The organism is Rhizobium phaseoli (genome assembly GCF_010668805.1).
GTDB classification, from domain to species: domain Bacteria; phylum Pseudomonadota; class Alphaproteobacteria; order Rhizobiales; family Rhizobiaceae; genus Rhizobium; species Rhizobium phaseoli_A.
The window spans coordinates 171,308-219,017 of the sequence record NZ_WUFT01000013.1; the positions used below are offsets into that span (position 1 = coordinate 171,308).

Genomic DNA, 47,710 nt, shown 5'->3' on the forward strand with positions numbered 1-47,710 from the left:
AAGTTGACGATCTACGCTCGCAAGAATTTTAGCAAGTAATAAAATAGAATTAGAAACTGGCCTGCCGAAATGGACCGGGCGTTATTCTGGCATCTCAATCAACCTAAAATAGCGCGGGTGACTGCGAATGGAATCGAGGTCGGAATCGTTCTTGAACCACAGCCGCATCTCGATGCCGACCTGAGGCATCCAGACCTCGAGCAAGTCTATGGCTCGCTCAATCTCGCCAAGCAGTGCATAAGTGCAGGCGGCATTGTACTGAATGTTGATATCATCGGGATCCGTGGCCAGAGAGCGGGCCAACCACTCCAGAGCCTGATCGCGGACACCGAGAAAGGCGAGCACCGTCGCCCCAAGACAGGCAACATTGGCATTCTCCGGATGTCGCCGCAGTTCTTCCTCCGCCTTTTTCAACGCGATCCGAGCATAGCTACTGGCCTTGTCTGTTTGCCCGAGCGAACGAAGGACGTTCACAAGCATGATCGGCGCACCATAATCGGCAGGCTTGATTTCCATCGCACGCTGAAAGTGTGTCGCAGCGAGTTTGAATTGACCTTCGGTGACGCAAAATTCGGCATAGTAGCGATTTGCCTCGTGGCAATCGGCGTCGAGCAACAAAGCCTGTTCGAACGCAGAAACCGCCTCGGTGCGATTGCCGGCTACTGCCAACGCAAATCCCTTGGCCGCATGGGCCTCCGCCAGGTTGGGATCGATAACGAGTGCCATCGTCGTATTCGCGAGAATGTCCTCCACCGGAATCTCGGCGCCGAACTGAGACCGCAGACGCGCATCGCAAACCGCGATGCCCGCATAGGCGCGGGCATAATTCGGATCCAGTTCGATGGCTCGGGCGAAGCTCTGCCTGGCCATCAGATGGTTTGAGCGCGAGGCAATATGGTAGTATTCGCGCCCCCTGAGGAAGTGCGTATAAGCTTCGACGCTCTCTGTCGGCGCCTGCTCGATTGCCTGCTTTTCCTCCGGCAGCAGCTTGACCTTGAGTTGCTCGACAATTGCCTTGGTGATGTCGTCCTGCACTTCGAAGATATCGGTGAGGTCGCGGTCGTAACGCGCCGCCCAGAGGTGGCCGTCGCTGGCAGCGTCGATCAATTCGGCATTGATCCTCACATGGTTGCCGGCCTTGCGGACGCTGCCCTCCACGACATAGGCAACCCCGAGTTCCCGGGCGATGCGCTGCAGGTTCTCGCTCCGGCCTTTCCATGTGAAGACAGTGTTGCGGCTTAGGACAAACAGGCCCGAAACATTCGATAGATCAGTGATAATGTCCTCGGTGATGCCGTCGCTGAAAAACTCCTGGGCGGGATCGTCGCTGATGTTGGCAAATGGCAGGATTGCCACGGATGGCTTGTTGACGGGTGCCTGCGTGTGGCCGTTTGCCGCAAGCGGCACCCCTTCACCGGAGGCGATATTGCCCCAATCGGCAAAATAGACGTGCACCGGACGAGAGATATTCTTGACGGTCTTTTCGCCCTGGTCTGCGAAATCGAGGCCGAGTTTGTTTCCGACTTCGTGGCGCACCGCCGCCGAACAGGCAATGCCGCCAGGAGCTGCAAGGGCTTGCAGCCGGACCGCCACATTAATGCCGTCCCCATGAAAGTCATCCGCGTCGAAGACGATGTCGCCCAAATTCAAGCCTATTCGAAACGCAAAGTGCCTGTCGGCTGGAATCCCCATGTTGCGCTCCAGCATGCCACGCTGGATATCGACTGCGCATCGGGCGGCACTGAGCACGCTGCCGAACTCGACTAGGAAGCCGTCACCCATCACCTTGATGATACGCCCGTCGTGGGTCGTGACAGCCGGTTCGAAGAGCTCGCGGCGATGCTGGCGAAGGGCATTGAGCGTCTCCTCTTCGTTTGCCTCCAGGAGACGGCTGTATCCCACCACATCGGCAGCCAGAATAGCCGTCAATCGACGCTCGACAAGCTCTGCACACATGCCCGTCTCCCCAACGTGCTGGTGGCAATACTGTTCAACTCGAGAAGCTAGCCGGTAATGTTGCCGGACGATCGTATTACTGACAACTAAAATCTCCCTCTCGGCTGTAAGAACTCCCGGAGAGCTTCTATGTCGCGGATTACGGCAGCGAGAAGTTGCGCACGGCGCTTCGGCCCGGCGTTTCTGTACGGGATGCCCGAACCGGTTACGCCTTCGTCAACTCTTCGGAGGGGCAACGCTCTCCCGCAGGATAAGTCTGCTGCGGATGACGGTGGGCGCAGAAGCAGGGGTTTGGCTTTGGCCAAGGGCGTCGAGCAGCAGATCCACTGCCGCGCGGCCCATCTCTTCCACCGGCTGCTCAATCGTCGAGAGCGGCGGCGAGGAGAATTCGCAGACCGGCGAACCGTCGAAGGAGACGACGGACAGATCATCGGGAATGCTCAAGCCTGTGCGCTTGATGCAACTGACAAATGAAATGGCCATGTCATCGCTGGTGGCGATGACCGCCGTTGGTTTCTCATCCAATCCAGCGAAATCGTCCGCCGCCTGCACGCCGATGTCGAAACCATGCTGATAGTCGAGACGACCGCCCGAGCGACGCACGGCCTCCTTCGACAGGCCGGCTGCCTCAAGCGCCTCGAGCACGCCGCCATAGCGCTCGACGTCATGGTAATTGCCTTCAGGTCCCGCAAGGTAGAAGAACCGGCGATGGCCCAGCCGGATCAGCTCGGCCGTCACGTCGCGCACAGCCTCACGGTCGTTTGTCACGACGCTCTGCAGGCCCGCATCGCTCATGTCGAGCAGCATCGAAACGATCGGCAGGCCGGAACTTGCCAGCGAGCGCCCATCGACCTCCGGAAGCTTCGACGACAGGATGATGGCCCCGCGCACGCTGCCGCCGAAGGCGAGGTCGAGAATGTGCCGCTCCGAAATCTCGTCGCGATCAAGGTTGGCGATCATCAAATTGTAACCGCCCTGGATCAGCGACTTGTTGATGCTCTGCAGGACCTGCGGAATGATTTGTGAGACACCATAATAGAGCGATCCGGGCAGAATGATCATGATGATGTTGGATTTGCCGACCCTGAGACCGCGTGCCATTGCATTCGGAGTATAGCCGAGCTGCTTGGCCGCCGCGTTGATCTTGGCGCGCGTCTTCTCGTTGACCCGTCCGGGATTGGCGAGCGCGCGGCTGACCGTGGAGATCGCAACACCGGCGAGCCGCGCGACGTCGGCCATCAGCGCACCCGACTGCTCCTCTACGGCCACATCCCTGTTTCTATTCACGTTTGTTTCATTCTCCCGGATGCTTCGATTTGCAACTCTAAGGCAGCCGGCGATTTATTGCAAACGTTTGCCAAAAATCGCTTGCTTAAAAAACCAGCTTGATTATCATCTAGGCATGGCAAACGATTGCCATTCCTTAATGTGTTGAAAGTTCATGATTTATTGAATGCGGAACCACTCTTCCGCACGCGGGTAGGTCATGCCCTTAAGAAATGGAATGGATATGGCTACTGGCGATAGGCTCCGCTTCGGCGTCGATCTCGTGACGTTCTTCGATCCCGGCTTCTGGGGTGTCGATAGCCATGACGCGATCATCGATTATGCGCGCAGCAAACCGCGCGCCTTCTGGGACAAGATTCTCGACAGCGTCCAGGCCTCCGGGGTCACCGGCGTCGAGCTGACCTTTTCTCCGTTCAACTGGCAGGATGCGATCAAGACCTATGGTTCCGTCGATGCCTTTGCAGCCGAGCTGGTAAGACGCGGCCTGACGCTCTGCAGCGGCTTCTTCGCCGAACTGGAGGCGGCGGGCGACTTCGCCGAGCCCGAAGCCCAGCGCGCGCTGATCGACAAGGCGGAGCGTTATGCCGACTTCCTGAAAGCCTGCGGCAGCGACATCATGGTGATCGGTGCGCCGCTTCGCCAAACGCTCGGCGCCCAGCCGGTGCAGTTTTACGATTTCGACCGCGCCAAGGTGATCGCCGATTTCCTGAACCGGCTCGGCGCGACCCTCTATGCCAGGGGCGTGCGGCTGGCGCTGCACACCGAGGCGCACTCCATCTTTGCCGCTGCACGCGACGTCGACCTGATGATGCTGCTGACCGACCCAGCCTACGTGCATATGTGCCCGGACACGGCCCATATCATCGTAGCCGGCTCCGATCCCATCCAGCTTGTTGATCGCCACCACGAGCGCGTGATCATCGCCCACTGGAAGGATGCGATCGGGCCCATGCCCGCCGACACGCCGATCGACAAGCATATCCACGATCGCCACCAGCCTTACTTCTGCAGCTTCGGCCTTGGCCGGGTCGACTGGCCGGCCTGGATCCGGCTGCTACGCGACCGTGCCTATGAAGGTTGGGCAATTCTCGAACTCGATGCCGCGCCGGATCCCGTCCGCGACATCGCCAACGGGCTCACGCTCGTCCGGCAGGCGCTCCTGCCGATCTATCGCTGACGATTATTCCCAAGACAACGAACGCCCCGCAAAGAGGGCATTTTCAAGAGGTGGAACAATGAAGACAATGATGAAGCTTTTTCTTGCCGGCGTGGCATTCGCCGGTCTCTTCGCTTCGGCGCATGCCGAGGACAAACCGACAATCGAGATCATGTCGTCCTGGACGTCGGGCGGCGAAGCGGCAGCCCTCAACGTCATCAAGACCGAGTTCGAAAAGCGCGGCGGCGTCTGGAAGGATTCCTCGATCGCCGGCTTCGGCGCGGCCGATGCCGCCTTCCAGAACCGTATCGTCGCCGGTGACGCGCCCGGCGCCAAGCAGGGCGTCATCGGCCTCGCGGCGGCGGATTTCATCAACCAGGGTCTGTTCAATCCGATCGCCGACGTCGCCGCTGCCGGCAAATGGGCCGACGTCCTGCCGAAATCGATCCATGATCTCATCTCTTATGACGGCAAGGTCTATCTTGCGCCGACCGGCGCCCATGGCGAAAGCTGGGTCTTTTATTCCAAGGAAGCCTTCGCCAAGGCAGGCATCGCCGAGGAGCCAAAGACCTGGGACGAGTTCTTCGCCGACTTCGACAAGCTGAAGGCTGCCGGCATCGTTCCCGTCGCCTGGGGCGGCCAGCCTTGGCAGCAGACCAAGGTCTTCAACATGATCCTGCTCTCGCAGGTCGGGATCGACGGCTTCCTGAAGATCTATGTCGACAAGGACAAGAGCCAGGCCTCCACGGACGGCGTGAAGAAAACCCTCGAAATTCTCGGCAAGCTGCGCGGCTATGTCGATGCGGGTGCCGCCGGCCGCAACTGGAACGACGCAACAGCCATGCTGATCACCGCCAAGGCCGGCGTCCAGTTCATGGGCGACTGGGCAAAGGGCGAATTCACCGTTGCCGGCAAGGAACCGGGCAAGGATTATGGCTGCATGATCGTGCCGGAGTCCAAGGGCATGGTCTACATCGCCGATTCCCTCTGGTTCCCGAAGACCGGCAAGGCCGCGACCGACAAGGCGCAGAAACTTCTCGCCGAAGTCGTCATGGACCCGAAGGTGCAGGTCGAATTCGCCTTGAAGAAGGGCTCGGTTCCGATGCGCACCGACGTCGACAAGTCGAAGCTTGATGTCTGCGCCCAGAAGGGTGTCGAGCTGATGGCTGCTGGTGCGATCGTCCCGGATCAGGCGATCGTGCTCACACCCCAGCAGGTCGGCGCGCTCGACGATTTCGTCGACGAATACTGGAGCGGCGGCGGGAACGATGCAGCTACTGGGGCCGAGAATTTCTTCGCCGTCTTCGAGTAGAATAGTGCCTGTGGCGTCGGCCTGATCCCGACGCCGCGGCCGACGCCGCTGCCTTGCGCGGTGGCGTGCGCCCTGCTTCCTTCCGTCAACGAGCTGGCCGATGCCCATCAAACGCAAGCCCAATCTTTCCGCCACCATCGCGCTGCTGCCGACATGGTTCGTCGCGGTCGTGGTCTTCATCGGCACCATGGCTTGGTCGATCCGCCTGTCCTTCACCAATTCGACGCTTTTTCCATCCTCGACCTATGTCGGGTTTGCGCAGTATTCGAAGCTGTTTGCTTCCGCCAAGTGGCTCGCATCGCTGCAAAACGTGTTGATCTTCGGCGTGCTCTACGTCGCAGGCTGCCTGTTGCTCGGCTTCCTGCTGGCCGCGGCGCTGGACCGCAAGATCCGTTTTGAAAGCGCCTTCCGAACCATATTTCTTTATCCCTACGCCATGTCCTTCGTGGTGACCGGGCTGATCTGGCAATGGATGCTCAATCCGACCCTTGGCATCCAGGCGAGCGTGCGTTCGCTCGGCTGGGAGAGTTTTATCCTCGACTGGGTGGTCAATCGTGACATGGCGATCTATGCGCTGGTGCTTGCCGGCGTGTGGCAGGGTGCGGGGCTGGTGATGGTCATTGCGCTCGCCGGCATGCGCGGCATCGAAGGCGAGCAATGGAAGGCGGCGCGGATCGACGGCATTCCGGTCTGGCGGATCTATGTCTCGATCGTCCTGCCGCAGCTCGGGCCGGCGCTGGCCGCGGCCGGCATGCTGCTCGCCATGGGCGTGATCAAGACCTATGACATCGTCGTCGCCATGACAAACGGCGGCCCCGGCAATGCGACGGAGGTGCCGGCGAAATTCATCATGGACAATTTGTTCGGACGTCAGAACCTCGGCCTTGCCACCGCCGGCGCGACGGTGCTTGTCCTCGGCGTGATCATCGCGGTCGCGCCGTTCCGCTACGCGATGCACATGCGCGACAGAGCCAAGGGAGCCGCGTGATGGCCGGTCCTCATCCGAACGGTCCGAAGCCGGCACAGATCACCGCGGGGCGCATCGGCCTCTATGCCTTCCTGGTCGTTGCCGCACTTTTCTTTCTTCTGCCGCTTTACACGATGGTCGTCACCTCGCTGAAGTCGATGGAGGAAATCCGGCTCGGGCAGATCTTCGCTCTGCCGGCGACGCTCGATTTTTCCGCCTGGACGACCGCCTGGTCGGGCGCCTGCATGGGGACCGTCTGCGTCGGCATTCGCAGCGGCTTCTGGAATTCGGTGGCAATCACCCTTCCCGCGGTGGCGCTCTCGGTCTTTATCGGCGCCGTCAACGGCTATGCGCTATCGCTCTGGCGGCCGCGCGGGGCAAATCTACTCTTCGGCCTGCTGATGGCCGGCGGCCTCATCCCCTACCAGATCTTCCTCTATCCGATGGTCCGGGCGATGGCGAATATCGATCTCTACAATTCGCTCGCCGGCATCATTCTCGTTCATGTCATCTTCGGCCTGCCGCTGGTGACGCTGCTCTTCCGCAATTATTTCGTCAGCGTGCCGGAGGAGCTCTGCAAGGCGGCGCGCGTCGACGGCGCCGGCTTCTGGCGCATCTTTTTCGAGATCATGCTGCCGATCGCCGTGCCGATGGTGGTGGTGGTCTCGATGCTGCAGTTCACCGGCATCTGGAACGACTTCCTGCTCGGTCTGGTCTTTGCCGGGCGCGACAACCTGCCGATGACCGTGCAGCTCAACAATATCGTCAACACCACGATGGGCGAGCGGACCTACAACGTCAACATGGCGGCGACGATCCTGACCGCCATCGTTCCGCTCGCCATCTATTTCCTGTCCGGCCGCTGGTTCGTGCGCGGCATCGCGGCCGGCGCAGTCAAGGGGTAATGCTTCCATGCAATCTGCCGTCTCCGTCAAGGACCTGAAGATCGCCTATGGCGACCATACGGTGATCGAGAAGCTGTCGATCGATATCGCCCCGCGGGAATTCCTGGTGCTGCTCGGCCCTTCCGGCTGCGGCAAGTCAACGCTTCTGAGCGCCATTGCCGGCCTCCAGGACATTACAGCAGGCGAGGTGTGGATCTCAGGCAAGAACGTCAGCTGGGAGGAGCCGAAGGACCGCGGCATCGGCATGGTCTTTCAGTCCTACGCGCTCTATCCACGCATGTCGGTCCGCAAGAACCTGTCCTTCGGCCTTCGCGTCGCCGGTCTGCCGAAACCCGAGATCGAGGCCCGCGTCGCCCGCACGGCCGCCCTCCTCCATCTCGACGCGCTACTCGACAGGCGCCCTGCCGAGCTCTCCGGCGGCCAGCGCCAGCGCGTCGCCATCGGCCGGGCGCTGGTACGCGAAGTCGATGTCTTCCTTTTCGACGAACCGCTGTCGAACCTCGATGCCAAGCTGCGCAACGAATTGCGCGTCGAGATCAAGAAGCTGCATCAGCGCCTCGGCAACACCATGATCTACGTGACCCATGATCAGGTCGAGGCGCTGACTCTTGCCGATCGCATCGCCATCATGCGCGACGGCGTGATCCAGCAGCTCGCTTCGCCGGCTGAGATCTATCGCCGCCCGGCCAATCTCTTCGTTGCCGGTTTCATCGGCGCGCCGGCAATGAATTTCATCGAGGGCAGGATCGAGCGCGCCGCCGCCCCGCCGCTCTTCCTGAGCAAGGGGCTCGCCGTCGATCTCTCCGGCTATTCCTTTAGCGCAGGCGCGGCGGAAGGTCCGGCAACGCTTGGCTTTCGCCCTGAGCATCTTGTGCTCGATGGGGCGGCAGGCAGCCTGCCCATCATTCCCGGCCGTGTTTCCGTCGTCGAGCCGATGGGTTCGGACGCCGTCGTTTGGTTCGACTGGGCGGATCAAAGCCTCTCGCTGAGGCTGATGGGCGACGTCACCCTGCAGCCCGGCGATGCCCTGGCTCCCGGGCTCGATATCGCCAAGGCGTCGCTCTTTGGCGCCGACGGATCGCGGCTGTGATGCCCCGTCCCGTTGTTTTCCCGCAATTGCCGGCACGTTGCGCGCGGTTTTGAGCAATTGCTCCAGGACAGGATTTGGAAATGTCTGAGATTGTCTACGATGCGCTGGTGACCGGCTCCGGCGCGGCGGGTTCCTTCGCGGTCAAAGAACTGACGGCGCAGGGCCTTTCGGTGCTGCTTCTCGAGGCCGGCCCCGCCGTCGGGCCGAAGGATTTCGATCCCGCCCGCAAGAAGGCGCCTGCAAGCAGCATCAATATCTGGGAGCGTGCGCGGGCAACACTCAAGGGCCAGCCGATCCAGGCGCGGGCGGCGTTTTTTACCGAGCGCTTCAGCCACTTCTTCGTCAACGACCGCAAGAACCCCTATACCACGCCGAAGGGCGAGCCTTTCCTCTGGATCCGTGGCCGCCAGGGCGGCGGCCGCCTCCACAGTTTTGGCCGCGTGCTGCTGCGCTGGACCGATGACGATTTCAAGATCCGATCACGCGCCGGAAAGGGCGTTGACTGGCCGGTCTCCTATGGCGAACTGGCGCCTTTCTACGACGAAGTGGAGACCTATCTCGGGCTCTACGGCAACAAGGACGATGTGCCGACCCTGCCGGACGGTGTCTATGCGAAACCGGCAAGCCTGACGCCCGCCGAACAGATCTTCAAGCAGGCGGTCGAAAGCCGCTGGCCGGGAAGGCACGTGGTCTCCTGGCGCTACATCGCGCCGGATGCCGAACGCATGCCGCGACCGCTCAGGGACGCCAAGGCCACCGGCAGGCTGACGGTCCGCTACGATGCCGTCGTTCGCCGCATCACCACCGACGGGAAAACCGGACGTGCCACCGGCGCCGAGTTCATCGATCGCAACACCGGGCAACTATCGACGGTCCGCGCCGCGACCGTGGTTCTCTCCGCCTCGCCGATAGAGAGCGTACGGCTGCTCTTGAATTCGGCTTCGGCGAGACATCCCGATGGGCTCGGCAACAGCTCGGGCGCTCTCGGCCGCTATTTCATGGACCAGCTTCCCTGCCTCGCCTTCGGTTCCTTTTCGAAGGCGAAGGGCTGGGCGCCCGATGGCTCCGCCCCGACGGATCCGTTCTACAATCCATCGGGCGGGATTTTCATCCCCCGCTTCGGCGAGGGCGATCCCGCCCGCGGCGATTTCGACTACCAGGGAAGCGTCGGCCGGGCACCTGTCTCCGGCGACACTGACGCGCGTCTCGCCTTCTTCGGTTTCGGCCGCATGCTGCCCTATGCCGACAATCGCATTACGCTCGATGTCAGGCGCAAGGACGCCTGGAGCATTCCCGTTGCGCATATCCGCTGCGTGATGCAGGCGGAGGAGCAGGCGCTGCTTCGCCGGCAGGAGGAGACGCTGATCGCCATGATCAGCGAGGTCGGCGGCGATCTTGAATTCATCGGTTCGCCCACCGGCCTCAAGGAGATGGGCAAAGGCGCCTTTCCCGAGGCCGATGCCTTCAGCCGCTTCATGTTCCGCAGCTGGTTCCGCAAGACCATGTGCATGGGTGCGGCAATCCATGAAACGGGCGGCGCGCGCATGGGTGAAACCTCGGAAGCTTCGGTGCTCAACCCCTACAACCAGGTCTGGGATGTCCCGAACCTGATCGTCACCGACGCCAGCGCCTTCCCCGGCAGCGGCATCGCCGGCACCACACTCACTGTCATGGCCCTGACGATCCGCGCCTGCCGAAATCTTGTCTCCCAATACCGGGCGGGACAGCTTTAGGCGCGCTTGGAACGAGAGAGGGTGAGGAACCGTTTCAGCTTTCGATCAGTGGTCGTCATATAACCTTCGTACTGGCGTGCTCCTGTCAAAAAAAGCAGGAAGGAAAAGCCCATGTCTCAGAACCATCAGGACCAACTCAGCCGGATAAAGGCCGAAATCGCCGACAGCTTCGATGAAGAGCTGGAAATGCAGATGGAGGAAGATCGGCTGGACGATCTGGTCGCCGAAGGAATGTCGGAAGCTGCGGAGCCGACGCTCGAGCGAAAGACCTATTTCCGGGAACTTTTTCGGCTGCAGCACGAGTTGGTGCGGCTGCAGGATTGGGTTCAGCACACGAAGTTGAAGGTGGTGGTGCTGTTCGAAGGCCGCGATTCGGCCGGCAAGGGCGGCGCGATCAAGCGGGTGACCCAGCGGCTCAATCCACGCGTCTGCCGGACGGTTGCGTTGCCCGCCCCGACCGAACGGGAACGCCATCAATGGTATTTCCAGCGCTATGTCCCGCATCTTCCCACAGCCGGCGAAATGGTGCTCTTCGACCGAAGCTGGTACAACCGCGCCGGTGTCGAGCGGGTGATGGGCTTCTGCACCCCCGATGAACTCGAGGAGTTCTTCCGCTCGGTGCCTGAATTCGAGCGGATGCTGGTCCGTTCCGGAATCGTGCTGATCAAATACTGGTTTTCGATCACCGACGAGGAGCAGGAATTCCGCTTCAAGATGCGTATCCACGATCCGCTGAAGCAATGGAAGCTTTCACCGATGGATATGGAAAGTCGCGTCCATTGGGAGGAATATACCAAGGCCAAGGAAGAAATGCTGGCGCGGACGCACACCAAGGATGCACCCTGGTGGGTGGTGCAGGCGGTGGACAAGAAACGGGCGCGTTTGAACTGCATCGCCCATCTTCTCGAACAAATCCCGTACGAGGATGTTCCGAAACCGGAAATCGAGTTGCCGGATCGCATCCGCCATGCCGATTACAACAGGGCGCCGGTTGCGTCTGAAATGCTAGTGCCGGAGCGCTATTGAAGGTATAACCATACCGGCCTTCACTGCCGGATGACGAGCGGATTGCGGCGTCGCTGTGTTCTCGGCTCAGCTACACCACGTGTGAGCGTGGTGTAGCGGTAGCTCGCGGCCTTTGAATGCGATCAGGCGGCGATGTTCCCGATCTGGTTGAGTTCGTCGACAGCCTCATCCGGCAGAACAAGCGCGGCAGCGGCGAGGTTTTCCTTGAGATGGCCGACGGACGAGGTGCCCGGGATCAGCAGGATGTTCGGGGCGCGGCGCAGCAGCCAGGCGAGTGCCACCTGCATGGGCGTGGCATCAAGGCGTACGGCGACATTGGACAGGCTGGACGACTGCAGCGGTGTGAAGCCGCCGAGCGGGAAGAAGGGCACATAGGCGGTGCCCTCGCGGGCCAGCTCGTCGATCAGGCGATCGTCGGCCCGATGCGCGAGATTGTACTGGTTCTGCACGCAGACGATCTCGGTGATCCCGCGCCCTTCGGCGATCTGCTTCGCTGTGGCGTTGCTTAAGCCCACGTGACGGATCAGTCCCTGCCGCTGGAGGTCGGCAAGCACCGTCAGGGGTGCTTCGATCGACCCTTCGGCAGGGCCATGAACATCGAACATGAGCCTGAGGTTGACGGCGTCAAGCACGTCCAGGCCCAGATTACGCAGATTGTCGTGGACTGCCGCCGTCAGTTCCTCTGGCGAGAAGGCCGGAATCCATGATCCATCCGCGCCGCGCCGTGCGCCGATCTTGGTGACGATGACGAGGTCGTCACGATAGGGATGGAGCGCTTCACGGATGATCCGGTTGGTGACGTGCGGACCATAGAAGTCGCTGGTGTCGATGTGGTTTACGCCGCTCGCAACCGCCTCGCGCAGCACGGCCAAGGCCGCGCCGTGATCCCTGGGCGGGCCGAACACGCCGGGTCCGGCAAGCTGCATGGCGCCGTAGCCGAGCCGTTTGATGCTGCGGTCGCCGAGATTGAAGGTGCCGGCCTGATCGATAATGGACATGATCTCACTCCTTTCAAGAGTTGACGACAAGATAGGCGTTGTCGGCGCGCCTGATAATTCGGTACAATCCGCACAGGCTGTGCGGAGTGGCGAACAGTGAAAGTCGATTTGGGTGATCTGAATGCCTTCCTTGCCGTGGCGCGGGCCGGTGGTTTTCGCGAGGGCGCGCGTGCAAGCGGCGGCAGTGCTTCCTTCCTCAGCGAGGCGGTGCGCCGGCTGGAGGCCGAACTCGGTGTGAGGCTGCTCAACCGCACGACACGAAGCGTCGTGCCGACCGAAGCCGGCAAAGGCCTGCTGGAACGGCTCGGCCCCGCCTTGACCGAAGTGGAGTCGGCGCTCGATGTGGTCAACGGATTTCGCGACAGGCCGGCCGGTGCGTTGCGGCTCAATGTGCCGGTCAGTGCGGCGCGGCTGGTGCTGCCCGCCATCGTTCCGCCATTCCTGGCCGCCTATCCCGACATTCGCCTCGAGGTGATCGCCGACGAGAGCTTCGTCGACGTGCTTGCTGCCGGGTGCGACGCCGGCATCCGTTATGACGAACGACTGGAGCAGGATATGATCGCCGTGCCGATCGGCCCGCGTGTTCAGCGCTTTGCCACCGCCGCTTCCCCCGATTACCTCGACCGCCATGGCCGGCCGCAACATCCAAGCGAGTTGCTCGGCCATGCGTGTCTGTTGGGCCGTTTTGCCAGTGGTGCACTGACGACGCCATGGGAATTCGAACGAGATGGCGAGGTGGTGCGCGTCGAACCTTCAGGACCCTTGATCGTCAGGGTCGGCGGCGCGACCGATCTTACCATCGATGCAGCGATATCGGGCACAGGGATCATTTGCGTTTTCGAGGACTGGCTGCGGCCGTATATTGACAGCGGCGCTCTCGAGCCCATCCTCGAACCATGGTGGCAGCGCTTTTCCGGGCCGTTTCTCTATTACCCTGGACGTCGGCTGGTGCCGGCGCCGCTCAGGGCATTTATCGAGTTCGTCAAGGCCACGGCCAATCAGGCTTGAACAGCGCTTCTACGCGTCAAAGCTTGACCTCGGCATTGTCGCCCATATCAGGTTTGCTGTTCGAGACCGCTGCGGCGGCCATCTTGATATAGCTGATGATCGTGCCTGGGCTGTCCCAGTATTCGGCCGAAGACGGGGTCATCTTGAGGATGCGGATGGAAGGATCGTCGGGATTGTCCCACCACGCCTTGGCCGGCGTTGCCCATAATTCCCTGATCTTCTCGCGATCGTTCTGCACCTCGGCCGTCCCGGACACGGAAACATATTTCTGTCCTTTGGTGTCGGCAAAGGCGAGGCACACATTTGGCCAGCGGGCGATCTCATCATCCTTGTGGCTGGCCACATCGGTCAGAAAATAGACCGCGTTCTCGAGCTGCGCGGTATAGGCGGACATCGGGCGGGCGCGAAGATCGTCACCGCTGCGGGTCGTCAGCATGCAAAACCCTATTTTGTCGATCAGTTCCCATACCCGTGTCGCATCGTCATGCTCGGCCATCGTCATCTCCATTTGTGTGGGAGGAGACGAGGTAACCATTCGCCGAGGTCAATGTTCCGCAAACTCGACCACTGACGCTTTCCCTGCGCTTGTTCCTCAATGCACGCTTGGAGTTTCCATGACGATTGCGAAGTCTTCGGCGACCAGTTCGCTGACAGCGATGAGGATTTCCTCGCGGGAAAAGCCAGAGGTCAATGCGCGTTGGATCAGATCCTGCAGATCTGGTTCCACGACATCGCGGCAATCCTCGAGGCGTTCTTCTGAAACGGTGAGGCTATTGAGTTCGTCCATTGTCTGTCCTTTCCGGGGAATGTAGGTCATCGAAGCCTGGGAAGGCCGAGATGGCCGCTAACGGGCGGCCGCCCGCTTCGGCCCGGCGATCAGGCCTTCACGCTGCAGCTTCTTGCGTGCGGCTTTACGATGCCGACTGATCGCCTGCGCCTTTTGCCTGACGCGCCGTTCGGAGGGCTTTTCATAGGCGCGCCGGTCCTTCATTTCGCGGAACAGCCCTTCGCGCTGCATTTTCTTTTTCAAAACCCTGAGGGCCTGATCGACGTTGTTGTCTCTGACGAGTACCTGCATTTCGAATTCTCCTATGTAAGGGGCGCTCAGCCGAGCTGCTCGGCGATGAGCGCCTGCAACTCGCGGCGGGTGAGAAGGCACGGAAATGGTTTCCAAGTCCTGCCAGCGCGGCGGACGGCCTCGTCACCCTCACGCGAGTTCACCACCGCAATCGCGGTGGCTGTCTTTGTGTCGTTCAAAAAGAAATCCTTTACCGGCCATTGCCGGCTTCATCGATTGTTGTGGATTTGACCATCGCGCTGCCTCAAGGGCGTGCGCCGATTCAGCCGATGTACAAGCGTCTCGTTCCCAAGCCGGCGACGGCTTCGACTTCCGCTTTAGCCCTAAAATAGTTGGCGGAGCGCGCGATTGCAACAGCTGACCCGGATGGCTCGGTTCGGCGCCCGGAATCATCCTTAGATATATTCATTGCTGATGTTCAAGTTAGCCGGGTATAGAATCGGTCGAATTTTCTTCAATTTGGCGTGAAAACGAAATTATTCGCCCAGGAAATAAGCAACGCCGATATCGGTGGCGAAATTAACCTTTCGTTAAATAACCCATTGACTTGCAGTATTAATAGGTTGTTAAAGGAGCCGCTCGCTGAGGTCGAACCTGGCCCATCTATAACAATTCGAGGAGAGAGCAATGGCTTCGCCGATACACGCAACTGATGATAGTGCAACATTTCTAGAAACTGACGTTATTTCCGGAAATCTCCTTTCCAACGATACATCCGATAATGGCCACCTTTTCCTGCGCGCCTTCGACGGCGAGACCGTTGGCGCCAAAAGCGGCAACAGCCAGATCACCGAAATCCATGGCGACTACGGCACGTTCTTCGTCAAGCCGGACGGCAGCTACACCTATGTCCTGAGCGATGCTGCCAAGATCGGCTTTACCAACGGCGAATCGTACCAGGAAAAAGTTTCCTACAAGATCTCCGACGGCAGCGGTCATACCGACGTCGGCCTGTTCACCCTGAACATTCAGGGCGTAACCCAGGTCAAGCCGATCGCAGTTGACGATGTCTACAGCTTCACCGAAGGCCATGCCATCGGCGGCAACGTTCTGGACAACGACATTGCCGGCGACAACGGCAAGATGTTCCTCCGCCAGTTCCTGACCACGAAGGTCGACGGCAACGCGAGCGCAACCACCGACGTTGCCGGCACCTATGGTACGTTCCACGTCAAGGCCGACGGCTCATTCACCTACGACCTGACGCACGACATCGCTGCTGGCGATCAGGTCACGGAAGTTCTCCGCTACTACAAGATCTCCGATGGTGACGGCCACACGGACACTGCCAAGGTGACCCTCAACATCACCGGCACGGATGCTGTTCCCCATATCGCTTGATCTATAGATCAGCATGACACAACGCCCGCCGCGCAATCGGCGGGCGTTTTCATATTTCTGCCTCTCTCGATGCGGGACGTGGCGGCACCTGACATATTCGGTCGATATAATTCTTTTTAGCTAGTTCTTATAAATGCCGGGGAGGCGTAGTCTCGAAGTTCGGAGGACACGCCCTTGACCGAACACATCGAACCCAAGCAAATTGAGACCGATGAGCTGACGAAAGTCTGGTCCGTAACCGAGTACTGTGCTCGCCATCGGATAGATGCCGAGGAACAGGCGCTGTTGCTCAAACTTTTCGGGCCATTCGCGACCGCCTGCGAACTGCTCCACAATGCCAGGCGCGCACCGAGGTTCAGATAAACCTCCCTTCTATTGGGTGACGCGCGTTCGCTCTGCGGGTTGCTTTCCCCGATTGCTGAAATGAGTGCGGCGCCGTCCTCGGCTACCGGGGGCCTCGTCGAGAAGCGGAAATGACAAACCGCTTTCACGCCCGATACGATCTCGCGAGACTTTCCCGGCTGTTTTGGCCCGCGGGCGATTCCTGAATTGCTCCTCACTCTCTGCACAAAATCTGCAATCCGGCGCGGCATCTTCCTGCCATGAGCAAGAACGACATGCCGCCCCGCGTTACACCTCCCGCTTTGCCGAACCGCCTTCGCAACGACGGTTGGTGGCTGACGGAGACGTGCGGGACACAAGGCCCGCCTTCCCATGCGAGTTCGGCAGTCATGCTCACGACGATCGAAAAGCCGCATCTGCGAGAGGAGCAGCAATGGACACAACAGATATCCTGACGGAAGCAATGCCGATGAGGCGGGGCAGTCGCCGGATGGCGGGGTTGCTGGCGCTCGTGGCGCTTTCAGATTTTCTGATCTTTCGCCATGAACCCGGGATCAATCTTTTCCTTTTTGCGCTCGCCGTCTGCGCCGCCACTCTGCTTTCGGCCAGGAAAAGACCTCGGCTTTCGCTAGCGATCATACTGCTCGGCTTTTCGGTTCTGGCGTCGGCGCCGCTGCTGGAATCGCCTTCGCTTTCGGGCATTGCCTTTAGCCTCGGCGCCCTGATGTCGGTTGCGCTCGTCAGCGCCAGGCTCCTGCCGCGTCGCCTGTCCGCCCTGCCCCTGGTTTTCTTCCGTTTCGCCCTTATCGTTCCTTTGCGGCTTGCGGAGGATATCAGGAAATATCTTGCGACACCGGGGAGACATTTCTCTTTCGCCGGAACCCGACAGAGCATCGCCCTCTGGATCATGCCGCTCATTCTTGCAGCGGTCTTCGTATCTCTCTTTGCTGCGGCCAACCCACTTATCGAGATCGCTCTGCGCAGCATCGATTTTGCCGTTCTGCTGCAGTTCCTCGATCTCTGGCGGATCGGCTTCTGGATGATCGTCGCTATTGTGGTCTGGGCAATGTTGCGGCCGCGCCTCAAGCGCCGCGGTGCAAGGTCGCAGGCCAGGGCCTTCATGATCGTGCCCACCAGAAATGCGCCGCTCGGTTATGCCTCGTTGTTGCGGGCGCTCGTCCTGTTCAACGTGCTCTTTGCCGTGCAGACGCTCCTCGATCTCGTCTATCTCTGGGGCGGCGCAGATCTGCCCGATCACATGAGCCATGCCGAATATGCTCATCGCGGCGCCTATCCGCTGATTGCGACAGCGCTTCTCGCCGCCGGGTTCGTGCTGGTCGCCATGCGGCGCGGCGGTCCCGGCGATCAGAGCCCGCTGATCCGCGGCCTCGTCCACGCCTGGATCGGCCAGAATATTCTGCTCTGCCTGTCGTCGATGCTGCGGCTTGGGCTTTACGTCGAGGTCTACTCGCTGACGGAATTGCGTGTCGCCGCTGGTCTGTGGATGGGCCTCGTCGCCATCGGTCTTTTCTTGATCCTGCTGCGCATTCTGCTCAGCCGATCCAACGCATGGCTGATCGCGATGAATCTCGCCTCTCTGTTTGTCGTCGTCTACATCAGCGCCTTCATTGATTTCCCTGATATTATCGCCCGCTTCAATGTCGCCCACAGCCAGGAAATCACTGCGGAAGGCCCGCCGCTCGATCTCGATTATCTCTCCTCGCTTGGCCCTTCCGCCATTCCGGCGATCGATCTCTATCTCCGCATGTTGCCGGATCAGCTGATCGACAAGAGGAACCAGGCACTGGCGATTCGGTACTATCTCGTCAGGGATTTCGAGCGGCGCCGGCGCGACTGGCGGAACTGGACCTTCCGGGGGGCGCGGCTGGAGACCTATCTTCTGTCTCCTGCAGCCATTGCAAGATAGAGCGAGAACGATAACAACAAGCACGACAAACAACGCAGGACTGGTGATGGCGCCCCGAATTCTCGTCGTCGATGACGAACCTCACATCCGCGATGTGATCTGCTTCGCCCTCGAGCGCGCCGGCCTGACACCGACGGCGGTCCGCAGCGGAACCGAGGCGATGACGGCATTCCGGCGCGCCAACATCGATCTGATCATTCTCGATATCGGCATGCCCGATATGGATGGTCTGGAAGTGTGCCGCCAGATCCGCAAGACATCGGGATTGCCGATCCTGTTTCTTTCCGCACGCGACGAGGAGATCGACAGGGTGCTGGGGTTGGAAATCGGCGGGGACGATTACGTCACCAAACCGTTCAGCCCGCGCGAACTCGTCGCCAGGGTCAAGGCGATCTTGAAGCGCAGCGGCGGCAATGAAGCCGGGCCTGAAAGGCGTCACGCCATCTTTGCCGCCGGCGAACTCAGCCTCGATCGCCACGGCAGGACGGTCATGTTCGGCGACAGCGCCATTTCGATGACGGTGCTCGAATTCGCCATCCTGGACGCATTGTTGTCACGCCCCGACATGGTCTTCAGCCGTGAACGACTGATGGAGGCGGCCTATGGTGCCGGAACCTATGTCGCCGACCGGACGATCGACAGCCATATTCGCAACATCAGGGCCAAGTTCCTGGAGGCCGGCGGCCAGGGGATCATCGCGACGGTGCACGGCATCGGCTTCAAGCTCGGCAGTGAAAGCGGGAGGAAGGCCTGATGCTGGCACCGAAAGTCAGGCCGAAATGGCGCCCGACGCTGGCGCTGATCGTCTATGTCGTGCTTCTCGCCGTCATGGCGCTGCCGATCCTGATCGTCATCTGGTTCCGCGCCGTGGAAGTGAGTTCGAACCGGATGGCGCCGGCGGAAATGGTCGCCCTCGCCGTCGTCTTCATACTGACGCTCGGCGTCGCCTATGTGCTGACGCGCACCATCACCGGCCCGATCGACGCCTTGATCGCCCGCACGGACGAGATCGCCCGCGGCGGTAAGCGGGCAATCCGGCCGCTTGAGAGCTATGGAACGCGCGAGATCGCCGTCCTGTCGCAAAGCTTCCTCGATCTTGCCGGAAGACTGGTCGATCGCACCGAATATGTCCGCTCCTTTGCCGCCCATGTCTCCCACGAACTGAAATCGCCGCTGACGGCCATCCGCGGTGCGGCGGAGCTTTTGCGTGACGACGATTCCGAAAAGGCGATGACGAAGGCGCAGCGTTTGCACTTTCTCGATAATATCGTCGTCGATGCAGCCCGGCTCGATGCGCTGTTGCAGCGGCTGAGGGAACTTGCCCAAGCAGAAACTCCTCTGGCCGAGGGCAAAAGCAGCATCATGGACATCCTGTCCTCGCTGCGCCGGCAATTTCCCTCCCTCGGTATCTCCGGCACAGGCGATACGGACGTATCGGTTGCTCTTCCCCGGGAAGCAGCCGGCATCGTTTTTGCCAATCTCGCCGAGAATGCCCTTCAGCATGGCGCCACGCTATTGGAACTCAGCGCGTCAGCCGATGCCCGGACAACCGTTGTTCTCGTCCGAGACGACGGCGGCGGTATTTCCGAGGCAAATCGCCAACATGTCTTTCAGCCGTTCTTTTCAACCCGCCGCGAACAGGGCGGCACCGGCATGGGTCTCGGCATCGTTCGCGCCATGCTGAGCTCGCATGGCGGAACGATCCGCCTGCTGCCGACGACCGGCGCAGGTGCCGAGTTCGAAATCACCATGCCCGTGTAGTTCTCGCAACCATCGCCGCATGCCGATCAGTTTCGAGGCTCTATCGCTGTCAACGCAGCCTGCGCGATGACATCTGCGATGCGTTCGGAGAGTGTCGGGTCGGAAACGGCGCGCGCCAGGGTAACACCGCCACTCAGCATGGCGAGGAGCAGGATCGCCTGGTCTTCCCGCACGATTCCGGATCGGCCGTCTATCTCCGGCAGGCCGGCGGCGACTTCTTCGACGAGGCGTTTGATCTCTGCCGTATAGGCGCTTCGCGTTTCATCGTCCGCACGCATCACGTCGGGTGAGAGGCTCGGCAAAGCACAGCTCTCGCCCAGATCGCAGGTTCTTTTATAACCGAGATAGTAGCCGACGAAGGTTGTTAGCCAGTCTTTCGGTTGATTGGTCTTCAATGCAGCGATTCCCTGCCGCAGCTCTTCGAGGCCGTCCAGCACGGCTGTGCGAAAGGCTTCGGCCTTCGATTTGAAATGTCCGTAGAAAGCTCCGTTTGTCACGCCGGCGGCCTTCGTCAGCGCATCGATACCGGCACCGCCATAGCCGTCTTGGCGGAAGACCTGTCCCGCGGCGGCGACAACGCGGGCGCGGGTTTCCAGTTTGTGTTCGGCGCTGTAACGCATGAAAACCTCATATAGAGAGTGATCTCTCTTTATCTCTTGCTAAGAGAGCGCTCGCTGTGTATCTATAAAGAGTGATCGGTATATCACAAGCGGTCACGATTCAAAGAGGGAGATATCCGATGCCTATCACACTCACCGTTCCGGAAGGCCTGCTATCACCGGAGGCCGAGGCGCAAGCGTTTGCCGGATTGACGGACGCCTTGCTTGATGTCGCCGGTTTGACCGGCAACGCTTTCATGACCGCCAATGTCATCGGCACGATCAACGTGCTGCCGCGCGAGCACGTGCTTGCTGCGGGAAAGCCGATCGCTGCGGCGTTCGTCGAACTTAAATTGCCGGAGATCGCGCTGGCGAGCGCCGAAGCGAAGCAAGCCTTCATCGAAAAAGCGGCTGATGTCGTCGAGCAGGCCGCCGAAGGCCGGCTCAAGCGAGAGCATATATGGTCGAACATCGTCTATGCCCCCGAGGGTGCGTGGGGAATTGCCGGCGACAGCTACAGCAACGCCGACTTCGCCGGCGCCATCCAGGGTGCGGCCGCCGCGTTGTAACGATTGCGGCGCATGTGCGAAACCTCAGACTTGACACAGCAATGCGCCGCCCTCTGGCGGCGCGACGGAGCCAGCCCATGCAGCTTGCCAACTATCTGTTCTTTTCCACCGGCTGCGAGGAGGCACTGGCCTTTTATGCCGAATGCGGGCTTGGCCGGGTCTCGCTATTGAAGCGCCACGGGGCAGATGGAATGCCCGTTGCCAGCGAAGCCGTGCGGGGCAAGGTGATGCATGCGCGTTTCGAAGGACCCGGCATTCTGTTCTTCGCCTCCGACAATCACGATGCCGAGCCGATGCGAGGCTCCGCCCATATGCTGATCGTGGATGACCGCGACAAGACCGAGGGGCTTTTCGCCCGACTGGCCGAAGGCGGTAGGATAACGACGCCGCTGGCGGTCCAGCCATGGGGGAGCTATTACGGCAAGCTCACCGATCGTTTTGGCGTCCAGTGGATGCTCGATTGCTTGAAGTGAGCCCGTGCCGCCCATGCGTGAATGTGCTTCGCGCGCCAAGCGGCGGGCGCTCTCCCCGCTCAGGATCCGTTCATCACCGCGTGGTATAGCCGCCATCGATGACAAGCACTTCGCCGGTGACATAGCTTGCCGCTGCCGAGCAGAGGAACAAGGCAGCCCCCGCCACCTCTTCCGGCTGCCCGACTCGTCCCATCGGGGTCATGCTGCGCCAGGTCGGAAACCAGTCGGGATTATCGATGCCGCCGCGCGACAGATCGGTTTCGATATAGCCGGGTGCGATGGCGTTGACGCGGATATTCTCGGCGGCGACCTCGCTCGCCAGGCTCTTGGTCATCATATGGACCGCCGCCTTGGAGGTGTTGTAGGCGACCTGGTTTTGCGGAATGTTGGAGACGATGCCCGACATCGAGCCGATATTGAGGATGACGCCGCTGCCCTGGCGCCGCATCGGGGCGAGTGCTGCGCGGCAGGCGCGGAAGACGGCGTCGACATTGACGGTCATGATCTCCCTCCAGACGGCATCGGAGAATTCACCGCTGTCGCCATGAATGGCGATACCGGCATTATTGACGAGAATGTCGAGCCGGCCCGCCCGTAAGAGCGTCTCGGTGACGAGCGCGTCGGCGGCATCGTCTTTCATCAGGTCGGCGGCGACGAAATCGCAATCGACACCCGCCTCGGCGAGCCGGCCCTCCGCCGCTGCATTGCGCGTCCTTCCCGTGATGAGGACTTTGGCGCCCGCCTCGCCGAGCGCCTCGGCGATTGCAAGCCCGATGCCGCGCGTGCCGCCGGTCACCAGCGCCACCTGTCCATCTAAGCGAAACCTATCGAAGATCATCTTCGTTTCCTTCCGTGATTTTCAGAGCCGGTGCAAAATCGTCAGATATCCGTGCTCTGCGGCAGGATGACGAGATCGCGGATCGTGACGTTGCGCGGGCGCGTCAGCATGAAAAGCACCGCTTCGGCCACCTCCTTCGGCTCCATCAGGCCGCCGGCGGCAAGTGCCTCATCAAGCTTCTCCTGCGGCCAATCGCTCAAAAGAGCGGTGACCACGGGGCCTGGCGCGACCGCCCCGACGCGGAGGCCATGCTTTGCCACCTGCCGCCTCAGTGTATGAACGAAGGCTTGGACGGCATGTTTTGAAGCCGTGTAGATCGGCTCCCAGACGACCGGGATGATGCCGGCGACGGAACTGGTCAGGATGATATCCCCGGTCTTGCGCTCGACCATATGCGGCAGCACGGCATGCACCGAGCGGAAGGCGGCATTGACGTTCAGGTTGAGCATCCGGTCCCAGGCGTCGGGGTCGCCACCCAGGACCTCGCCGCCGATATAAGAGCCGGCATTGGCATGGAAGATATCCAATTGGCCTGCCTTCTCCAAAATCTGCGGCATCATCCCTTCGACGCTTTTCGGATCGGTGAGATCGATGACCAGCGGCATGGCGTTCGCGTCGAGTTTCGAGCAGATCTCCTTCAAGGCTTCTTCGTTGCGATCGACCAGCACCACTCGGGCGCCGGCGGCAAGCAGGGCCTTGGCGCATTCGAGGCCGATACCCGATGCCGCTCCGGTGACGGCCGCGACTTTTCCAGACAGATCCTGTCCCATTTTCTTCCTCTGCTTTCTTGTGGGTTTCTAGGCCCGGCCGTGCGAAATCCGCGATCGGCGTGCCAGCGAGTCGACGATGACGGCGACGGCCAGAACGGCGCCGGTGATCATGTATCGAAGCGATGACGACAGATCGAGAAGCGTCAGCCCGCTGGCGATGGACTGGATGACGATGATGCCGAGAAGGGCTGAATAGGCGCTGCCGCGCCCGCCGAACAGGCTCGTGCCGCCGATGACCGCCGCAGCGATGGCGTTGAGATTGACGTCGCCGGTACCGGCCTGCTGACTTGCTGTCGCCAGCCGGGCAGCCGAGAGCACGCCGCCGGTCGCCGCAAGCAGGGCGCAGGTGACGAAGGCGCTTGCATAGATGCGCGAGACGTTGATGCCAGAGCGGCGGGCGGCCTCCCTGTTGCCGCCGACGGCATGCATGGAGCGTCCCCATTTGGTGCGCGTCAGGGCATAGTTCATGGCGGCGACGAGCCCGACGAACAGGCCGAACATCCAGGGAATGCCACGCGACTGGTTGAGATAGAATGCGACGGCTTCCAAAGCGGCGGTGATGATGACGGCGCGCAGGAGCAGCCCGCGGGCCGATTTCGCCGACAGGCCGGCTGCCCGCCGGCGCGCTGCCGTGCGGTAGCTCGCGAAGAAGAAAGCAATGCCGGCAAGGGCTACCAGCAGATAGGCGATCGGGTCCGGCATGACCATAATCTGACCGAAACTCACGAGCCAGGAACCATAGGGCAGATTGATCGAACCGGTCGCTCCGAGGATATAGAGCTGCAGGCCGAGAACCGCGAGCAGCCCGGATAGCGTGGAGACGAAGCTCGGCATGCCGAAGCGGTTGAACAGGAAGGCGTAGAGAGAGCCGATCAGAGCGCCGACGATCATGGCGGCGAGGACCGCCAGGACCACCGGCCAGCCCTGGTTGACCCAGAAGACGCCGACCAGCGCCGAGGCGAAGCCGCTGACCGAGCCGACGGAAAGATCGATCTCGCCCACCATCAGGATGCAGACGATACCCAGCGAGATGACGCCAACCGTCGAGCAGTCGAACAGCATGTTGACGAGATTGGCGCTGGAGAGAAACACCGGATTGAGCGCCTGGAACACCGTCCAGATGATTGCCAGGCCGACAATGACCGGCAGCGAGCCGAGGTCGCCGGTGCGGATGCGATCCCAAAAGGCGCGGATCGAGCCGGCGAGACTATCGTCATGGCGCACTCTTTCGTCACGCCGATCGAGAAGCGCGGGTACCGCCGGTTCATTCGGGATGGTCTTCATGATGGCCTGCCCTCCTCATTCTCTCGGCTTTGCGTCTTACGGCGCGTGGCGCGGCGGGAGACGGAATTGTTGGATGCACCGGTGATCGCGCTGACGAGCTCTTCGTTGGAAGCATCGGGCAGCAGGGTGCCATTGTTGCGGCCGAGCCGAAGGACGACGATGCGATCGGCGACCGCACGCACATCCTCCATATTGTGGCTAATCATGATGACGGCGAGCCCGCGTTCCCGTACGCGCTCGATCAGATCCAGCACCTCGGCCGTCTGGGCAACGCCAAGCGCTGCTGTCGGTTCGTCGAGCATGATCAGTTTCGGCTCGAGCAGCAGCGATCGGGCAATCGCCACGGTCTGGCGCTGCCCGCCGGACAAGGAGGCGACGGGCTCGCGCACGCTTGGGATTCGGGCCGAAAGCTCGTTCAGAAGCTTCCAGGCACGGATCTCCATAGCAACCTCATCGAGCTGAAACGGATTGAGTTCCTTGCCGAGAAAGATATTGGCGACGACATCGAGATTCTCGCACAGTGCCAAATCCTGGAAGACGGTTGCAATGCCGAGCCCGAGAGCAGCGCTTGGGCTCGACAGGTTCACCGGCTCACCCTCAAACAGGATCGTGCCCGAGCTCGGTTGGTGTACACCGGCCAGGATCTTGACCAGCGTCGATTTGCCGGCGCCGTTGTCGCCGACCAGTGCCACGACCTCGCCGGCATGGACATCGAGTTCGATATCGGTGAGTGCCGACACCGCCCCGAAGTTCTTCGATATTCCGCGCAGGCTGAGGACGGGCTGGCGGGAAGGGTCAAGAGTATCAGAGGTTTCAGACATCGCCTGGCCTTTTGGAAGAAGCGAAACGGCAAGCGCGACCGGCCGACCGGCCGCGCTTTCCCTTGGCTCGATTACTTGGTGATCCCGAGCTTCTTGCAGCCGTCGGCATAGCGGCCGGTGCACAGCTCCTCGGCGGTGTTAATCTTCTTGTCGATGATCTCGGCCTTGAGATTTTCGGCGGTGACGACAGCGGGCACGAAAAGCTGTGCCGGCGTGTCGTAAAGCGTCATTTCGGCCTTCGGCATTTCTCCGGCCAGGAGCTTGACGGCGACGTCGGCAGCGGCAGCGGCAACGATTTCGCTCGGCTTGGAGATCGTGTTGTACTGATCCCCCGATATGATCAGCTGCAGCGCGGCGATCGTCGCATCATTGCCGGTCACCGGCGGCACGGGATCGACACCCGCTGCCTTGAAGGCTGCAATGGCGCCGCCACCGGTGCCGTCATTGGCGGCGACCACGCCGACGATCTGTTTGCTGAAGCGGGTGATCTGACCGGCTGCCCATTGCTGGGCATTCGCCGGTTGCCAGTTCGGCGTGTCGAATTCGGCAAGCGTCTTGTATCCGCCACTTGCAAGACCATCGTGAATACCGTCCTTGATCAGCCCGGCAGCCGCATCTGTGGGTGAACCGTTGATCTGCAGGATGCCGCCGCCGTCGGTCGGCACTTTCTTAGCCTTCAGATGCTGGACGAGCGATTCCGCGATTGCCTTGCCGATCGCCTTGTTATCGAAGGAGACGTAGAAATCGGCCTTGCCCTTCGGGATCGGACGGTCATAGGCAATGACCTTGACACCCTGGCTCTGGGCGAGCTGGACGAGAGACGCGGCGGCTGCCGAATCCACCGGATCGAGCACGATGACCTTGGCGCCCTGGGTAATGGCCGAATTGAACTGCTGCTGCTGTTTGGCGATATCGGCATCGGCATTCTGATAGAGAACCTTGCACGAGGCGCAAAGCTTCTTCATTTCCGCGACGAATCCCGGATGGTCGTGCTCTTCGTAACGGGTCGAGCCCTGGTCGGGCATCAGGAATGCTACCGTCGCATCCGCGACGGCGTTTTGCGCGAAGGCGGACGTACCGCCGAGCATGGATAGGACAAGTGCTGTGGCACCTGCTACCTTGGTTGAAAATTTCGTCATTTCCATATCCTCCCATTGGAAAAAATTGTGTAGCTTCGTCGTTGCAGTGTTTCGCTATGGCCGTTCGGCTGAGCGAACCGCCACGCCTGTCCCGGCGGCTTGCAGTGTTTTGAGGACAAACGTCTACTCTCGCGAACCGCTCCCTGCGCGCTCGCGTTCAAATCGATGTCGGTTTTGGCTCCTCCTCGTCCTCCCTATCGCCTTCTTCGGCGGACCTCCGTCATATTCCCGACAACGGTGCGCGTCCGGCTTGATTAAGCCGCCTTCGCCACGTTGATATTGTCGCCCAATAGCCGCCGGAAACGGGAAGGCGTCATGCCTTTTTCCGCGAGAAATTGCCGGTTGAAATTGGACAGATTGTTGAAGCCGACCTCGAAGCAGATATCGGTGATCGATGCGTGGTCGTCGCTCATCAGGATCTGACAGGCGAGATTGATGCGCAGGCGTTTCACATATTGCACCAGCGACATGCCGGTATGGCGGCGAAAGGCCCGCGAGAAGGCGCCTGTGGATTGTTCGGCAATCCTGGCGAGATCGGCTTCGTCGAAGGATTTCGTCAGATTCTCTCTGATATAGGCGAGTGCCTTGTTGATGCCGGCCGACATGTAGCCCGATGGATCGGGCAGATAGTTCGGGCTGGCGAGAAGCTGGGAATCCTGCGCCCGGCTGAGCAGGCCGACGATCATCATGAAGAGCTCGATGCGACGCACACCGTGAGCCTGCTGCACCTCGTTCATCAGGGGAGCAACCTGGCGGCTGGTATCGGCGCCGAAGAGCACGCCGCGGCGGGAGGCTTCGAGAACCGGATCGAAGGGCCCAAGCTCGGCCAGCACCTTCATCGTGTCGCCGATGAAATTCTCGCTGAACTGGATAAGCTGGCATCGAAGCGGAATGCTCGATCCTTTCGGGACATCGCTGATCCAGTTATGGGGAAGATTAGGCCCGGCAAGCACAAGGTTGCCCGGTTCGAACTCGCCGATGAAGTCGCCGACGAAATATCGTCCGGTCGTCGCCACGACGAGATGAAGCTCGTACTCCGGATGAAAATGCCAACGAACCGTATGATAGGGATAGCCATGCGCCTTCGTTGCGAAGGATTCGCCCGGCCGGATCTGAATGACTTCCAAGTCAGGTTCCATCATTTTCCTCCTCCGAGGACGGGTGGTAAGCCCGCGTGCCAAATTCCCTTTTCGGCTTTATTGTTAAGCGGAGTGTAGTGGGCACGTCTCACGCCCGCCACCACGATTCCCAGGCAAAACTGATACTTTTTTGTCGATCGACGCTTCGCAGCTGGCGGAAAGACGACAGCAATCGGCATTGCACATCATCCGAGGACATGCTTCAGCCCGCCAAGGCGGCAATGACGTTTCTGACCAGTGCAGAGGAGGACAGCCGGCTCGTGGCACAGCTCGGCGCGCCGATCGCGCCGACGCGTACGGAAACGCCGCCACGCGCATTGGCGATCGCAAACATCGACTCGTCGGTCAGATCATCGCCGATGGTGATCGGGCAGCGGTTCCTGAAAGGGTCGGACTGGAAAAATCGCTCCAGCGCATCGCCCTTGCTCGATCGTGCGGGACGTAGCTCGAAGACCATCTTGCCGAGCTGCAACGCCCAGTTCGGCCCGGCCAGCTCCGCATAGTGGTGCATGCGGTCTTCGAGTACCTTTTCATATTCGGGCGCGAGCCGGTAATGGGCGGCAACGGCGGCGCCCTTATCCTCGATCAACACCCCCGGATAGTGCTCGGCTTCCGCAGTCAGCGCGTGCTTCAGCGCCTGAAACTCAGGTGTCGCCTCGACCGTCTGCATTCCCGCGGCGCTCCTGATTTCCGCGCCATGAAGGCCTGCCGTCGGAAATGCATAGGGTTTGAACAGCGCGTCTGCATAAGCAAGCGACCGCCCGGTGACCAGCGCCAAGGCGCCGCCGAGCTTGTTCGACAGGCGGTGAAGTTGTCCGGGAAGCGCCTGCGGAACTTCGATCGCGTCCGGCGTGGGCGCAAGATTGAGCAGCGTCCCGTCGATATCGAGAAACATCGCCCAACGATCCGGCTCTTCCAAGACCAGTGAAAGCATTTCCTGGGTGGCGCTATCGTCCTGCACGGGATTCTCCAAACGCTGCAGTCATTGAAGCTAGGTCGCCGAGCGACGAGGGCAAGGTGAGCTTTCCCGACTCCGGAACATCAAGAGGCTGGTCCGCGTTGTATCTCGCCGCCCGTTCGAGCACTCGCGCCGTAGAAGGTATTTTGATGGCCAAAAGCAGTTCCGACCCCCGTGATGAAGTCAATGCCCCGCTGGCACATGGCGCGTTAAGCCTGCCATTGGTGATGATCGACGATTACAACAACGAGCTGCGGGACAAGAATGGTTTCGTTGGCGACAACGCCAATAAGAAGACTTTTCAAATGAAGCTCGACGATTGGAGAAAACGCGTCCGCAAGGTCGGAGACGACCCGATCGGCAAGACCGCGACGGAAAAGCTTTCCAAGAAGAAGATCGATGCTTTCCTCAAGGGCGACGACATGGAGGCAGCGGCGTTGATCATGGGGGCGGTGGAAGACTTCGCTCAAGACTTTGCCGAGGTGATTGGAAAGTTCCTGAAAGACAAGCGCTGGGGCAAGACGGAACGCATCGTCGTTGGCGGCGGTTTCCGGCAGAGCCGGTTCGGCGAGCTGACCATTGCCAGGACCATGGTTATCCTCAAGGCGGCCGGCATAGACGTCGAGGTCGTGCCGATCGTTCACCATCCCGACGAGGCTGGACTGATCGGCTCGGTCCACCTGATGCCGCGCTGGATGTTCAAGGGCCACGAGGCGATCCTGGCCGTTGATATCGGCGGCACCAACGTTCGCGCCGGCGTCGTTAAATTTGGAAAGGACGACGCACCGAATTTCGCGGATGCGAGCGTATGGGAGTCAGCCATCTGGCGCCATGCCGATGATGAGCCAAGTCGCACCGCAACCATCGAGAAGTTGGCTGCGATGTTGCACGAATTGATCGGGAAGGCGGAGAAGGCCAATCTCAGACCTGCGCCCATTATCGGGATCGCCTGCCCCGGCATCATCAAAGCCGATGGCTCCATCGAACGCGGCGGACAGAACCTGCCGGGCGGAAACTGGGAGAGCGACAGCTTCAACCTTCCCGCCGCGCTGATGAAGGCCATTCCTGAGATCGGCGACGACAGCACATTCGTGATGATGCACAACGACGCCGTCGTGCAGGGATTGTCGCAGATCCCATTTATGACCGACGTCTCGAGGTGGGCGGTACTGACGATCGGTACGGGTCTGGGCAATGCGCATTTCACCAATCGCGAGGCAACGAAGGCGCGATAGGCTCAACCTCCACTGCCCCAGGGCGAACCAACCAAGCCCCGACAGGAAAGAGTGCCCGTTTGCGGAAGATGGAGATGAGATCTGGTCAACCGGGTTAGCGGCAGCTTTGGAGCCCCTCCCCTTTTTTGCTTGCGAAAAGATGGTGATAACGCTCGCGGGTTGTTCTCGTCGGGTTCAAATTGCGCTTATCTCTCCGGCGTCACACTAGCCATTGCGCAGACGAAAGATGGATCATGAACTTCAAGGGAATAAGCGCTCCGCTCAATGCTGTCCGTCTCGAACAAATGCTCGGGCTCGTTCCGTCACGCCGCGATCCTGAAACCCGTGATCCAAACGACAAATCTTCCGGCAATGAACCCGCCCGCGGGCTGGAGGCCGAAAACCAGTACCGTTCGCCTGCCTAAACGACCAAACGGTCTTCGTAGACCGATCTGTGCAAGGTGACGTCGGTCCTTCGCGATGAGCCGGCAATGGCGTTTCGCGCGCAAGATGCCCCGATTTATGAGCATTGCGTGAATGCGATTGACTGTGCTCGGCGCGATCCGCCGAGCCGCAGCAATCATGGTGAGGGAACAGACCGCTGCGAGCTGGGGCCTCGTCTCAGGCGGCGGCATCCTCCTGTCGACGGCTTTAAAGTCTGTCTCGCTTCCAACAACGAAGACATCGCCGACCGTTGAGACGCGGCGCTGTTCGATTCGATATCCCTTCAATGAAACGGTCAGCAAACCTCCGGCGATCAGCCCCGGTGGCAACAGGAAAATGCTGCACTGCCAAAAAAATCGTCACGCATTTCACTGCGCGTTTTTTCGGCACCACCCATTGACAATTCATCCTTCATGGCACTTGATAGGCTATTCCAGTAAAACAGACAGACGTCCATTATATTGGAATAATGGGAACCATCCATAAGGGGAACGCCATGACCATTTCCTTTCGCACCGGCGTGATGTCGCTGGTCGCCGCCGCCATGTTGTCCACGCCTGTGCTGGCCGACGGCAGCAAGCTCGATGAAGTGCTGGCCCGCGGCCACCTCGTCCTCGGCACGGGCAGCACCAACGCGCCCTGGCACTTCAAGAGCGCAGACGACAAGCTTCAGGGTTTCGACGTCGACATGGGCCATATCATCGCTAAAGCTCTCTTCGGCGATCCCGAGAAGATCGAATATGTGAACCAGTCTTCCGACGCCCGCATCCCGAACATTACCACTGACAAGGTCGACATCACCTGCCAGTTCATGACCGTTACCGGCGAACGCGCCCAGCAGGTTGCCTTCACCATTCCCTATTATCGCGAGGGTGTGGGCCTGATGCTCAAGGCGGACGCAAAATATGCCGACTACGCCGCCCTCAAGGCCGCCGGTTCGTCCGTCACAATCTCGGTTCTCCAGAACGTCTATGCCGAGACAATGGTGCATGCGGCCTTGCCGGAGGCGACCGTCGATCAGTATGATTCAGTCGACCTGATCTATCAGGCCCTGGAGTCGGGACGCGCCGACGCCGTCGCCACCGATCAGTCGTCGCTCGCCTGGTATATGACCCAAAATCCGGGCCGCTATAAGGACGCCGGCTACGGCTGGAACCCCCAGACCTACGCCTGCGCGGTCAAGCGCGGCGACCAGGATTGGCTGAACTTCGTCAACACCGCCCTGCACGAAGCCATGACCGGCGTTGAGTTCGACTTCTACGCCAAGTCCTTCAAGACCTGGTTCGGCAAGGATCTGACGCCACCGCAGATCGGCTTTCCTGTGGAATTCAAGTAACGGCGATGCGGAGCGGGATAGTTCTCCCGCTCCGCTGCGCAGGATGATTTCAGGCCGGAGCGGCCTAAAATCTGAATCCTGTTCTACATTATAGAGTTAGAGCATGATGTCGTCCGAAAACCGCTCACACTTTTCGGCATCATGCTCTAAAAAACCGCTCACGTTTTTCGGCATCCTGTTCAGTTTGAAAGGGCGGCCCGTATGGGTTACACGTTGAATTTCGGCGCCGTCTGGCGCAATTTCGATTTTCTTTTGAGCGGGCTCGCGCTCAGCCTCGGCCTTGCGGTGATCTCGATCCTGATCGGGGCTGCGATCGGTCTTGCCGTGGCATTCGCGCTGACGTCCAAAAGCCGCTTCGCGGTCGTTCCTGCACGGGTCTATGTCACGGTAATCCGCAACCTGCCGATTCTCGTCCTGGTGCTTTTCGTCTTTTTCGCGCTGCCGCAGATGGGCTTGCGCCTCGACAAGATAAAAAGCTTCGTGCTGGTCCTATCGCTCTATTCCGGCGCCTATCTGGCCGAGGTGTTCCGCGCCGGCCTGTTGTCGATCCCGAGAGGATTGACGGAAGCCGGCCTTGCCATCGGCCTGACGGGAATGCAGATCCGCAGCTCCATCATCGCGCCGCTGATGCTGCGCAACGTGCTGCCATCGCTGTCCTCGACGATCATCTCGCTCTTCAAGGACACCTCGCTCGCCGCCGCCATCGCCGTGCCGGAGCTGACCTTTGCTGCCCGCAAGATCAATGTCGAAAGCTTTCGCGTCATCGAAACCTGGATGGTCACATCGGCGCTTTACGTCGCGACCTGTTTCCTCATCGCCGCCGTGATGCGCTTCGTCGAGCGCCGCCTGGCCCTGCCGAGATAGACCTGATGACCCACACCTTTCTCGAACAACTCTGGATCGCCCGCTACGTCATCATCAACGGTGTCGGCGTGACCGTGTCGATCTCGCTGCTGGCCATCCTCGCGGGTTCCGTCCTCGGCGTTTTCGTCGGCCTGGCGCTCGTCTATGGCGGCGTTGTTTTGCGTGTGGCCGTGCGCGCCTATACCGATATCATCCGCGGCACGCCGGTGCTCGTGCTCGTGCTGGCGAGCTACTATGTCTCTGCCGCCGTCGGTCTCGATCTCGGGCCGTTTTCAGCCGGCGTGCTCGCCCTTGCTGTTTTCTGCTCCTCGCATGTCGGCGAAATCGTGCGCGGTGCGCTTCAGGCGATCCCGAAGGGGCAGACTGAAGCCGCCAAGGCGATCGGCCTGACCTTTACCCAGACCTTTACCTCGGTGCTGTGGCCGCAGGCCATGCGCCAATGCCTGCCGGCCTGGGTGAATACGGCCGCCGAAATGGTGAAGGCCTCGACGCTTCTCTCGGTCATCGGCGTCGCCGAGCTTCTGCTGCGCACGCAGGAGATCATCTCCCGCAATTTCATGAGCCTCCAGTTCTATTTCCTGGCCGGTGGTCTCTATTTCATCGTCAATTACGGCATCGAGCACTTCGGCAAATATGTCGAGCGCAAGACCGCCCTGCCGTCCTGAGGAGTTCCCCCGATGGCCAACACCATTCTCGACATCAAAGGCCTGCGCAAGACCTACGGCATCCACGAGGTCCTCAAAGGCGTCGATTGCGCCGTCGCGGAAGGCGAGGTCATTTCCATCATCGGCTCGTCCGGCTCCGGAAAAACCACCTTGCTGCGCTGCGTCAACATGCTGGAAGAATTTCAGGGCGGCACGATCAGCCTCGATGGCGAGGAGATCGGCTATCGCGCCGAAGGCGCGACGCGGCGCCGCAAGAGCGAGAAGGAAATTGCCCGTCAGCGCGCGCTGACCGGCATGGCTTTTCAGCAGTTCAATCTCTTCCCGCATATGAGTGCGGCTGAAAACGTCATGCTCGGCCTCGTCAAGGTAAAGAAAATGACGAAGCCGGAGGCCCGAGCCATCGCGGAAAAATGGCTCGATCGTGTCGGCCTCGCCGCGCGCACGAACCACTATCCCGGACAGCTTTCCGGCGGCCAGCAGCAGCGCGTCGCGATCGCCCGCGCCATCGCCATGTCGCCGAGGCTAATGCTGTTCGACGAGGTGACCTCGGCGCTGGATCCGGAGCTGGTGGGCGAAGTGCTGCAGGTCATTAAGGGGCTTGCCGCCGACGGCATGACCATGCTGCTCGTCACCCATGAAATGCGCTTCGCCTACGAGGTTTCATCACGCGTCATCTTCATGAACCAGGGGGTTATCTGCGAGGAGGGAGATCCGAAGGAAATGTTCGTGCGGCCGAAGACCGAACGGCTCGCAGAATTCCTCAAAACCTCGAGTTTCAACTAAAAAAGGGCGAGGACGATCGGCTACCCCGGGTAGGCGTCGACCGCATGCTAGAGATATCGTGACGGGCTTTAGCAAGCTGCTGAAATTCGCTCTGCGTTGGCGCAATCGCTTGCTGTGGGTCTTGTTTTTTCACAGATCGCTGTCGTGCGGCGGGATTCTGTCCGGTTGAGACAGGTCTTCTGGCCATATCGGCTTATCGACCTCCCTCAAGACACTTCGCCCGTTGATCCCATCAATTTGGGAAGGCGGATGATGTTGTAGCGGCCATACGCCGCCGAGCGATCTTGCAGCGTTTATCCAGGTTCATTGCGCTTTCCTTGCGGGTGATAAATCATTTACCCATCGCAAGTCAGGCTTCATCCTTGACCCACCCTTCAAAAGCAACCAATGAACCGCACCGACATCAATTTTCTTTCCCCTATCCTCTTGTGCAACCATCAGAAAACCTTCCCATGACTAATCCTGTCAGGGTCTATTCCATGCCCGGAACATGTTTTTTCGATCTGGCTCCGGCTGCGGGCGGCGAGCCTTATCGGATATTCCTGTCCATTCCCGCGGAGAGACCGCCGACGGAAGGATGGCCGCTTCTCGTCATGACCGACGGCAACGCCACGTTCCCCTTCGCGGTGGCGAGCCTTGTCACGCAGGCACCTTATCCTACGGGTACGAATGTCGGTTGGGGGGTGATCGCGGCGATCGGCTATCCCACAGACGAGCCTTATGATCCACTCCGCCGGTCTTGGGACCTCGGTCCTCCGCCGGTCAAATCCTACCCGCCCTTCGTTGAGGGCGGTCCCCCGGTTGCCATTGGAGGAACCGACAAACTGGTGGATTTCATCGAGAACGAGTTGATACCGCGGATTGCGGAGATGGTGACACTGGATCCGCTGCGCCGATCGCTTTTCGGGCATTCCTTCGGCGGTCTCTTTACGCTCTATGCCCTGTTCGAGCGTCCAGGTCTGTTTGCCAATTGGATTGCGGCCAGCCCAACCATTTATTGGGAGAACAGCGAAATCCTCAACAATGAGGCGCAGCGTCAACTCATCCCGGGAAATTCCGCCTTCCTACATTTGTCCGCCGGAGAATATGAAGGTGACGAACTGGCCCCCTTTCAGTACCGGAACGAGGATGCCGCCATACGTCTGGAGAAGAGAAAGACGGAGCGGACGATCCTCCTAGCGCAGGATATGGCGGAGCGATTGAACAACACTACCGACGGGTTGCGTGCGGAATTCGAACTCTATGCCGGCCAGACCCACATGTCCGTTCTTGCAGCGGCCGTGAACCGTGCAATTGGTATCGCGTTCGCAGTCGATGGTTTTGCGGTCAGCTGAGGCCCTCACGCAGCGATATTTGCTGCAAGTCATCGGTCCGGTCGCTCGGAAGGGTTCGCGGTTCCGGGATGCCCATGCTTAAAAACTAAAAACTAAAGCGCGTTGCATGGATCAAGTTTGACGCGACGCGCTTTAAGGGCCGGCAGCAGGGGCGATCTGCATTTGCGCAGGGGATGGGGCAGTCGAACCGGTCATTTCCGTCCCGATGCCTGGATCTGTATTGGAGGTCTGACCGGCTTTCGTATCAGTCGAGACTTGCGAGTTTACTGAGACCTGGTCTGTGCCGATAGGCTGGGGCGAAATCTTGCCGTCGGACGAAGCAACGCGCCAGACGGCATTGCCGGCGTCATCGGCTACGAGGAGGGCTCCCGTCCCATCGATCCCGACGCCGACCGGCCGTCCTCTCGCCTGGTCGCCGTGGATAAAGCCTGTGACAACGTCCTGCACCTTGCCGGATGGCTTGCCGTTTTCGAATGGCACGTACACCACTTTGTAGCCGTTGAAGCTGTCCCTGTTCCAACTGCCGTGCTCTCCGATGAATGCGCCGTTGGCGTAGGCGGTTGGAAGTGCCGAATTCATTGAGAAGGCCAGTCCGAGTGCTGCGACATGGCTTGACAGGGCATAGTCGGGTGGGATCGCCTTTTCAACCATGTCGGGCCGCGGCGGATGCACACGCGCATCGACATGTTTTCCATAATAGCTCCAGGGCCAGCCGTAGAAGCCGTCTTCCTTGACCGACGTCATGTAGTCGGGAACAAGGTTCGGACCAAGTTCGTCGCGCTCGTTGACAACGGCCCACAGCGCGCCGGTCTCGGGATTGAAGGCCAGGCCGTTCGGATTGCGCAAACCAGAAGCGAAGACACGCGCGGCACCGCTCTGCCGATCGACCTGCCAGATGGCTGCGCGACCCTTCTCGGCTTCAAGACCGTTCTCGACAATATTGGAATTCGAACCGACCGATACATAGAGCATCTGCCCATCCGGGCTGAGCGCCAGATCTTTTGTCCAATGGTGATCGATCGGACCACCTGGAAGCGGGGTGAGAACTTTCGGCTGCGCAGTGATTTCATTCTGCCCGAGTTCATAGGGGTAGGCGAGGATGGCGTCCGTAGAAGCGACATAGAGAGTGTTGTCGATCCACGCCACGCCGAACGGCGAATCCAGCTTCTTCAGGAGGTCGTGCTTCTCATCCACCGTGCCGTCGCGGTTCGTGTCACGCAGCAATGTGATGATGTTACTTTCTCTCTTCTCACCGCCACCGCTGCCATGAGCGATCGACATGATCCAGCCTCGAATGAAATCTTTCGGCCGTGAGGTCGGTTCAACAGATGGTCCGCGGGACTGGATCACCAGCACGTCGCCGTTCGGCAAGGTGTGGATCGTCCGAGGGTTGGCGAGGTCCTTGACATAGGCCGTGATCTTCAAGCCATCCGGTGCGGCCGGTGCCTCGCCATCTTTCCACCCGACGACCTCCGCCACTTTCAGGTCGGGGAGCAGGGAGAAGGCCGGATCCGGAAGGACCGGGTTCGGTCCAATCTGTTGAGACATGTCAAAATTTCCGCTTTGCGCGTAAGCGGCAAGGCCCGCGGTCACAGAAATCGACAGAACCGAAGCGCCGAGGATTTGGGACTTCATCATCATATCCTCCAGGCCAGTCTGGCATATTTGCGGGCAGAAACGGCTGCGGCCATCAGGCACAACAGAAAGGTCGCTGCCGAGAGCATCAGTCCATACGGAACCACGGCGGTCCAGCCATCGCCCGCATGGATAAGGCTGTTGGCAAAGGCGAGTGCCAGTACGATCAGGTAGAGGAGGGAAGACAGGACGGGAGGCCGTAGGGGGCGGGTGCGAGGACGCATCAGATCCATCAAACCAGCCGGGACCGCGAGCGCACCGAACACCAGTCCGGCGAATAGCAACCAGGCGGAGAAGTTCTGCCACATTAAATTGCCGCTCTGCCAAAAGGCGATATCGGTCACGAGTGCGAGCGTGAAGCAGACGAAGGGAAACGGGACAAAGAGCGACTGTATCGGGTATGCGGCCGCATCTCGGTCACTGGAGGAAAGTATAGCCATGGCCCGCTCCGTGGGACAGAGTGCTTTGGAGATGCTTACCAAACCGCGGCCGCAGGAGATGGTTCCGTGCTCATGGAACGCTGCGGCATTGCCCAGGCGAAGTTGATCGACTGCAGGCCGGTATTCTCCGACCGCTGCGCCAATCGAAATCCTATGGCGAGGAATGGACGCCATCGAGAACCTGCCGTGCCTCGGTCCGCGGCGCGGCGACGGAATGACGCTTGACGAGCGAGCATTCGAGCTTGGCAATAGGATAACGTTTGCCCGGCATGGTTTCCGGATTGAGATGTTCGATCGCCCATTGACCCATGGCAAGATGTGGAAGGACCGAAGTGGTCAGTGGGGGGACGAGATGCCGTGAAATTTCTTCGTCGTCATAACCCACCACCGACATGTCCTGGGGAATGCGAAGCCCCGCATCCTTAAGCGCTTCGTAGCACCCGATGGCGGTGCGGTCGTTCTGGCAGAAGATCGCGGTCGGAGGCTCTTTCAGAGCCAGCAGTTTCATCGTGGCGGCGTAGCCGGCACTGGCCGACCAGTCGCCTTCGATGACCAATTCCGGATCGAAGGGGATATCGGCGGTTGCCAGCGCCCGGCGATATCCCGTCAGCCGGTCCTGCGCGGCTTGCATCCAGATTTCACCGGTGATCGTCGCGATGCGATGATGCCCATGGGTGATCAGATGTCGGGTGGAGCTCTGCCCTCCGGCGATCTCGCTCGGCACCACGGCGGGAAAAGCATGGTCCGCCGTATAACAATTCAGCAGGACCGTCGGGATGTTGAGCTTGCTGACATAGGAAGGAAGCTCTACCTGGCGGGTATAGATCGTCATATAGATGAGCGCCGAAATGCCGCCGCTCGTCAACGCCTGGATGGCTTTCGGCTCCATGATGGGATCGCTGAGCGTCTGGGTTACCAACAGGACATTGCCGGCGTTCCAGGAGGCTTGCCGCGCGCCTTCGATTGCAACGATCGCTTCCGGGCTGGTGGCGAGTTGATCCACGGCAAAACCGATCACATTGTCCAGTCCCGAATAAGAGGCCTTCGTCGTATAAGTCGGCCCCGTGTAGCCGAGTGTGCGCGCAACCTCCCATACGCGGTCGCGGGTTTGCTGCGAGATACGGGTGCCGGGCGTGTCGTTGAGAACGAAGGAGACGGCCGCCTGCGAGCAGCCGGCGGCGGCGGCGATATCCATCATCGTCACGCGGGCAGGCTTGTCCGCGGCGGGCTTATTGCTCTTTTGGGTTTTGGGTTGTCGCATTCGCGGAAAACTGTCTTTGCCTGAATTTGCCGTTTTGGTAATTACTATTAGCATCCATCTGAAAGCGCTGGCAATTGCATCAATTGCTGCAACGCCGCCAGTTACTGGTAATTGCCAGTACAAAATTGCTTCTGTGCCGACGCACGATGAAATGTTTTGATCTGGATTGATAATACTATTTACTAATTAAAATTCTTCTATACCGTCACGGAGCGATCGGAACCAATGCCACTCGTCGCTTTGCGGCGGCCCTGGGAGGGGGCGCATCCGGCCGGCCGTGAGTCGAAAACGGGCCCATGCACTGCGGCCCCTCGGGAGGTGTATTATGAAACAGCTGAAACGCAATGCAGCGTTGTTCTTCGCCGGGTTGATGATGAGCGCGGCCCCGATTGCCGTATCCCATGCCGCCGACAAACCGACACTTGCATTCGTCGTCAACGGAGCGTCCGACTTCTGGAAAGCCGCAGAAGCGGGTGTGAAGAAGGCGCAGGCCGAAATGCCCGACTACCAGATGGAGCTGAAATACCCTGAGCAGGCGGCTGTCGCCATTCAGCAGCGTCTCATGGAAGATCTGGTCAGCGCCGGCGTCAAGGGGATCATGGTCTCCGCTGTCGATCCCAAGACCCAGACGGACGGTCTGAACAAGATCGGCTCGCAGACGGCGCTCTTCACCACCGACAGCGACGCGCCGAAGACCAACCGCGTCGCCTATATCGGCTCATCCAATGTCGATGCCGGGATGCAGGCCGCCGAAATCGCCAAGAAGGCGATGCCGGACGGCGGCAAGTGCATCGGCTTCGTCGGCCTGCTCGGTGCCGATAATGCCAAGGAACGTATCCAGGGCATGAAAGACGGCCTGAAAGGCACGAAAATCGAGCTGACAGATGTACGCGGCGACGATATCGACCAGACGCGTGCAAAGAAGAACGTCGAGGATGCGCTGGTGGCGAGCCCCGACGTCACCTGCATGGTCGGCTTCTATTCCTACAATACGCCGCGCATCTATGAGGCGCTGCGCGACGCCGGCAAACTCGGCCAGATCACCGTCGTCGGCTTTGATGACGATCCGATCACGCTGGGCGGCGTCAAGGAAGGCACGATCGCAGCAACCGTCGTGCAGCAGCCGTTCGAATGGGCCTATCAGGGCATGAAGCTGATGGCCGCCTACCTCAAGGGCGACAAATCAGGCGTTCCCAGCAACGGCTTGATCATCATCCCGACGGTGATCATCGGCAAGGATGACGTTGACAAGTATGCCGCCAGCCTCAAGGCTATGTCTGGAAAATAACCCTCTTTCGCGGCGGCGGCATGCGCCGCTGCCGCGATAGACGTCTTATGCCGACACCCGCATTAGCTGCCATGGACAGGCGATGAACCATAGCTCCGACATCCCGTCACCGGACCCGCTTGCAACGCCGTTCCTTTCGCTTTCCGGCGTTGGCAAGACTTATCCGGGCGTCGTGGCGCTCGAGGGCATGTCGCTCGATATCATGCCGGCAGAGGTCATCGGCCTCGTCGGCGAAAACGGCGCCGGAAAATCGACGCTGATGAAAATCCTTGGCGGCGTGATCGCACCCGATCGAGGCACGATCCTGCTCGATGGTGCGGAGCTTCGCTCCCTGACTGTGGAATCGAGCATCTCATCCGGCATCGCCTTCGTGCACCAGGAACTCAATCTCTTTGAAAACCTCGACGTTGCGGCCAATATCTTTCTCGGCCGCGAACCGCTGAAGGCGGGACCTTTCAAGCTCGTCGATCGCGATCGGCTGCGCGACATGGTGAAGCCGCTGTTGAAGCGCGTCGGGGCGCATTTTACCGCCGACACACCGGTTGCGTCGCTTTCCCTTGCCGAGCAGCAGATGGTGGAAATCGCCAAGGCGCTGTCGATCAACGCCAGGCTGGTCATCTTCGATGAACCGACTTCCAGCCTGCCGCTGGCCGAAACCGAGCGGCTTCTGAGCATTATCAAATCGCTGAAAGCAGACGGCATCAGCGTCATTTTCATCTCGCATCGCCTCCACGAGGTTGAGCGCGTCGCAGACCGGGTCGTCGTCCTGCGCGACGGTACGCTCGTCGGCACGCTCGCGAGGAAAGACATCGGCCACGATCAGATGGTCAAGCTGATGATCGGCCGGGTGCTTGCGGCCCGAACCGCAAAACCGCAGCGCGCGCCGGGCTCGGTGGCGCTGAAGGCAAGCGGCGTGCGCACCGAAGCTTATCCCGGCCGTCCCGTCGATCTGGAAATCCGCTATGGAGAAATCATGGGGCTTGCTGGCCTCGTCGGGTCCGGCCGCACCGAGCTTGCAAGGGTCTTCTTCGGCATCGACCGGAGCTATGGCGGAAGCATCCTGCAGGACGGACAGGAAATTTCCGTCCGTTCCGCCCGCGACGCCGTCGCTCGCGGCATTTTCCTGGTGCCGGAGGATCGCAAGCGCAACGGCATTCTTCTCGATTTCCCGATCGCCCAGAACATCACCCTTGCCGATCTTCCCAAGCTTTCCAGCCGCTTCATGCTGTCTGCCGAACGGGAGACGGCGGCGGCCGAAAAGCAGCGGGTTCGGCTGGCGATCAAGGCGCCCTCCGTTTCGACGCGAACCGGTACTCTGTCCGGCGGCAACCAGCAGAAGGTCGTGCTTGCCAAATGGCTGTCGATGAGCCCGAGGGTGATGATCTTCGACGAGCCGACGCGCGGCATCGATATCGGCGCCAAGAACGAGATTTACGGCCTGATGCGAGCGCTGGCCGATGCCGGGGTGGCGATCCTGATGATCTCCAGCGACATGGAGGAGGTGATCGGCGTTTCCGACCGCATCGCCGTCATGCACGAGGGCCAGATCGCCGGCATATTGGAAGAGGACGAATTCAGCCAGGAAAACGTCCTTTTGCTTGCGGTCGGCAAAAGCGTAAAATAGCGGCTGCGGCCAATATACAAGTATCGGGGAATGGATCTCGAATGGTCAAAAAAGATCTCGGACTGCTGCTGTTGATTGTCGTCGTCGGCATCGTCGTCGCCGTCATCAATCCGCGCTTCCTGCTGCCGATCAACCTGGCCAACACCGCCAACCTGATCGGCCTGTTCGGCATCCTGTCGATCGGCCAGGCCTTTGTCATCATTACCGGCGGTATCGAACTTTCTGTCGGCTCGCTCGTCGCACTTCTCGGCGTGCTGTTCGTCGACTTCATTGCCGTCCAGGATATGTCATGGATGTTGGCGCTGCCGCTCATTCTCGCGCTTGGCGCGATGATAGGGGGCGTCCACGGCTGGCTGATCACCCGGCTCAATCTGCAGCCCTTCGTCGTCACTCTCTGCGGCCTGCTGATTTATCGTGGGGCAGCCCGCTTCTACACCGCCGACGGAACGGCGGGCTTTGCTTTCGGCCAGAATTTCCCAGAGCTCGAATTCCTGACCGCCGGACGGTTCTACGGTGTTCCCAATAGCTTCACCGCCCTCGTGATCATTGCGGTGGTCATGTGGATCATGCTGCATCGCTCGGTCTTCGGGCGTTATCTCTACGCGATCGGGAAGAATGAGGAGGCGGCCCGCTATTCCGGTATTCGGACCAGCCGCATGATCATGTCGGCCTATGTCATCTGCGGGCTGCTGACGGCGCTTTCGGCGATTTATTTCGCCATGTACACACGCTCGATCTCGCCGGCGAGCCATGGCCAGTTCTACGAACTCTACGCGATTGCCGCCGCCGTCCTCGGCGGCTTTTCGCTGCGCGGCGGCGAGGGATCGATCGTCGGCGTCGTGCTCGGCACGGTCCTGCTCCAGGAGCTGCAGAACCTCGTCAATCTGCTTGGCATCCCGTCGTCGCTGAATTTCGCCGTCATGGGCGGCGTAATCCTCATCGGCGTCCTGATCGACCAGCAATGGCACGCCATCCGCGCAAAGCGCCGCGTCGTCTCTGCCGCCCGGCAGACCGAAACCCGTCATTCGAGCGAAGGCAGTTTGCCTGTGGCTGCCAATCAGGATTAGGTCATCCGCTGCAAATCGCGCTCGCTCATCGTTATCAATCCCATCTGCAATCTCCGCCGTCATCAAAACGGGGAGAGTGTGACATTCCAACTTTGCAGAAACACGACATTCCAGCTTTGCGGCCACAAATAATGTCAAAGCCGGTTAGAGATGCGACACTGGCACTGTTGATCAGCCCCCGATCCGACCGGCTGGACTGTTTGCCAGGGAGGAGCGGGGCGGGTGAGGAATTGCTTCTTCGGCTTCAGCTTTGAAACGGTGAATGCCAGTTCATTCGGCCGCCTCCCCTGCGGTGCGATGTCGAAAATCATCTGACCGAGGTGTCCTTGGGTGGATATCAGACTGAGTTGAGGAAGGCTTAGCCCACCGCATCAACGTGCGAGCGTTAGCCAATCGCCGATCGTTGTCCCAAAACGCCGCATGGAACGTGTTGCGGGGATGGCGGGGTGCTCGGTTGCTAGGGTCTTTCTGACTTCACGCGGGCTGAGCCCGAACTCATGGCTGAACGCGCGCGTAAAATTGGCTGCAACGTCGAAGCCGGCGGCCTCGGCAATCTCCGAGATCGGCCTGTTGTCGGAGGGGTTGGTAAGATCCGCATATGCCTGCAGCAATCGACGTTTGCGAATGTAATTGAAGACGCCCCCGCTCGTTTCGAACAATTGGTAGAGCCGCGTCCGCGAGATACCCAGCGCTCGGCACATGACGTCAGGCGTCAAGCTATCGGAATGAAGATTGAGGTGAATATAGCGATGCGCCCGCTCCATCAGCCCCATATTGGTCTGTTCCTGACCGCGATCCAAACTTGCGGACGATGCAGCGCATGCAACGACCATATCGCCGATCGTCCGTATGATCCGCGGCACCTCCTCCACCGTCAAATTGCCGAGGTTGGCTTCCAGGCCGTCGATATAGCTGACGAGCAATTCGGCGAGGCTCCCGGAGAGGGCGATGTTGTGGGCGTTCTGCAGAAGGGGCGCATCACGGGTCAACAGTTCATAGGGCAGGAAGACGAGCACCGCGGCTGAATCGGTCATCCGCCCACGGTAGGGATAACCGAGAGACCTGAAAAATATCTCACCCGGGCCGGTCTCCGTGACATGGCGATTGGCCTCGGTCCAGGCTCGGCCGCTGCGAAGTACGCCGACGTTCCAGTGATCGATTGGGCTCGACCGCAGCATGGCCTGATCGCGAATATAGCTGCATGCTTGCACGCGCTGCTGGACGATGAGGATATCGCCGAGATGCCAGCCGGTCTGTTCCGCGAGAAAACCGTCGTCCTCAGATTGTCCGTTCGGCAGATGAACATCCACAAGCGGCGCCATATGTGATCGCCAGGACTGGAATTGTTCTTTCGGCGGCAGGTCTCGCGTCGAAAACCGCAACGGCACCAATGCAGGCGGAACGTCCACCCGATGTTCTTTCTGCGGGGACGGTTCGCGCGGCCAGCGCCGCCGCTCCAGGTGGGCCGGCCATTCCTTCCCAGCAGCGGGGTCATCCCCAGACTCCGTAACCATCGTATTTCTCCAGCGCATTAGCCGGCTGAAACGTCCCCGCAGCCCATCCGATAAACCGAATCGACTGAAGTCCTACGTGCATAAGCTACTTATCATATTCCTATACGAGCAGAAATGGACGGACCGATAATTTTCGGGATGTGGCGATAACGACAATTGCGTCCTGTTCCGATATTTAAATGAGCAAGGGTTAGTTCCGAAGGACGGTTGGAAAGCCCAACTACTCACTTGCCAGTGCAATGCAGTTTCAAAGCACTCTCAACGTGAAAGACACTAAATCACAACAAAATATGCAAGCAGAGGAGGATAGGTCGTGAACTATCGGGGCAATATTCGTGCGCGCTTTGCGCGAGCATCGGCTTACGACAGGCATTCCTATCCGCATAACTGTCAGGCGCGAGGAAAAATTCCTATCGCCAATCGTGCGGGTTTCCTCTGCTCACCTTCTTGCGAGACGCTCCTGAGGCCGGACATCGGCAAATAGGCGCGCGAAGGGGTTGCGCGCAGGCCGAGGCCGTCTGTGTCGATGCGTAATAAGGCCGACGCTTGCACGCAACCCTTACCCTATCCACCCATTGGCGAATTGTGTGACGCTGCCCATTGGCAGAACGGAGGCTAAGATGACGACCGCATGTGATGAGAAACAAATCGAATTGAAGCCGATTTCGAGCTGCAGACGAGAGGTCGAAGTCGCAATGGTGGAAATGCTCGTCAGTTTGCAGAAACATGGATGGTCGGCTGCGGAATTGGCATTGGAGCTCGCAGATGCCTCCGAAGATCTCGTCATGCTGATCGCGACCAAAAAGCTTCGGCCGAATTAGAAAAACGATCGCGTGGAATTATTCTGTTTTTGTCTTGATGCGATGGCAGCATTGTCAGGCGCGGCGCAGTGATTTCCAATCACGTCAGTCGCCGCGCCTGAGATCGCTTGACCATTCCCTGCGCCAATCGACACGATGCCAGGCCTATGCCGGCGGCATTTCGTCCAGAGCCGAACTGTTTCTGCTGCAGGCTTGCGACCATCACTTGTCTAAAAATTTCAATGCGCTAAAATATGCAAGAATGAGTTGCATCCGGACCAGCTCGATTGGGACGGATGACTGCAGAAGCGATACCTTCGGATGCCAATATGATCTGGAATCATCGCATCACACGCATCGTTGTCGGCCTACTGCTGCTGACACTGGTGACCGTCGTTTCATTGCCGACGATTACCGGCTTTACGAGCCTTGATGGCACGGTCAATGCGCGGTTTGCTGTCGTTAATGCCCCAATCGACGGCACGATTGCGGAAGAACCCCTCAAGGTCGGCAGCCCGGTCAAAGCGGGACAATCCCTCGCAGAAATCAGAAATACGCGCGTCAATCGTGCAATCCTCGCCTCGCTCGAGGCAGATCGCAACACGGCGCTCGACCGCGTCGCAGCACTTAAAAAGGAACGCGAGGAGCTCTCCGCGCTTCGCGAGGAATTATCTGGCAGATTGGAAGTCTACAAGCAGACCACCATTGCCAATCTCGAACGCGAAGTCGAAATCCTGCGGAAGAAAGTTGAGGTGTCGCAAGCTCAGGATCTGGTCGCCCAGGTCGACCTGAGCCGCCGGATGCAGCTCGAGTCAAAAGGCATTCTGACGCAGAAGCTGGTTGAGGCTGCGCGTGCGGCCGGCGCTGCGACCGGCGGCGAGGTCGAGATCAGCAATCTGACTGTCGATCAATTGCAACAAAGGCTCAATGCGGTCCGGCAGGGTATCTTTGTCTTCGGCGACGGACAGAATGACGTGCCTTATTCGCGACAGCGTGAAGACGAGGTTGTCGTTCGCATCAACGACTTGAACTCACGCATAGCGGAAAACGAGACGCGAGCGACCGAAGTTCAAAAGCAGCTGGTCAAAGAGGCGAACCGCGTCAGCAGCCTTGAATCCGCAACCGCAATAGCGCCGTTCGACGGCGTTGTCTGGGCCAGGAGTATCGTCAACGGTTCCAACGTCGTGCTGAATGACGAGCTGATGCGCCTCCTCGACTGTCGGGAGCTGTTTGTGGATATCCTTGTTCCCGAGGTCAACTATGACGAGATCTATCCGGACCTTGTTGCGCAGGTGCGCTTGTTCGGCCGCAGCGATGTCTTCAAAGGTACGGTCATTTCCGTCAGAGGCAGTTCGGCTTCGGTCGAGACCGATTCCTTTGCCGCCAGTTTGCCGCCGTCGACACAACGCAACGCCCGCATTCGGGTTCGCCTCGATCCATCCTTCATGAACGATGACTTTGCGAACTCCTGCCAGGTAGGGCGCACAGTGCAGGTACGGTTTTCCAAACACGGTATCGACGTATCCAACTGGGTCAAAAGCCTGTGGTTCAGTATCTTGTAGCGCTGGTTCCGACCTTTCTCGTTCTGGCCTTCTTTTTCCTGGGGCCGTTCAATTGGTCGCGCCATCACACCTGGACACGGGCGGTGACCTGCGCGTTTGTCGGTGCATTCGCATTGCGATACATGTTCTGGCGCTTGACGGAGACTGTGCTTCCCTATCCCGACGGCGGTCCGAGTTTCTACTGGGTCTGGATCCTCTTCATCGTCGAGATTCTGGCCTGCGTCGAAGTCATCCTCTTTCTGGTATTGATGAGCCGCTACGTCGACCGCAGCGCGGAAGCGGACAGGCTGGCACGCGTTTTCTTTGCGCGGGAGCAGTGTGAACTGCCGACTGTCGATGTTTTCATTCCGACCTATAATGAGCCGCTCGACGTCCTCGAGCGAACCATCATCGGCGCCCGCTCGCTGGATTATCCTGCCGACAAATTGAATGTGTATGTGCTTGACGATCAACGCCGGGATTGGCTGAAGGCCTATTGCCAGGAAAAGAACGTCATCCACGTCACGCGCGGCGACAACAGCCATGCCAAAGCAGGCAACATGAACAACGGGCTGAAGGTCAGCTCGGGCGAGTTTATTGCGATCTTCGACGCCGATTTTGTGCCCTATCGGCATTTCCTTCGCCGGACGCTGCCCTTCTTTTCAGATGACAGCATCGGCATCGTCCAGACACCGCAACATTTCTTCAATGTCGATCCGGTGCAATCAAACCTTGGCCTGGAGAATATCTGGCCGGACGAGCAGCGCTTGTTCTTCGACGAGATCGCGCCCAGCCGAGACGCCTGGGACGTCAGTTTCTGCTGCGGGTCATGCTCGATTGCCCGCCGCGATGCCGTCGACGCAATAGGCGGATTTCCGACGGAGTCGATCACCGAAGACCTGCTGACAACGCTTTCGATGCTCAACAAAGGCTACAAGACGCGCTATCTGAACGAGCGGCTATCGATGGGGCTGGCCGCCGAAAACCTGACCGGTTATTTCGTGCAGCGCGAACGGTGGTGTCAGGGGGGTATTCAAACCCTTTACCTCTATAATGGCCCACTGCGCGGCCCGGGATTGACGCTCTTTCAACGGATCATGTTCCTGCCGGCGTCATGGCTGGTGCAGTATCTGGTCCGCTTCACGATATTGCTCGTCCCGATCGTCTATCTCTGGTTCGGCCTGCTCCCGCTCTATTTCACCGACATAGCCGATTATGTCTCTCATCAGGTGCCGCTGCTGGCCGCGTATTTTCTGCTGATGCTGTGGATCACGCCGACGCGCTATCTGCCTGTGATGTTGATTTCCACTGAGAGCTGACCCGGCGCAGCCTAATATTTCCATTGAGAATTGACCCATGTTTCAACCGTCCCTCGCATGTTTTCAGCGGGGGCTCTGGAGTGATCGACATGGCATTACTGAGC

At 59.9% G+C, this 47,710-nt stretch carries 47 protein-coding genes and 1 pseudogene; 29 read left to right on the top strand and 19 right to left on the bottom strand.

Annotated elements, in window-relative coordinates; genetic code table 11:
* Positions 1–81: 81 nt before the first annotated feature.
* On the bottom strand, positions 82–1,956 hold the full coding sequence (locus GR197_RS21050) for an adenylate/guanylate cyclase domain-containing protein (protein ID WP_141335697.1): 1,875 nt from the start codon (positions 1,954–1,956) through the stop codon (positions 82–84).
* Between the two features lie 216 nt (positions 1,957–2,172).
* The gene (locus tag GR197_RS21055) at positions 2,173–3,243 is read right to left on the bottom strand and encodes a LacI family DNA-binding transcriptional regulator (protein ID WP_141335698.1); all 1,071 of its coding nucleotides are present in this window, start codon (positions 3,241–3,243) and stop codon (positions 2,173–2,175) included.
* 223 nt (positions 3,244–3,466) lie between these two features.
* Between GR197_RS21055 and GR197_RS21060 the strand changes: the two genes are divergently transcribed.
* From GR197_RS21060 to ppk2, 7 genes are all read left to right on the top strand, one after another.
* Complete coding sequence (locus GR197_RS21060; RefSeq protein WP_141335699.1) at positions 3,467–4,420, top strand: sugar phosphate isomerase/epimerase family protein; 954 nt, start codon at positions 3,467–3,469, stop codon at positions 4,418–4,420.
* 58 nt (positions 4,421–4,478) lie between these two features.
* A complete protein-coding gene (locus GR197_RS21065; protein ID WP_141335700.1) occupies positions 4,479–5,711 on the top strand; it encodes an ABC transporter substrate-binding protein in 1,233 nt (410 codons plus the stop codon).
* Positions 5,712–5,811: 100 nt separating this feature from the next.
* Positions 5,812–6,699, top strand: a complete 888-nt coding sequence (locus tag GR197_RS21070) for a carbohydrate ABC transporter permease (RefSeq protein ID WP_141335701.1) — start codon at positions 5,812–5,814, stop codon at positions 6,697–6,699.
* A complete protein-coding gene (locus GR197_RS21075; protein WP_141335702.1) occupies positions 6,699–7,583 on the top strand; it encodes a carbohydrate ABC transporter permease in 885 nt (294 codons plus the stop codon). Before GR197_RS21070 ends, GR197_RS21075 begins: the two co-directional genes overlap by 1 nt.
* 7 nt (positions 7,584–7,590) lie before the next feature.
* Entirely contained in the window at positions 7,591–8,673 is a 1,083-nt protein-coding gene (locus tag GR197_RS21080) for an ABC transporter ATP-binding protein (RefSeq protein WP_164013039.1), read from the top strand.
* An 80-nt stretch (positions 8,674–8,753) separates the two neighbouring features.
* Positions 8,754–10,406, top strand: a complete 1,653-nt coding sequence (locus GR197_RS21085; protein ID WP_164013041.1) for a GMC oxidoreductase — start codon at positions 8,754–8,756, stop codon at positions 10,404–10,406.
* Positions 10,407–10,517: 111 nt separating this feature from the next.
* On the top strand, positions 10,518–11,432 hold the full coding sequence (gene ppk2 / locus GR197_RS21090; RefSeq protein ID WP_141335705.1) for a polyphosphate kinase 2: 915 nt from the start codon (positions 10,518–10,520) through the stop codon (positions 11,430–11,432).
* A gap of 122 nt (positions 11,433–11,554) precedes the next feature.
* On the opposite strand, the gene GR197_RS21095 is transcribed toward ppk2, so the two are convergent.
* Positions 11,555–12,430, bottom strand: coding sequence for an aldo/keto reductase family oxidoreductase (locus tag GR197_RS21095; protein WP_141335706.1), 876 nt, complete (start codon positions 12,428–12,430; stop codon positions 11,555–11,557).
* Positions 12,431–12,526: 96 nt separating this feature from the next.
* Between GR197_RS21095 and GR197_RS21100 the strand changes: the two genes are divergently transcribed.
* The gene (locus tag GR197_RS21100) at positions 12,527–13,438 is read left to right on the top strand and encodes a LysR family transcriptional regulator (RefSeq protein ID WP_141335707.1); all 912 of its coding nucleotides are present in this window, start codon (positions 12,527–12,529) and stop codon (positions 13,436–13,438) included.
* Positions 13,439–13,454: 16 nt separating this feature from the next.
* On the opposite strand, the gene GR197_RS21105 is transcribed toward GR197_RS21100, so the two are convergent.
* From GR197_RS21105 to GR197_RS32070, 4 genes are all read right to left on the bottom strand, one after another.
* Entirely contained in the window at positions 13,455–13,934 is a 480-nt protein-coding gene (locus tag GR197_RS21105) for a pyridoxamine 5'-phosphate oxidase family protein (RefSeq protein ID WP_141335708.1), read from the bottom strand.
* A 96-nt stretch (positions 13,935–14,030) separates the two neighbouring features.
* The gene (locus tag GR197_RS21110) at positions 14,031–14,225 is read right to left on the bottom strand and encodes a hypothetical protein (protein WP_071092481.1); all 195 of its coding nucleotides are present in this window, start codon (positions 14,223–14,225) and stop codon (positions 14,031–14,033) included.
* Positions 14,226–14,282: 57 nt separating this feature from the next.
* Complete coding sequence (gene rpsU / locus GR197_RS21115) at positions 14,283–14,516, bottom strand: 30S ribosomal protein S21 (RefSeq protein WP_141335709.1); 234 nt, start codon at positions 14,514–14,516, stop codon at positions 14,283–14,285.
* A gap of 26 nt (positions 14,517–14,542) precedes the next feature.
* Positions 14,543–14,695 (bottom strand): hypothetical protein, encoded by a 153-nt coding sequence (locus tag GR197_RS32070; protein ID WP_204330317.1) that lies wholly within the window; start codon positions 14,693–14,695, stop codon positions 14,543–14,545.
* A gap of 448 nt (positions 14,696–15,143) precedes the next feature.
* Between GR197_RS32070 and GR197_RS21120 the strand changes: the two genes are divergently transcribed.
* From GR197_RS21120 to GR197_RS21140, 5 genes are all read left to right on the top strand, one after another.
* Positions 15,144–15,857 (top strand): Ig-like domain-containing protein, encoded by a 714-nt coding sequence (locus GR197_RS21120; protein WP_141335710.1) that lies wholly within the window; start codon positions 15,144–15,146, stop codon positions 15,855–15,857.
* Positions 15,858–16,031: 174 nt separating this feature from the next.
* A complete protein-coding gene (locus GR197_RS21125; RefSeq protein WP_164013043.1) occupies positions 16,032–16,220 on the top strand; it encodes a hypothetical protein in 189 nt (62 codons plus the stop codon).
* A gap of 412 nt (positions 16,221–16,632) precedes the next feature.
* Complete coding sequence (locus GR197_RS21130; RefSeq protein WP_164013045.1) at positions 16,633–18,126, top strand: DUF4153 domain-containing protein; 1,494 nt, start codon at positions 16,633–16,635, stop codon at positions 18,124–18,126.
* Positions 18,127–18,172: 46 nt separating this feature from the next.
* Positions 18,173–18,880: a response regulator gene (locus GR197_RS21135; RefSeq protein ID WP_141335713.1), complete on the top strand. Its 708-nt coding sequence runs from the start codon at positions 18,173–18,175 to the stop codon at positions 18,878–18,880.
* Positions 18,880–19,887: a HAMP domain-containing sensor histidine kinase gene (locus tag GR197_RS21140; RefSeq protein ID WP_141335714.1), complete on the top strand. Its 1,008-nt coding sequence runs from the start codon at positions 18,880–18,882 to the stop codon at positions 19,885–19,887. The genes GR197_RS21135 and GR197_RS21140 overlap by 1 nt, the downstream gene beginning before the upstream one ends.
* A 26-nt stretch (positions 19,888–19,913) precedes the next feature.
* Here GR197_RS21140 and GR197_RS21145 read toward each other — a convergent pair whose 3' ends face one another.
* Positions 19,914–20,507, bottom strand: a complete 594-nt coding sequence (locus tag GR197_RS21145) for a TetR/AcrR family transcriptional regulator (RefSeq protein WP_141335715.1) — start codon at positions 20,505–20,507, stop codon at positions 19,914–19,916.
* Between the two features lie 119 nt (positions 20,508–20,626).
* Between GR197_RS21145 and GR197_RS21150 the strand changes: the two genes are divergently transcribed.
* Both GR197_RS21150 and GR197_RS21155 read left to right on the top strand, forming a co-directional pair.
* Positions 20,627–21,055 carry a tautomerase family protein gene (locus tag GR197_RS21150; protein ID WP_141335764.1) on the top strand — a complete coding sequence of 143 codons (429 nt, stop codon included), beginning with the start codon at positions 20,627–20,629 and terminating at the stop codon, positions 21,053–21,055.
* A 77-nt stretch (positions 21,056–21,132) separates the two neighbouring features.
* Positions 21,133–21,528, top strand: a complete 396-nt coding sequence (locus tag GR197_RS21155) for a VOC family protein (protein WP_141335716.1) — start codon at positions 21,133–21,135, stop codon at positions 21,526–21,528.
* Between the two features lie 73 nt (positions 21,529–21,601).
* Here GR197_RS21155 and GR197_RS21160 read toward each other — a convergent pair whose 3' ends face one another.
* From GR197_RS21160 to otsB, 7 genes are all read right to left on the bottom strand, one after another.
* Positions 21,602–22,366, bottom strand: a complete 765-nt coding sequence (locus GR197_RS21160; RefSeq protein ID WP_141335717.1) for an SDR family NAD(P)-dependent oxidoreductase — start codon at positions 22,364–22,366, stop codon at positions 21,602–21,604.
* A gap of 41 nt (positions 22,367–22,407) precedes the next feature.
* Positions 22,408–23,136 (bottom strand): SDR family oxidoreductase, encoded by a 729-nt coding sequence (locus GR197_RS21165; RefSeq protein ID WP_141335718.1) that lies wholly within the window; start codon positions 23,134–23,136, stop codon positions 22,408–22,410.
* Between the two features lie 27 nt (positions 23,137–23,163).
* Positions 23,164–24,420: a sugar ABC transporter permease gene (locus tag GR197_RS21170; RefSeq protein WP_164013047.1), complete on the bottom strand. Its 1,257-nt coding sequence runs from the start codon at positions 24,418–24,420 to the stop codon at positions 23,164–23,166.
* The gene (locus GR197_RS21175; protein WP_141335720.1) at positions 24,417–25,241 is read right to left on the bottom strand and encodes an ATP-binding cassette domain-containing protein; all 825 of its coding nucleotides are present in this window, start codon (positions 25,239–25,241) and stop codon (positions 24,417–24,419) included. The genes GR197_RS21170 and GR197_RS21175 overlap by 4 nt, the downstream gene beginning before the upstream one ends.
* 71 nt (positions 25,242–25,312) lie before the next feature.
* Positions 25,313–26,386 carry an ABC transporter substrate-binding protein gene (locus GR197_RS21180; RefSeq protein ID WP_141335721.1) on the bottom strand — a complete coding sequence of 358 codons (1,074 nt, stop codon included), beginning with the start codon at positions 26,384–26,386 and terminating at the stop codon, positions 25,313–25,315.
* 248 nt (positions 26,387–26,634) lie between these two features.
* On the bottom strand, positions 26,635–27,519 hold the full coding sequence (locus GR197_RS21185) for a helix-turn-helix domain-containing protein (RefSeq protein ID WP_141335765.1): 885 nt from the start codon (positions 27,517–27,519) through the stop codon (positions 26,635–26,637).
* A 202-nt stretch (positions 27,520–27,721) separates the two neighbouring features.
* The gene (gene otsB, locus GR197_RS21190; RefSeq protein WP_181410180.1) at positions 27,722–28,501 is read right to left on the bottom strand and encodes a trehalose-phosphatase; all 780 of its coding nucleotides are present in this window, start codon (positions 28,499–28,501) and stop codon (positions 27,722–27,724) included.
* 125 nt (positions 28,502–28,626) lie between these two features.
* Here otsB and GR197_RS21195 point away from each other — a divergent pair, with 125 nt between their 5' ends.
* The 7 genes from GR197_RS21195 (at position 28,627) to GR197_RS21220 (ending at position 35,117) form a co-directional block, all read left to right on the top strand.
* A complete protein-coding gene (locus tag GR197_RS21195) occupies positions 28,627–29,712 on the top strand; it encodes an ROK family protein (RefSeq protein WP_141335723.1) in 1,086 nt (361 codons plus the stop codon).
* A 233-nt stretch (positions 29,713–29,945) separates the two neighbouring features.
* Positions 29,946–30,116: a hypothetical protein gene (locus GR197_RS32075; RefSeq protein ID WP_181410174.1), complete on the top strand. Its 171-nt coding sequence runs from the start codon at positions 29,946–29,948 to the stop codon at positions 30,114–30,116.
* Between the two features lie 515 nt (positions 30,117–30,631).
* On the top strand, positions 30,632–31,471 hold the full coding sequence (locus tag GR197_RS21200; RefSeq protein WP_141335766.1) for a transporter substrate-binding domain-containing protein: 840 nt from the start codon (positions 30,632–30,634) through the stop codon (positions 31,469–31,471).
* A 201-nt stretch (positions 31,472–31,672) separates the two neighbouring features.
* Positions 31,673–32,335 (top strand): amino acid ABC transporter permease, encoded by a 663-nt coding sequence (locus tag GR197_RS21205; RefSeq protein WP_141335725.1) that lies wholly within the window; start codon positions 31,673–31,675, stop codon positions 32,333–32,335.
* Positions 32,336–32,340: 5 nt separating this feature from the next.
* A complete protein-coding gene (locus GR197_RS21210) occupies positions 32,341–33,000 on the top strand; it encodes an amino acid ABC transporter permease (protein WP_141335726.1) in 660 nt (219 codons plus the stop codon).
* A 12-nt stretch (positions 33,001–33,012) separates the two neighbouring features.
* On the top strand, positions 33,013–33,783 hold the full coding sequence (locus tag GR197_RS21215; protein WP_141335727.1) for an amino acid ABC transporter ATP-binding protein: 771 nt from the start codon (positions 33,013–33,015) through the stop codon (positions 33,781–33,783).
* Positions 33,784–34,235: 452 nt separating this feature from the next.
* Positions 34,236–35,117 (top strand): alpha/beta hydrolase, encoded by an 882-nt coding sequence (locus tag GR197_RS21220; RefSeq protein WP_141335767.1) that lies wholly within the window; start codon positions 34,236–34,238, stop codon positions 35,115–35,117.
* Positions 35,118–35,249: 132 nt separating this feature from the next.
* On the opposite strand, the gene GR197_RS21225 is transcribed toward GR197_RS21220, so the two are convergent.
* The 3 genes from GR197_RS21225 to GR197_RS21235 form a co-directional block, all read right to left on the bottom strand.
* On the bottom strand, positions 35,250–36,755 hold the full coding sequence (locus GR197_RS21225; RefSeq protein WP_141335768.1) for a PQQ-dependent sugar dehydrogenase: 1,506 nt from the start codon (positions 36,753–36,755) through the stop codon (positions 35,250–35,252).
* Complete coding sequence (locus tag GR197_RS21230; protein ID WP_141335769.1) at positions 36,755–37,192, bottom strand: DUF2231 domain-containing protein; 438 nt, start codon at positions 37,190–37,192, stop codon at positions 36,755–36,757. The genes GR197_RS21225 and GR197_RS21230 overlap by 1 nt, the downstream gene beginning before the upstream one ends.
* Before the next feature lie 151 nt (positions 37,193–37,343).
* Positions 37,344–38,453 carry a LacI family DNA-binding transcriptional regulator gene (locus GR197_RS21235; RefSeq protein ID WP_141335728.1) on the bottom strand — a complete coding sequence of 370 codons (1,110 nt, stop codon included), beginning with the start codon at positions 38,451–38,453 and terminating at the stop codon, positions 37,344–37,346.
* A gap of 16 nt (positions 38,454–38,469) precedes the next feature.
* Here GR197_RS21235 and GR197_RS21240 point away from each other — a divergent pair, with 16 nt between their 5' ends.
* The 4 genes from GR197_RS21240 (at position 38,470) to GR197_RS21255 (ending at position 42,432) form a co-directional block, all read left to right on the top strand.
* The gene (locus GR197_RS21240) at positions 38,470–38,613 is read left to right on the top strand and encodes a hypothetical protein (RefSeq protein WP_164013049.1); all 144 of its coding nucleotides are present in this window, start codon (positions 38,470–38,472) and stop codon (positions 38,611–38,613) included.
* A 165-nt stretch (positions 38,614–38,778) separates the two neighbouring features.
* Positions 38,779–39,741: a sugar-binding protein gene (locus GR197_RS21245; RefSeq protein ID WP_141335729.1), complete on the top strand. Its 963-nt coding sequence runs from the start codon at positions 38,779–38,781 to the stop codon at positions 39,739–39,741.
* Between the two features lie 82 nt (positions 39,742–39,823).
* The gene (locus GR197_RS21250; protein WP_141335730.1) at positions 39,824–41,365 is read left to right on the top strand and encodes a sugar ABC transporter ATP-binding protein; all 1,542 of its coding nucleotides are present in this window, start codon (positions 39,824–39,826) and stop codon (positions 41,363–41,365) included.
* Positions 41,366–41,406: 41 nt separating this feature from the next.
* Entirely contained in the window at positions 41,407–42,432 is a 1,026-nt protein-coding gene (locus GR197_RS21255) for an ABC transporter permease (RefSeq protein WP_141335731.1), read from the top strand.
* A gap of 371 nt (positions 42,433–42,803) precedes the next feature.
* Here the strand turns inward: GR197_RS21255 and GR197_RS21260 are convergent, their stop codons facing one another.
* Positions 42,804–43,946 carry a helix-turn-helix domain-containing protein gene (locus tag GR197_RS21260; protein ID WP_141335733.1) on the bottom strand — a complete coding sequence of 381 codons (1,143 nt, stop codon included), beginning with the start codon at positions 43,944–43,946 and terminating at the stop codon, positions 42,804–42,806.
* 620 nt (positions 43,947–44,566) lie between these two features.
* Between GR197_RS21260 and GR197_RS21265 the strand changes: the two genes are divergently transcribed.
* The 3 genes and pseudogenes from GR197_RS21265 to GR197_RS21275 form a co-directional block, all read left to right on the top strand.
* Positions 44,567–44,767, top strand: coding sequence for a hypothetical protein (locus tag GR197_RS21265; protein ID WP_003591985.1), 201 nt, complete (start codon positions 44,567–44,569; stop codon positions 44,765–44,767).
* Between the two features lie 308 nt (positions 44,768–45,075).
* Positions 45,076–46,308: an HlyD family secretion protein gene (locus GR197_RS21270; protein WP_141335770.1), complete on the top strand. Its 1,233-nt coding sequence runs from the start codon at positions 45,076–45,078 to the stop codon at positions 46,306–46,308.
* A pseudogene (locus GR197_RS21275) lies at positions 46,290–47,585 on the top strand (glycosyltransferase); the annotation flags it as partial. The gene GR197_RS21270 and the pseudogene GR197_RS21275, both read left to right, overlap by 19 nt.
* Positions 47,586–47,710: the final 125 nt, after the last annotated feature.

Bases quoted from the DNA above. Each gene is read 5' to 3' on its own strand.
- GR197_RS21050 (WP_141335697.1), bottom strand. From the start codon at position 1,956: ATGTGTGCAGAGCTTGTCGAGCGTCGATTGACGGCTATTCTGGCTGCC.
- GR197_RS32075 (WP_181410174.1), top strand. From the start codon at position 29,946: ATGAACTTCAAGGGAATAAGCGCTCCGCTCAATGCTGTCCGTCTCGAA.
- GR197_RS21160 (WP_141335717.1), bottom strand. From the start codon at position 22,366: ATGATCTTCGATAGGTTTCGCTTAGATGGACAGGTGGCGCTGGTGACC.
- GR197_RS21215 (WP_141335727.1), top strand. From the start codon at position 33,013: ATGGCCAACACCATTCTCGACATCAAAGGCCTGCGCAAGACCTACGGC.
- GR197_RS21265 (WP_003591985.1), top strand. From the start codon at position 44,567: ATGACGACCGCATGTGATGAGAAACAAATCGAATTGAAGCCGATTTCG.
- GR197_RS21230 (WP_141335769.1), bottom strand. From the start codon at position 37,192: ATGGCTATACTTTCCTCCAGTGACCGAGATGCGGCCGCATACCCGATA.
- GR197_RS21065 (WP_141335700.1), top strand. From the start codon at position 4,479: ATGAAGACAATGATGAAGCTTTTTCTTGCCGGCGTGGCATTCGCCGGT.
- GR197_RS21075 (WP_141335702.1), top strand. From the start codon at position 6,699: ATGGCCGGTCCTCATCCGAACGGTCCGAAGCCGGCACAGATCACCGCG.
- GR197_RS21145 (WP_141335715.1), bottom strand. From the start codon at position 20,507: ATGCGTTACAGCGCCGAACACAAACTGGAAACCCGCGCCCGCGTTGTC.
- GR197_RS21080 (WP_164013039.1), top strand. From the start codon at position 7,591: ATGCAATCTGCCGTCTCCGTCAAGGACCTGAAGATCGCCTATGGCGAC.
- GR197_RS21085 (WP_164013041.1), top strand. From the start codon at position 8,754: ATGTCTGAGATTGTCTACGATGCGCTGGTGACCGGCTCCGGCGCGGCG.
- GR197_RS21220 (WP_141335767.1), top strand. From the start codon at position 34,236: ATGACTAATCCTGTCAGGGTCTATTCCATGCCCGGAACATGTTTTTTC.
- GR197_RS21270 (WP_141335770.1), top strand. From the start codon at position 45,076: ATGATCTGGAATCATCGCATCACACGCATCGTTGTCGGCCTACTGCTG.
- GR197_RS21095 (WP_141335706.1), bottom strand. From the start codon at position 12,430: ATGTCCATTATCGATCAGGCCGGCACCTTCAATCTCGGCGACCGCAGC.
- GR197_RS21155 (WP_141335716.1), top strand. From the start codon at position 21,133: ATGCAGCTTGCCAACTATCTGTTCTTTTCCACCGGCTGCGAGGAGGCA.
- GR197_RS21255 (WP_141335731.1), top strand. From the start codon at position 41,407: ATGGTCAAAAAAGATCTCGGACTGCTGCTGTTGATTGTCGTCGTCGGC.
- GR197_RS21130 (WP_164013045.1), top strand. From the start codon at position 16,633: ATGGACACAACAGATATCCTGACGGAAGCAATGCCGATGAGGCGGGGC.
- GR197_RS21180 (WP_141335721.1), bottom strand. From the start codon at position 26,386: ATGGAAATGACGAAATTTTCAACCAAGGTAGCAGGTGCCACAGCACTT.
- GR197_RS21245 (WP_141335729.1), top strand. From the start codon at position 38,779: ATGAAACAGCTGAAACGCAATGCAGCGTTGTTCTTCGCCGGGTTGATG.
- GR197_RS21250 (WP_141335730.1), top strand. From the start codon at position 39,824: ATGAACCATAGCTCCGACATCCCGTCACCGGACCCGCTTGCAACGCCG.
- GR197_RS21200 (WP_141335766.1), top strand. From the start codon at position 30,632: ATGACCATTTCCTTTCGCACCGGCGTGATGTCGCTGGTCGCCGCCGCC.
- GR197_RS21140 (WP_141335714.1), top strand. From the start codon at position 18,880: ATGCTGGCACCGAAAGTCAGGCCGAAATGGCGCCCGACGCTGGCGCTG.
- GR197_RS21150 (WP_141335764.1), top strand. From the start codon at position 20,627: ATGCCTATCACACTCACCGTTCCGGAAGGCCTGCTATCACCGGAGGCC.
- GR197_RS21195 (WP_141335723.1), top strand. From the start codon at position 28,627: ATGGCCAAAAGCAGTTCCGACCCCCGTGATGAAGTCAATGCCCCGCTG.
- GR197_RS21205 (WP_141335725.1), top strand. From the start codon at position 31,673: ATGGGTTACACGTTGAATTTCGGCGCCGTCTGGCGCAATTTCGATTTT.
- GR197_RS21110 (WP_071092481.1), bottom strand. From the start codon at position 14,225: ATGGACGAACTCAATAGCCTCACCGTTTCAGAAGAACGCCTCGAGGAT.
- GR197_RS21225 (WP_141335768.1), bottom strand. From the start codon at position 36,755: ATGATGAAGTCCCAAATCCTCGGCGCTTCGGTTCTGTCGATTTCTGTG.
- GR197_RS21175 (WP_141335720.1), bottom strand. From the start codon at position 25,241: ATGTCTGAAACCTCTGATACTCTTGACCCTTCCCGCCAGCCCGTCCTC.
- GR197_RS21070 (WP_141335701.1), top strand. From the start codon at position 5,812: ATGCCCATCAAACGCAAGCCCAATCTTTCCGCCACCATCGCGCTGCTG.
- GR197_RS21235 (WP_141335728.1), bottom strand. From the start codon at position 38,453: ATGCGACAACCCAAAACCCAAAAGAGCAATAAGCCCGCCGCGGACAAG.
- GR197_RS21170 (WP_164013047.1), bottom strand. From the start codon at position 24,420: ATGAAGACCATCCCGAATGAACCGGCGGTACCCGCGCTTCTCGATCGG.
- GR197_RS21260 (WP_141335733.1), bottom strand. From the start codon at position 43,946: ATGGTTACGGAGTCTGGGGATGACCCCGCTGCTGGGAAGGAATGGCCG.
- ppk2 (WP_141335705.1), top strand. From the start codon at position 10,518: ATGTCTCAGAACCATCAGGACCAACTCAGCCGGATAAAGGCCGAAATC.
- GR197_RS21185 (WP_141335765.1), bottom strand. From the start codon at position 27,519: ATGGAACCTGACTTGGAAGTCATTCAGATCCGGCCGGGCGAATCCTTC.
- GR197_RS21210 (WP_141335726.1), top strand. From the start codon at position 32,341: ATGACCCACACCTTTCTCGAACAACTCTGGATCGCCCGCTACGTCATC.
- GR197_RS21105 (WP_141335708.1), bottom strand. From the start codon at position 13,934: ATGGCCGAGCATGACGATGCGACACGGGTATGGGAACTGATCGACAAA.
- rpsU (WP_141335709.1), bottom strand. From the start codon at position 14,516: ATGCAGGTACTCGTCAGAGACAACAACGTCGATCAGGCCCTCAGGGTT.
- GR197_RS21060 (WP_141335699.1), top strand. From the start codon at position 3,467: ATGGCTACTGGCGATAGGCTCCGCTTCGGCGTCGATCTCGTGACGTTC.
- GR197_RS21120 (WP_141335710.1), top strand. From the start codon at position 15,144: ATGGCTTCGCCGATACACGCAACTGATGATAGTGCAACATTTCTAGAA.
- GR197_RS21135 (WP_141335713.1), top strand. From the start codon at position 18,173: ATGGCGCCCCGAATTCTCGTCGTCGATGACGAACCTCACATCCGCGAT.
- GR197_RS21165 (WP_141335718.1), bottom strand. From the start codon at position 23,136: ATGGGACAGGATCTGTCTGGAAAAGTCGCGGCCGTCACCGGAGCGGCA.